Source organism: Bradyrhizobium sp. USDA 4473, from assembly GCF_054063335.1.
The window spans coordinates 4,395,417-4,449,777 of sequence record NZ_JBSSGE010000001.1 but is presented as its reverse complement, the minus strand read 5'-3'; the positions used below and the strand labels follow the sequence as shown (position 1 = coordinate 4,449,777).

The 54,361-nt window shown below is 62.7% G+C and carries 59 protein-coding genes and 1 pseudogene (1 of these 60 running past the window's edge); 23 read left to right on the top strand and 37 right to left on the bottom strand.

Annotated features, from left to right (window positions below):
• Positions 1 to 1,035, top strand: partial view of an LLM class flavin-dependent oxidoreductase gene (locus ACVW17_RS20700; protein ID WP_456756486.1) — the 3' portion only. The gene continues 63 nt to the left of window position 1, outside the view; 1,035 of the gene's 1,098 nt are visible here — the last part of the coding sequence; its start codon lies off the left edge, out of view; its stop codon occupies positions 1,033 to 1,035.
• A gap of 16 nt (positions 1,036 to 1,051) precedes the next feature.
• On the top strand, positions 1,052 to 1,927 hold the full coding sequence (locus tag ACVW17_RS20695; RefSeq protein WP_456756485.1) for a polysaccharide deacetylase family protein: 876 nt from the start codon (positions 1,052 to 1,054) through the stop codon (positions 1,925 to 1,927).
• A gap of 6 nt (positions 1,928 to 1,933) precedes the next feature.
• Here the strand turns inward: ACVW17_RS20695 and ACVW17_RS20690 are convergent, their stop codons facing one another.
• The 10 genes from ACVW17_RS20690 to ACVW17_RS20645 all read right to left on the bottom strand — a co-directional run bounded on the left by ACVW17_RS20690 (position 1,934) and on the right by ACVW17_RS20645 (position 9,380).
• Positions 1,934 to 2,617 carry a TetR/AcrR family transcriptional regulator gene (locus ACVW17_RS20690; protein ID WP_456753630.1) on the bottom strand — a complete coding sequence of 228 codons (684 nt, stop codon included), beginning with the start codon at positions 2,615 to 2,617 and terminating at the stop codon, positions 1,934 to 1,936.
• Positions 2,614 to 3,168 carry a flavin reductase family protein gene (locus ACVW17_RS20685; RefSeq protein WP_456753629.1) on the bottom strand — a complete coding sequence of 185 codons (555 nt, stop codon included), beginning with the start codon at positions 3,166 to 3,168 and terminating at the stop codon, positions 2,614 to 2,616. Before ACVW17_RS20685 ends, ACVW17_RS20690 begins: the two co-directional genes overlap by 4 nt.
• Positions 3,169 to 3,178: 10 nt before the next feature.
• Positions 3,179 to 4,336, bottom strand: a complete 1,158-nt coding sequence (locus tag ACVW17_RS20680; RefSeq protein WP_456756484.1) for an acyl-CoA dehydrogenase family protein — start codon at positions 4,334 to 4,336, stop codon at positions 3,179 to 3,181.
• A 329-nt stretch (positions 4,337 to 4,665) separates the two neighbouring features.
• On the bottom strand, positions 4,666 to 5,094 hold the full coding sequence (locus tag ACVW17_RS20675) for a GNAT family N-acetyltransferase (RefSeq protein ID WP_456753628.1): 429 nt from the start codon (positions 5,092 to 5,094) through the stop codon (positions 4,666 to 4,668).
• Positions 5,095 to 5,181: 87 nt separating this feature from the next.
• Positions 5,182 to 5,475: a hypothetical protein gene (locus ACVW17_RS20670; protein WP_456753627.1), complete on the bottom strand. Its 294-nt coding sequence runs from the start codon at positions 5,473 to 5,475 to the stop codon at positions 5,182 to 5,184.
• 4 nt (positions 5,476 to 5,479) lie between these two features.
• Positions 5,480 to 5,716, bottom strand: coding sequence for a hypothetical protein (locus ACVW17_RS20665; RefSeq protein ID WP_212015911.1), 237 nt, complete (start codon positions 5,714 to 5,716; stop codon positions 5,480 to 5,482).
• A 1,003-nt stretch (positions 5,717 to 6,719) separates the two neighbouring features.
• Positions 6,720 to 6,977 (bottom strand): hypothetical protein, encoded by a 258-nt coding sequence (locus ACVW17_RS20660; protein WP_456753587.1) that lies wholly within the window; start codon positions 6,975 to 6,977, stop codon positions 6,720 to 6,722.
• Between the two features lies 1 nt (position 6,978).
• Entirely contained in the window at positions 6,979 to 7,140 is a 162-nt protein-coding gene (locus ACVW17_RS20655) for a hypothetical protein (protein WP_456753586.1), read from the bottom strand.
• Positions 7,141 to 7,747: 607 nt separating this feature from the next.
• On the bottom strand, positions 7,748 to 8,980 hold the full coding sequence (locus ACVW17_RS20650) for a hypothetical protein (RefSeq protein WP_456753585.1): 1,233 nt from the start codon (positions 8,978 to 8,980) through the stop codon (positions 7,748 to 7,750).
• A gap of 43 nt (positions 8,981 to 9,023) precedes the next feature.
• Positions 9,024 to 9,380 (bottom strand): hypothetical protein, encoded by a 357-nt coding sequence (locus ACVW17_RS20645; RefSeq protein WP_456753584.1) that lies wholly within the window; start codon positions 9,378 to 9,380, stop codon positions 9,024 to 9,026.
• A gap of 875 nt (positions 9,381 to 10,255) precedes the next feature.
• Between ACVW17_RS20645 and ACVW17_RS20640 the strand changes: the two genes are divergently transcribed.
• On the top strand, positions 10,256 to 10,441 hold the full coding sequence (locus tag ACVW17_RS20640) for a hypothetical protein (protein WP_456753583.1): 186 nt from the start codon (positions 10,256 to 10,258) through the stop codon (positions 10,439 to 10,441).
• Between the two features lie 81 nt (positions 10,442 to 10,522).
• Here ACVW17_RS20640 and ACVW17_RS20635 read toward each other — a convergent pair whose 3' ends face one another.
• Positions 10,523 to 10,846: a hypothetical protein gene (locus ACVW17_RS20635; protein WP_456753582.1), complete on the bottom strand. Its 324-nt coding sequence runs from the start codon at positions 10,844 to 10,846 to the stop codon at positions 10,523 to 10,525.
• A 185-nt stretch (positions 10,847 to 11,031) separates the two neighbouring features.
• Between ACVW17_RS20635 and ACVW17_RS20630 the strand changes: the two genes are divergently transcribed.
• A complete protein-coding gene (locus ACVW17_RS20630) occupies positions 11,032 to 11,292 on the top strand; it encodes a hypothetical protein (protein ID WP_456753581.1) in 261 nt (86 codons plus the stop codon).
• A gap of 7 nt (positions 11,293 to 11,299) precedes the next feature.
• On the opposite strand, the gene ACVW17_RS20625 is transcribed toward ACVW17_RS20630, so the two are convergent.
• A complete protein-coding gene (locus ACVW17_RS20625) occupies positions 11,300 to 11,653 on the bottom strand; it encodes a phasin (protein ID WP_163158000.1) in 354 nt (117 codons plus the stop codon).
• Between the two features lie 195 nt (positions 11,654 to 11,848).
• Between ACVW17_RS20625 and ACVW17_RS20620 the strand changes: the two genes are divergently transcribed.
• Complete coding sequence (locus tag ACVW17_RS20620) at positions 11,849 to 12,034, top strand: hypothetical protein (RefSeq protein ID WP_163157998.1); 186 nt, start codon at positions 11,849 to 11,851, stop codon at positions 12,032 to 12,034.
• A gap of 69 nt (positions 12,035 to 12,103) precedes the next feature.
• Here ACVW17_RS20620 and ACVW17_RS20615 read toward each other — a convergent pair whose 3' ends face one another.
• Both ACVW17_RS20615 and ACVW17_RS20610 read right to left on the bottom strand, forming a co-directional pair.
• On the bottom strand, positions 12,104 to 13,237 hold the full coding sequence (locus ACVW17_RS20615; RefSeq protein ID WP_456753579.1) for an alpha-hydroxy acid oxidase: 1,134 nt from the start codon (positions 13,235 to 13,237) through the stop codon (positions 12,104 to 12,106).
• Positions 13,238 to 13,401: 164 nt separating this feature from the next.
• A complete protein-coding gene (locus ACVW17_RS20610) occupies positions 13,402 to 14,421 on the bottom strand; it encodes a GlxA family transcriptional regulator (protein WP_456753578.1) in 1,020 nt (339 codons plus the stop codon).
• A gap of 63 nt (positions 14,422 to 14,484) precedes the next feature.
• Here ACVW17_RS20610 and ACVW17_RS20605 point away from each other — a divergent pair, with 63 nt between their 5' ends.
• The 4 genes from ACVW17_RS20605 to ACVW17_RS20590 all read left to right on the top strand — a co-directional run bounded on the left by ACVW17_RS20605 (position 14,485) and on the right by ACVW17_RS20590 (position 17,588).
• Complete coding sequence (locus tag ACVW17_RS20605) at positions 14,485 to 15,198, top strand: hypothetical protein (RefSeq protein ID WP_456753577.1); 714 nt, start codon at positions 14,485 to 14,487, stop codon at positions 15,196 to 15,198.
• Positions 15,198 to 16,490 (top strand): MFS transporter, encoded by a 1,293-nt coding sequence (locus ACVW17_RS20600; RefSeq protein ID WP_456753576.1) that lies wholly within the window; start codon positions 15,198 to 15,200, stop codon positions 16,488 to 16,490. Before ACVW17_RS20605 ends, ACVW17_RS20600 begins: the two co-directional genes overlap by 1 nt.
• Positions 16,491 to 16,584: 94 nt before the next feature.
• Positions 16,585 to 17,271 carry a YqcI/YcgG family protein gene (locus tag ACVW17_RS20595; protein WP_456753575.1) on the top strand — a complete coding sequence of 229 codons (687 nt, stop codon included), beginning with the start codon at positions 16,585 to 16,587 and terminating at the stop codon, positions 17,269 to 17,271.
• Positions 17,268 to 17,588: a cupin domain-containing protein gene (locus ACVW17_RS20590; RefSeq protein WP_456753574.1), complete on the top strand. Its 321-nt coding sequence runs from the start codon at positions 17,268 to 17,270 to the stop codon at positions 17,586 to 17,588. The genes ACVW17_RS20595 and ACVW17_RS20590 overlap by 4 nt, the downstream gene beginning before the upstream one ends.
• Before the next feature lie 24 nt (positions 17,589 to 17,612).
• Here the strand turns inward: ACVW17_RS20590 and ACVW17_RS20585 are convergent, their stop codons facing one another.
• The gene (locus tag ACVW17_RS20585) at positions 17,613 to 17,795 is read right to left on the bottom strand and encodes a hypothetical protein (RefSeq protein ID WP_456753573.1); all 183 of its coding nucleotides are present in this window, start codon (positions 17,793 to 17,795) and stop codon (positions 17,613 to 17,615) included.
• 25 nt (positions 17,796 to 17,820) lie between these two features.
• Between ACVW17_RS20585 and ACVW17_RS20580 the strand changes: the two genes are divergently transcribed.
• A complete protein-coding gene (locus tag ACVW17_RS20580; protein ID WP_456753572.1) occupies positions 17,821 to 18,006 on the top strand; it encodes a hypothetical protein in 186 nt (61 codons plus the stop codon).
• A 253-nt stretch (positions 18,007 to 18,259) separates the two neighbouring features.
• On the opposite strand, the gene ACVW17_RS20575 is transcribed toward ACVW17_RS20580, so the two are convergent.
• From ACVW17_RS20575 to ACVW17_RS20560, 4 genes are all read right to left on the bottom strand, one after another.
• A complete protein-coding gene (locus ACVW17_RS20575; protein ID WP_456753571.1) occupies positions 18,260 to 19,519 on the bottom strand; it encodes a CaiB/BaiF CoA transferase family protein in 1,260 nt (419 codons plus the stop codon).
• Positions 19,520 to 19,838: 319 nt separating this feature from the next.
• A complete protein-coding gene (locus tag ACVW17_RS20570) occupies positions 19,839 to 20,261 on the bottom strand; it encodes a GFA family protein (protein ID WP_456753570.1) in 423 nt (140 codons plus the stop codon).
• 362 nt (positions 20,262 to 20,623) lie between these two features.
• Positions 20,624 to 21,193: a DUF6456 domain-containing protein gene (locus ACVW17_RS20565; RefSeq protein WP_456753569.1), complete on the bottom strand. Its 570-nt coding sequence runs from the start codon at positions 21,191 to 21,193 to the stop codon at positions 20,624 to 20,626.
• A 101-nt stretch (positions 21,194 to 21,294) separates the two neighbouring features.
• Positions 21,295 to 21,855, bottom strand: coding sequence for a GcrA family cell cycle regulator (locus ACVW17_RS20560; RefSeq protein WP_456753568.1), 561 nt, complete (start codon positions 21,853 to 21,855; stop codon positions 21,295 to 21,297).
• Between the two features lie 126 nt (positions 21,856 to 21,981).
• Between ACVW17_RS20560 and ACVW17_RS20555 the strand changes: the two genes are divergently transcribed.
• From ACVW17_RS20555 to ACVW17_RS20545, 3 genes are all read left to right on the top strand, one after another.
• Positions 21,982 to 22,617 carry a LexA family transcriptional regulator gene (locus ACVW17_RS20555; protein WP_456753567.1) on the top strand — a complete coding sequence of 212 codons (636 nt, stop codon included), beginning with the start codon at positions 21,982 to 21,984 and terminating at the stop codon, positions 22,615 to 22,617.
• A 159-nt stretch (positions 22,618 to 22,776) separates the two neighbouring features.
• Positions 22,777 to 23,082, top strand: coding sequence for a hypothetical protein (locus tag ACVW17_RS20550; RefSeq protein ID WP_456753566.1), 306 nt, complete (start codon positions 22,777 to 22,779; stop codon positions 23,080 to 23,082).
• Between the two features lie 134 nt (positions 23,083 to 23,216).
• A complete protein-coding gene (locus ACVW17_RS20545; RefSeq protein ID WP_456753565.1) occupies positions 23,217 to 24,371 on the top strand; it encodes an OpgC domain-containing protein in 1,155 nt (384 codons plus the stop codon).
• A 10-nt stretch (positions 24,372 to 24,381) separates the two neighbouring features.
• Here the strand turns inward: ACVW17_RS20545 and ACVW17_RS20540 are convergent, their stop codons facing one another.
• Positions 24,382 to 26,028, bottom strand: a complete 1,647-nt coding sequence (locus ACVW17_RS20540) for a glycoside hydrolase family 3 N-terminal domain-containing protein (protein ID WP_456753564.1) — start codon at positions 26,026 to 26,028, stop codon at positions 24,382 to 24,384.
• Between ACVW17_RS20540 and ACVW17_RS20535 the strand changes: the two genes are divergently transcribed.
• Both ACVW17_RS20535 and ACVW17_RS20530 read left to right on the top strand, forming a co-directional pair.
• On the top strand, positions 26,015 to 26,719 hold the full coding sequence (locus ACVW17_RS20535; RefSeq protein ID WP_456753563.1) for a response regulator transcription factor: 705 nt from the start codon (positions 26,015 to 26,017) through the stop codon (positions 26,717 to 26,719). The two genes, ACVW17_RS20540 and ACVW17_RS20535, sit on opposite strands and share 14 nt — an antisense overlap.
• Positions 26,716 to 28,308, top strand: coding sequence for an ATP-binding protein (locus tag ACVW17_RS20530; RefSeq protein WP_456753562.1), 1,593 nt, complete (start codon positions 26,716 to 26,718; stop codon positions 28,306 to 28,308). The genes ACVW17_RS20535 and ACVW17_RS20530 overlap by 4 nt, the downstream gene beginning before the upstream one ends.
• Positions 28,309 to 28,347: 39 nt before the next feature.
• Here the strand turns inward: ACVW17_RS20530 and ACVW17_RS20525 are convergent, their stop codons facing one another.
• From ACVW17_RS20525 to ACVW17_RS20485, 9 genes are all read right to left on the bottom strand, one after another.
• The gene (locus ACVW17_RS20525; protein WP_456753561.1) at positions 28,348 to 29,202 is read right to left on the bottom strand and encodes an HpcH/HpaI aldolase/citrate lyase family protein; all 855 of its coding nucleotides are present in this window, start codon (positions 29,200 to 29,202) and stop codon (positions 28,348 to 28,350) included.
• A 3-nt stretch (positions 29,203 to 29,205) separates the two neighbouring features.
• Entirely contained in the window at positions 29,206 to 29,661 is a 456-nt protein-coding gene (locus tag ACVW17_RS20520) for a MaoC family dehydratase (protein ID WP_456753560.1), read from the bottom strand.
• Positions 29,662 to 30,438, bottom strand: a complete 777-nt coding sequence (locus ACVW17_RS20515; RefSeq protein ID WP_456753559.1) for an enoyl-CoA hydratase/isomerase family protein — start codon at positions 30,436 to 30,438, stop codon at positions 29,662 to 29,664.
• A gap of 13 nt (positions 30,439 to 30,451) precedes the next feature.
• Positions 30,452 to 31,657: a CaiB/BaiF CoA transferase family protein gene (locus tag ACVW17_RS20510; RefSeq protein ID WP_456753558.1), complete on the bottom strand. Its 1,206-nt coding sequence runs from the start codon at positions 31,655 to 31,657 to the stop codon at positions 30,452 to 30,454.
• A 27-nt stretch (positions 31,658 to 31,684) separates the two neighbouring features.
• A complete protein-coding gene (locus ACVW17_RS20505; protein ID WP_456753557.1) occupies positions 31,685 to 32,401 on the bottom strand; it encodes an ABC transporter ATP-binding protein in 717 nt (238 codons plus the stop codon).
• Positions 32,398 to 33,156 (bottom strand): ABC transporter ATP-binding protein, encoded by a 759-nt coding sequence (locus ACVW17_RS20500; RefSeq protein WP_456753556.1) that lies wholly within the window; start codon positions 33,154 to 33,156, stop codon positions 32,398 to 32,400. The genes ACVW17_RS20505 and ACVW17_RS20500 overlap by 4 nt, the downstream gene beginning before the upstream one ends.
• A gap of 2 nt (positions 33,157 to 33,158) precedes the next feature.
• Positions 33,159 to 34,178, bottom strand: a complete 1,020-nt coding sequence (locus ACVW17_RS20495; RefSeq protein ID WP_456753555.1) for a branched-chain amino acid ABC transporter permease — start codon at positions 34,176 to 34,178, stop codon at positions 33,159 to 33,161.
• Complete coding sequence (locus ACVW17_RS20490) at positions 34,175 to 35,077, bottom strand: branched-chain amino acid ABC transporter permease (RefSeq protein ID WP_456753554.1); 903 nt, start codon at positions 35,075 to 35,077, stop codon at positions 34,175 to 34,177. Before ACVW17_RS20490 ends, ACVW17_RS20495 begins: the two co-directional genes overlap by 4 nt.
• A gap of 94 nt (positions 35,078 to 35,171) precedes the next feature.
• Entirely contained in the window at positions 35,172 to 36,431 is a 1,260-nt protein-coding gene (locus ACVW17_RS20485; protein ID WP_456753553.1) for an ABC transporter substrate-binding protein, read from the bottom strand.
• A gap of 171 nt (positions 36,432 to 36,602) precedes the next feature.
• On the opposite strand from ACVW17_RS20485, the gene ACVW17_RS20480 reads away from it, so the two are divergent.
• The 6 genes from ACVW17_RS20480 to ACVW17_RS20455 all read left to right on the top strand — a co-directional run bounded on the left by ACVW17_RS20480 (position 36,603) and on the right by ACVW17_RS20455 (position 43,802).
• Positions 36,603 to 38,099 carry an AMP-binding protein gene (locus ACVW17_RS20480; protein WP_456797814.1) on the top strand — a complete coding sequence of 499 codons (1,497 nt, stop codon included), beginning with the start codon at positions 36,603 to 36,605 and terminating at the stop codon, positions 38,097 to 38,099.
• The gene (locus ACVW17_RS20475; protein ID WP_456753551.1) at positions 38,096 to 38,740 is read left to right on the top strand and encodes a TetR/AcrR family transcriptional regulator; all 645 of its coding nucleotides are present in this window, start codon (positions 38,096 to 38,098) and stop codon (positions 38,738 to 38,740) included. The genes ACVW17_RS20480 and ACVW17_RS20475 overlap by 4 nt, the downstream gene beginning before the upstream one ends.
• Positions 38,737 to 39,510 carry an SDR family NAD(P)-dependent oxidoreductase gene (locus ACVW17_RS20470; RefSeq protein ID WP_456753550.1) on the top strand — a complete coding sequence of 258 codons (774 nt, stop codon included), beginning with the start codon at positions 38,737 to 38,739 and terminating at the stop codon, positions 39,508 to 39,510. Before ACVW17_RS20475 ends, ACVW17_RS20470 begins: the two co-directional genes overlap by 4 nt.
• A gap of 9 nt (positions 39,511 to 39,519) precedes the next feature.
• The gene (locus tag ACVW17_RS20465) at positions 39,520 to 41,442 is read left to right on the top strand and encodes a flavin-containing monooxygenase (RefSeq protein WP_456753549.1); all 1,923 of its coding nucleotides are present in this window, start codon (positions 39,520 to 39,522) and stop codon (positions 41,440 to 41,442) included.
• A gap of 506 nt (positions 41,443 to 41,948) precedes the next feature.
• On the top strand, positions 41,949 to 42,578 hold the full coding sequence (locus ACVW17_RS20460) for a DsbA family protein (RefSeq protein WP_456753548.1): 630 nt from the start codon (positions 41,949 to 41,951) through the stop codon (positions 42,576 to 42,578).
• 285 nt (positions 42,579 to 42,863) lie between these two features.
• Positions 42,864 to 43,802, top strand: coding sequence for a GAF domain-containing protein (locus ACVW17_RS20455; RefSeq protein ID WP_456753547.1), 939 nt, complete (start codon positions 42,864 to 42,866; stop codon positions 43,800 to 43,802).
• A 979-nt stretch (positions 43,803 to 44,781) separates the two neighbouring features.
• Here ACVW17_RS20455 and ACVW17_RS20450 read toward each other — a convergent pair.
• Both ACVW17_RS20450 and ACVW17_RS20445 read right to left on the bottom strand, forming a co-directional pair.
• Entirely contained in the window at positions 44,782 to 45,876 is a 1,095-nt protein-coding gene (locus ACVW17_RS20450) for a hypothetical protein (protein ID WP_456797813.1), read from the bottom strand.
• A gap of 110 nt (positions 45,877 to 45,986) precedes the next feature.
• The gene (locus ACVW17_RS20445; RefSeq protein WP_456797812.1) at positions 45,987 to 46,613 is read right to left on the bottom strand and encodes an invasion associated locus B family protein; all 627 of its coding nucleotides are present in this window, start codon (positions 46,611 to 46,613) and stop codon (positions 45,987 to 45,989) included.
• Between the two features lie 110 nt (positions 46,614 to 46,723).
• On the opposite strand from ACVW17_RS20445, the gene ACVW17_RS20440 reads away from it, so the two are divergent.
• A complete protein-coding gene (locus ACVW17_RS20440) occupies positions 46,724 to 46,852 on the top strand; it encodes a hypothetical protein (protein WP_456753544.1) in 129 nt (42 codons plus the stop codon).
• 64 nt (positions 46,853 to 46,916) lie between these two features.
• Positions 46,917 to 47,381: a GNAT family N-acetyltransferase gene (locus ACVW17_RS20435; RefSeq protein ID WP_456753543.1), complete on the top strand. Its 465-nt coding sequence runs from the start codon at positions 46,917 to 46,919 to the stop codon at positions 47,379 to 47,381.
• A gap of 235 nt (positions 47,382 to 47,616) precedes the next feature.
• On the opposite strand, the gene ACVW17_RS20430 is transcribed toward ACVW17_RS20435, so the two are convergent.
• The 6 genes and pseudogenes from ACVW17_RS20430 to xoxF5 all read right to left on the bottom strand — a co-directional run bounded on the left by ACVW17_RS20430 (position 47,617) and on the right by xoxF5 (position 54,133).
• Positions 47,617 to 48,759 (bottom strand): epoxide hydrolase family protein, encoded by a 1,143-nt coding sequence (locus ACVW17_RS20430; RefSeq protein WP_456753542.1) that lies wholly within the window; start codon positions 48,757 to 48,759, stop codon positions 47,617 to 47,619.
• Between the two features lie 74 nt (positions 48,760 to 48,833).
• A complete protein-coding gene (locus ACVW17_RS20425; protein ID WP_456797811.1) occupies positions 48,834 to 49,787 on the bottom strand; it encodes a hypothetical protein in 954 nt (317 codons plus the stop codon).
• A 183-nt stretch (positions 49,788 to 49,970) separates the two neighbouring features.
• Positions 49,971 to 50,535: pseudogene (gene gfa / locus ACVW17_RS20420) on the bottom strand (S-(hydroxymethyl)glutathione synthase).
• A gap of 33 nt (positions 50,536 to 50,568) precedes the next feature.
• Positions 50,569 to 51,678 (bottom strand): S-(hydroxymethyl)glutathione dehydrogenase/class III alcohol dehydrogenase, encoded by a 1,110-nt coding sequence (locus tag ACVW17_RS20415; protein ID WP_456753539.1) that lies wholly within the window; start codon positions 51,676 to 51,678, stop codon positions 50,569 to 50,571.
• Positions 51,679 to 51,727: 49 nt separating this feature from the next.
• Positions 51,728 to 52,204 carry a c-type cytochrome, methanol metabolism-related gene (locus tag ACVW17_RS20410; RefSeq protein WP_456756482.1) on the bottom strand — a complete coding sequence of 159 codons (477 nt, stop codon included), beginning with the start codon at positions 52,202 to 52,204 and terminating at the stop codon, positions 51,728 to 51,730.
• 123 nt (positions 52,205 to 52,327) lie between these two features.
• Positions 52,328 to 54,133: a lanthanide-dependent methanol dehydrogenase XoxF5 gene (gene xoxF5 / locus ACVW17_RS20405; protein WP_456753538.1), complete on the bottom strand. Its 1,806-nt coding sequence runs from the start codon at positions 54,131 to 54,133 to the stop codon at positions 52,328 to 52,330.
• Between the last annotated feature and the right edge of the window lie 228 nt (positions 54,134 to 54,361).

Sequence of the window (54,361 nt, the reverse complement as noted above, 5' to 3'; positions counted from 1 at the left end):
CGGGAGGATCGTGAAGCGTTCCTGCTCGCCGACGAGCTCGGGTACAGCGAGGCCTATGTCGGTGAGCATCTCACCGACAAGGCCGAGAACATCACATCCAGCATCGCCTTCATCGCCTGGCTCGCGGCCGCGACCAAACAGATCAAGCTTGGAACCGGCACCATCAACATGCCGAACACCCATCCGGCAACCGTCGCCGCATCCGTCGCCATGCTCGATCACATGCTCGATGGCCGTTTCATATTTGGCATAAGTCCCGGCGGCTTGCTGTCAGACGCGGAAATCTTCGGCAATCTCGATGCCGATCGCAATGCAATGTTCCTCGAAGCCATCAATCAGGTTCTCGATATCTGGGCCGGCAAGCCGCCCTATGATTTGCAAGGCAAGTACTGGAATGTCTCGGTCAAGAAGACTCTGATCGAGGATATCGGCCAAGGAATCGTAGCGCGTCCCCTGCAGACCCCGCACCCGCCGATCGTAGTGACCGCGGTTGCGCCGTTCTCAAAGGGCGTCACGGAAGCCGCGGCACGCGGCTGGGATCCGATCTCGGCAAACTTCCTGATGCCCGCCTGGGTGAAGAGCCATTGGCCTAAATATGTAGAGGGGTGCGAGCGCGTGGACCGGACCGCGAACATCGCCAATTGGCGCGTTGCCAAGAGCGTGTTCGTGGCAAAGGACGCTGCAACTGCGCGGGCCTATGCCACGTCATCGGACAGCCCCTATGTCTACTATTATCATCAGCTGTTCACGAAACTGAAACGCAGCGGACGGCTCGAGCTGTTCAAGACACGGCGCGACCAACCAGATGCTGAAATTACGCTGGATTCGATCTGCGACAAGCTGATCATCTACGGCACACCCGAAAGCGTGACCGATCAACTACTCGCGTTCCAGGAGGAAACCGGCCCCTTCGGAACTCTGCTCTATGCAGGCAAGGACTGGAAGGATCGCGAGCTTGGTCGTCAATCGATGATCCTGATGGCCGAGAAGGTCATGCCACGCATTAATGCCGCAGGCGCCGGATCAGCAGCGTGATCCAGGGAGTTCCGACATGGCCTTTACTGATCGCATTCCGTACCAGGCACAGGTCGACCGGCCGAAACTGACGCTGCCTGGCGGCAAGAAGCTTGCCGTCTGGTTTATCCTCAATGTCGAGGAATGGCGCATCGGAAATGCGATGCCGCGTACCGTGCTGAGCCCACCAATGGGCCAGCCCCTGCTGCCTGACGTGCCGAATTGGTCCTGGCATGAATACGGTATGCGCGCCGGCTTCTGGCGTCAATTCAAGGCATTCACCGATCGAAAGATACCGGTGACGCTCGCAGCGAATGCCAACGTCTGCAACAGCTATCCGCGCGTGGCGTCGGCAGCGCTCGAGGCCGGGTTCGAATTCATGGGTCATGGATTTGTCCAGGGCCCGATGCACAAGCTGGAGAACCAGGCGGATGCAATCAAGCGCGCGGTCGACACCATTGCAGAATTCACCGGCAAGGCACCGCGATCATGGGAAAGCCCGGGCTTGACCGAGACCGAGGAGACGCTCGATCTCCTGCGTCTCAACGGGATCGAATACGTGGCGGACTGGGTGATGGACGATCTGCCGCAGGATATCGCCACGCCGCACGGAATCGTAACGACGATTCCATATTCCGTTGAGACCAATGACATCGTCATTCACGCGCTACAGCATCTTCCGTCGGAGCAGTTCCTGACGCGCTGCACCGATCAGTTCGATCGGCTGTATCTCGAAGGCGCAGAGAACGCGCGGATCATGGCAATATCGGTGCATCCCTACATCACCGGGGTACCACATCGAATCAAGTACCTTGAAGCCTTGCTCGATTACGTGGTCGGTCACGACGCCGTAGCGCTGATGACGGCAAGCGAGATCGGCGATTGGTATCGGGGCCAGATGGCGACGACATAGAGCGGTTCAGCCGACGACCTTGATCGGCGCCCGTCGACGGTCGGTTGCGACTTCCGCCATCCTCTCAAATCCCGCGAGAAAGATATCCAGCGCATCACTGATCATCTGCGCCTTATCCTCCAGGACAGGCGCCTCGTAGATGTACTTGCGTACGCCATAGTAGAAGATGCCGCCGTGGAACACCCAGGCCAGCTCCAGCTCGGCGGCGGTGGGTTTACTTTGCGTCGCAAGGCCGGCCTCGTGACGGCATTCCCTGAGGATACGAGTCAGGATCTTGTCCTTGACCATGCCAACATACCACCGATTGATATCCAGACCTTTCAGGCCCGAATAAAGATAGATCCTTAGCCACTTCCGGTTGAAGATCGCGTCCGTATAGATCTCGTAGAATTCCTGCAGCCGCACGCGGAGCGGTCGCGACCGATCCGACAGCAATTTCTCCCAGCCGATTTCAAGCGGTTCAAGATATACCTTGCGGTAAACCTCCTTGATGAGATCGTCCTTGCTTGGAAAGTATCGATAAAGCAGCGGCTGCGTCACACCGAGCTTGCGAGCGAGCGTACGCGTGCCGCCGCCAAATCCCTCCTCCGCAAAGAGCTCGGTTGCCTTGGCGACGAATTCACTGCGGCGATCGTCGGCTGATAGTCGCCTCTGCTTGACTTGAACTCGCTTGGCCGACGTTCGATTCATGATGGCTTGCTACCATCGTCTGCCAGGAACCGGCCGAAAGCTCCGTGCGCGAACAACAGCGGATTGTTCCGGTTGTACGCGTATGCCTCGACCGCTCCCAGGAAAATAACGTGATCGCCACCGTAGTAGCGGTTGGCCGCACGGCATTGAAAATTCGCAACCACATCGGCCAGCACGGGAGCGTTCCCGAGACCTGCCGTCCAGCTCACTCCGGCGAACTTGTCACCCGACGATCTGGCAAACTGCGTCGCCAGCGCCTGCTGGGACGCGCCAAGCACGTTGACCGTGAAATGAGTGGCATTCTGGAAGATCGGCAGCCCCTGCGAGAAAATACCCAGGCTCCACAGCACGAGCGGCGGGTTGAGCGACACTGACGCGAATGAATTGCATGTGATACCGTACGGCCGTCCTTCGGCAGACATCGCGGTGACGATCGTCACACCGGTCGCAAACGTACCGAGCGCATTGCGGAAGTCACGCGGGTCGATCGTCGAACTGCCGGTTGCGAGCTCATTGGCCGGATCCGTTGGATGTTTGGGTGAGTCGGACATCCAGCGAGGCTCAGAGTGTCAGGTTTTCAGACGGCAGCCCGAGAGCCACCCGCCCATAATTGGTGCCCGCCGCATCAAAATTGAAGGCGAGATGAGCGTTTACCGCATGCGCATCGCGGAATTGACGCTGCAGCGCCCCAGAGGTGAACAGGCTGCGTGCCCCGCTCGCGGCAAACAGAAGCGACACCGCTTCAGTACACAGATTGACCGTGAACGCCCCATCGCGCCGCAGCTTCGTCTTTTGTGCAATACTCGGGATCTCGCCGCGCCGGACTTGCGCTAGCACTTCAACGCAGTTCGCACGCATGATAAGCCGCGCGGCATCTATCTTCGCCGACGCCTCGGCGATCTTGATCTGTGTGCTCTGCAGGTCCCCGATCTTGGCCCGGTTGTATGTCGATGCGCGGTGTCGCGCGATCTCGACATAATCGTCAAGACAGGCCTGAGAGTTTCCCAGTCCGACTCCGGACAGCACGTAGGGAAACAACGAAAAGACCGGAAGCTTGTAAAGTGCATTCGAATTGACGACGCTGCCTGGTGTCGCACCTCCGGCAAGATCGCTGACGGCCACCGTCATATGCTCGGGAACGAATGCGTCGGCCACCCGCACATCGTTCGATCCAGTTCCGCGCAGGCCAGCCGCATTCCAGGTATCGTCGATGCTGTAATCCCGTCGGTTCAACAGGAATAGCCGATACTCGACACCGTCGGCCTCATCATCCGAGGCAACCACGCTCGCAAGCATGTTCCATCCGCAGGCTTCCACGCCGGACGAGAACGGCCAATGGCCGGTCAGCACATATCCGCCAGTTGTCTTCCTGGCACGGCCCGCCGGGAAGACAAAGGAAGACGCGATCAGCGCTTCTGGATTTTCGCCCCACACCGCAGCCTGCGCCTCGGGCGCGAACATCCCCAGCATCCAGTGATGACTTGCAAGATTGGCAAAGTTCCAGGCAACCGAAGCATCGCCCTGCCCCAGCGCGTCGGCGCAATCGACCAAGGCAACATAGTCGAGTTCGCTGCCTCCGAAGCGCTTGGGCTGCAGGATCCGGAAAAGGCCACTATCCTGCAGTTCTCGTTCGGTCTCCGGCGGCAGGCGGCGCAACTCTTCAGTTCGCTGCGCCCGCTCACGCAAGGCCGGAACAAGCGCCATGGCCCGCGCAACCATGACAGCACAGCGCTCTACGTCTGGGCCTGGCGGCACCTTCGCGTCGAGCCCGCGGCCAACCTCCACCATGGTCTCTTCCTTCGTTCGATCTCCAGGACGTTTTGCGCGTGCGATCGAGCTGTGCGGCTTAGTTTATCGTTCGATCACCAGAGATCAAGGCGCGCAAGGCTACATCCGGCTAAATCAACGATCGGGGATCGCGGTTGCGGCAACAGCCGCTCGCCGAACCGTGCAGTTGCGGCCCGGGAACGCAAAAGCGCCCGGCGGCCTATTCGGCCACCGGGCGCTCCACGTCATTGCATATTATCAGTTCGCCCACCGCACAGAGGCTAGACAAGATCCTTCCGCCAATACAGCGAGTGCTGCCACGCCCACGGCGCGACGGGGTCGAAGAGCCGATACCCCAGCCTGATAAAGTTATTGGCCGAGATACAGTTGTCGGTCGTATCCGAGACGATCGTTTTCCAGCCGGCCCGCCGCCCTCGCGCTTCCAACGCGCGTGTAAGGCGCAGTTGCAGACCATGACCGCAGTGCGGCATAGCGACGCCGACCCGACACAGATATCCAGCATTTGTGACATGTGTTGAAGGCACGACGCCCGCGAATGCGATCGGACTGGCTCCTCGGAATGCGATCCACCAATATCCCTGCTCGAAGTCAGGCACGCGGGTCCCGTCGCAAAAAGTCAGCCGATGAAGCTCGACAAGCGAATCTTCGATTTCATCCTCCTGCGGATCAACCTCACGTATCCGATACATTACCGCACCTCGAGAGTCATATTGCCAGCTGAGCCGCCTAGATCCACGATATGGGACGTCTGTCCTCGAACGCGGGGCCAAGGCGAGTTATTTCCCGAGCGTGGCCTTGATGCCCAACCAAATCGCGCCGACAAAGCCAGTAGCGATCACGGTAATGACCGCTTTGAAGGTATAACTCTGCGCCTGCTCGACGCTTCGTCGCCAACGCCGGAGGTGCTGAAAATCCGCGCGCAGCTCGCGTCGGTCTCCCTCTTCAAAGCCGAATGAAGTCAAGACAGTCGCAATAGTCTTGACCACTACGGCGTCGATATCGCTCCTTCGCACCCGATCTTGTTCGATCAGCGTTTCCATCACGATTGCTTTGACATCAGCCTCGTGCATCCCGTCACCGTCGAATGATGCGTGCGACATTCTCGAACGTGCGCTTTCCAAAATAGAAGCCCATGATCATGCCGGCCCAAGTGCTTACGTCGCCCGTAAGCTGCGGCGTGGTGCCAAGACCAAGAACCTTGTCCCAGATGACGCATTTTCCTGATCCTCGGCCACCGAATGCGCCTTTGTAACGCGCCGGCCGCAACAGCGGCTCGAACACTTTTGCGGTTGGAATTTTCAGGATCGACAAGGCTGCTCTCGATAAGGCAAGGCCGCTTGCGCGCCAGGCGGTTACATTGCTGCGACCGTCAGCCGTGAATTGTCATTGACGCGCGCGGCCTGATCAGGCCGGCAAGCCAGTCATCGAAATCCGTCTCCGGAACGTCGGAATTGTCCGGAAAGCCAAGCACCGACGGCGGCAGGTATCGCATCGGCTGCCCACTTAACGGGCTCAGCGGCCTCGTCGAGGCCGACGGCGTATCCGCCGGCGACGAGAATGCCGAAACCGTTCGTCGAACGTCGCGGGCCGGCCGCGAGGGGCGATCGAAGGTACCGGAGCAAACGGCACGGCCGGCACCCCGCCATCAAAAGCAGCTTGAGCTGTGGCCGGAATACGTACCAGACGCCGAACAGCAGCCCTCTCGCTAGTTTCTTCCAGCGAGACATCGTCAGGTAGCGCAGCGAACGACTGCGTGTCATAGGGCGGCTGCGACGACAGAGTCGATCCCGGCATATGCCTTTTGGCATCGAACCGGCTCGCGAAATCGGAATCGCTTGGAACAGAATCTGGGCGCGGTGCCAAGCTGCGCGAATCACTGCGTTGGTCCGAAATAATTCATGTCGACGCCGATATGGGGATCGTCGATGGTGGATGTCGCCCTTCGGTTACTCCGGCGCCGAAATCGCCCGATCGTCACGTGACATGTCCGTTGCGACCATCAATCGGAGGCAGCATCATGTTTATGATGTCTTGCACATTCAATTCAGGTCTCCTTTGTAAAGTATTCCTCATCGTCATGAGCGCAACGGTCGCGACGGACTGTTGACGATGACCGTGAGCCCGTCTACGGCGGCAATGCCCTCGCGCAGACAGTCTGCGTCATGGTCCGGGGATTGAACCGAGCACACGATGCCGCGAGTGCGCCCGATAGCGATCCGGGTTTCTTGATGACGTGATCGAACGTTTCGGAGAGACCCTCGACAAAAGCAACTCGAGCGATTCGTTGGGATTGGGTGAACTGCCGCCGCAGCTCTCAGGCATCCTCGCCCTCGACCTCCTCGGGCTCAACGATGATCCTCTCGATGCGGTGCACAAGCTCGATCGCTCCGTCGTCGCCGTCTTCGGTCGCCGGCGGCGCTTTGCCCCAGCCACGGTCGAGGATGGCATTGGCGGCGGAGACGCGGGCGGCGGGAGTTGCGCTGGTCGATCGCATCACGCCGACCAGGGCGTTGAGCGCACTTCGCGTATGGCTTCGCGCAAGCGAACGGATTTGCGTGATCGTCTTCGCCACGTCACTTCTCCTGCCAATCGGACGGCAGATATTCGCTCGGCGCCGTGTCGGCGTGGTCCGGCTCGGGGCCGGGGAGTGCCGAGCGGAATGCAATCGTCGGAAAGTCCGTCTGCTCGCGATCCCGGCGTGGGCGCGGAATGAACTTGATAATCTCGGCGTTCATGCCGCCTCCAACAATGCAATGGCGATCAGGCCCACGAGCGCGAGCGATATCAGATAGGCGGTCATGCAAGCCTCGTTGATTGGCCGTCGGCGCGCGATGCGGCCATGGAATGAATGTGCGGCGGATCGCGCAACGGGCGGCGATCTTTTGGGGCGCGAACCTTATCCCTGACGAATGGGGCCGCGGACGGCGCCGGCTTGCGCCGCGCCGCAGGACCGGTGCGTTCGCGCGTACCGGCCAATTCGTACTTGTTTCAACGGGTTCGGACGGCGGCACGCTTGCGACGCTCGGGCGACGGGCTGGGAGGATGTGGCGTCGTGACGGTGCGGCCGCCGTCCGATTGGTGAAACGGCAAACAAAAAGCCCGCCGCGGATTGCTCCGCGCGGGCTCAACAATTTCTGATTTTCGGATTATGCCCCTGAGTTGCCCGACGTGTCAAACCCTTTTTGCGAGCTGAATGCGATCGGTAAAATGTGATGCGCCAGCAGCTACAGCGGCTCGTCAATGTTTGCGGTGGAAATTTTCAAGATCGACGCGGCTGCTGCCGATAGGGCAAACCGCATGCGCGCCAACTCACCGCCTTGCTGCGATGGTCGGCCCCGACGGTCACTGACGAGGACGTGGCCGGATCAGGCTGGCCAGCCAATCACTAAGACCCGTCTCCGGAGCACCGGAATCGTTCGGAATGCCAAACACCGAGGGCGGCAGATATCGCATAGGCTGTCCACTGAGCAGGCTAGCCGGTCTCGTCGAGACCGACGGCGTGCCCACCAGCGCCGAGGGAACGGAAAACCGCTCGTCGAATGTCGCGGACCGGCCGAAAGGCGCGATTGACGCCGACGGAACGAACGGCACGGCAGGCGCGCCAGCGTCGAATGCAATCCGGCCCTCGCGTGCAACCGGTACGCGGACCAGGCGCCGAATAGCCGCTCTCTTGGTCGTCTCCTCCTGCGAAACATCGTCAGGTGACGCCGCGAGCGACTGGGCCACGCCGCCCCTCGCAGCAGATGCCGGCACCGCGCTCCAGCGGTCTGCAAAGTCGGCCGGTCCGTCAGCTAACGCCTGCGCCACCGCGGCCTGGTTTGCCAGACAAGTCGCACCCGCACCGTCAGCGCCAATCTGCGGAACATAGGGAATACCGTGCTGCGCAGCACTCCACTTGCTTCTCAGCACCCGCTCCGGGGTCGGACCTTGCTTATAGAACTGAACAAGCAGTGCGCGTTGCAACTCCGGGCTCAAACCATTCCAGGCATTGATCCCCGTTGTCGGGTCGCCATTGACGCTCATGTTGGATTGATAAACGCCGAGACCATGCCGCAAATATGCGGCCATCGTTGATGCCAATAGAGCTTTGTCGTTGCCGTTCTGCAAAGCGACGCCTGCGGAAAATAGATTATTCGCATAAGGCGCAAAGGCGGGATCGTCTGGATTCTTGAGAATCGCTTGAATGGCGTTGTGAAACTTGATTCCTGCCGCGCCAAAGTCGGTAAGTAGAGGGTTTTCCCATTTTTTTCGATAATCCGCTCCGACCGTTATCGCATTTGGAGCGACGTTGTATCGACTGAGGATATGGTCGGAAGCGCCGCGCTTCGGGTCGAGAGGGTTCGTTACCACGCCGACCGCATACGCGTCGGCAAGAAACTTATATGCGTTGAGAGATGAACCAACTGCCCTTACCTCGTTCCCGTAGCTTGCGGTTCGATCGAGTAGCTCCTGAGCTAAACTTCCGGCAATCGCTTCGGCAGGCACTCCGTATTTTGCTGCTGCAGCGTTAATCTGCGGCGCCATCGATTGAATGTCAGCCAGAATTTTCTTGCTATATGACGGAAGATAATTCATGGACGGCCTCTTTTTGGCAGCCGGCGGGATCGGCTGGTGACACTTATGAAAGCACCCAGACCAGACCGGCAAGTTGCGCCCAATCGATAATGGCGCACGCCAGGACTACGGTGCTCCACACACTCACGCGGTTCACGCGCGCTATCCGGACCAATATTCCAATCAGCGCGACAGTGAATGGCGGAAAGGTCCAAACCAGCAGATACGGCGCGATGAAGATTGCAACCGTGATCTCTGCTGCCAACCTCACAAGGGCAAAAGTGATGCCCAAAGACAAGATCACTCTATAAGTCGCAGGTCGAAGGTGAAGAAAATACGTTGGAAACACGAGCCCTATGGTGGCAAGTGTAGAAATATGATTGATCAGAGGTAGTGCGTTGAATATCTGCTCGGCATCCATGTATCGTCCCCGCGGAAGCGATTTTGATAAGCCATCACCCAACCGCTGATTGATGAACCAAATGATCCTGAAGGACACCCGAGGTTCACCAAGAGAAAATCAGAGGTACGTATCTGCCGTCTAAAGTTATGCGAAAATGCAGCCGGAAGCGTCTATCGACCCGAGCATTTGTTGCGCATGGTTCAGGATTTTTTGTGCAGAAGAGCGCGAGCGATATCAGATGAGCGGTCATGTACCCCCATCGATCGGCCAATCACGCGCGATGCGGCATGGAATGAATGTGCGGCAGATCGCGCAGCGGCGGCGATCTTTGGGGCGCGAACCTTATCCCGGACGAATGGGGCCGCGGGCGGCGCCGGCTTGCGCCGCGCCGCAGGGCCGGCACGTTCGCGCGCACCGGCCAATTCGTACTTGTTTCAACGGGTTCGGACGGCGGCACGCATGCGACGCTCAGGCGATAGGGTGGGAGGATGTGGCGTCGTGACGGTGCGGCCGCCGTCCGATTGGTGAAACGGCAAACAAAAAGCCCGCCGCGGATTGCTCCGCGCGGGCTCAACAATTTCTGATTTTCGGATTATGCCCCTGAGTTGCCCGACGTGTCAAACCCTTTTTGCGAGCTGAATGCGATCGGTAAAATGTGATGCGTCGGCTTCGACGGTGAGAAACCGCCTTGATCGAAAGTCCGAGTTTGATCCGGAAATCGCAATACGAGCTGGCGCCGATCGCCTTATGCTTGTTGCGATGATGTCAGTGTGCCGCTGAGTTGCCCGACGCGTCAAGGGGACAAAGCAGCTCACAATTTGGATCGACTCAGGACAGTTTTGGCTCGCGTCGGTCGACCCGCGCCGCAGTTCGATTGCAAGGAGGACGCGTCGATGTATTTCGTTGCTGCCGTGCTCGCGGTCCTGTCCGGCCTGTTCTATGCCGCGGGCCATCATCAGATCGGTTCGCTCGGTACCACCATGTGCCAGTACGGCAGCATCTTCTGCGACAGTCCGGTGCTGGTTCTCGTCGGTGCCGGATTCGCCGCGGTCTGGGGCATGCTCGTCAGCGTGCGCTGACCACCGGCGATGATTTTGTGCCGCTGATTGGTCCGACGAATCAATTCCCGCACCGTGCACCGGGTGCGTCGACGCCTCGCACTATTGCGCAGGGATCGGGTTAGCTGGTTGAGCGGGCTTGGGACCAAGCGGAGCAGGCTCAATCGGCGCCTTTGGCTCGGTCGGCATCACCCTTGCACCAGCAGCGCGTGCTGCCTCACCGGTCGTTGAGTAGTTCGCGGAGGCGGCCGGCTGCACCTTCGGCTTACTCCACGGACCGTGGTCGACGACCAGCATGCCCAGCACGCCAAGGATCGCAACCGCAGCCGCAACCAGCAGCGGCGCGCCGCCGTGCCGGCTTCGATGCTCGGTCGAACGGCGATCCGCTATCCCATGCGCATGCATTGTCATCATCGTCTCCTCCATGGAGACAAGCCCCGACCTGCGCACAAGTTTCCGGTTCCCCGATGAGAAAGCGAGGCATGCCGATGGAACCAATCCACAACTGCTGAATTTGCACGATACGTGGCCGTCACCCGCCATTCAGAACACGCGAGTGCACGGAGACCAGGGACGGCACTCACCTGACCAGTCAAACAGCAGCACGCCACATGAGCACCGAAACGCCCGAGTCCCCACTTCAGCCCACGCTCGGTGAGCGCGCGATCGACACCGCGACGGATGTTTCGCGCACCATCACGGAGGTGTCGGACGGACTTCGAGCGGCGGCCGATCGCCTCAGCGACGCAATCGCGACCTCGCGCCGGCCTGGCGGAGCCCTCGCCACGGTCAGTGCGGTCACGCGCAAAGCGCCACTCGCGAGCCTGTTCGTCGCGTTTCTGCTCGGCGTCGCTGTCGCGCGCCGGCGCTAGGCGCGTCCTAGAACTTGCCTTTCGCCGCGTCCTTGGTTGCGGACATCACGCTTCCGCTGATCTGGCGCATATGCTCACCGGCATTGGTGAACTGGCTGCGCAGGAACTCCGACTGGATCCGCATCGCTTCCTGCAGATCGGTCGCGTGCACCAGTTTGCGCGCATGCTCAAACGCCGCCTTCATGTTCTGCTCGGTGAACGACAGCGCCTGTTTGGAAATCTCGGTCCCCGTGCCCGGCATCGCCGTCATCGACTTGCTCGCGGCATCAAAGAACAGGCTGAAGGCCTGTTCGGCCTGGTCGATGGTCTTTTCCGCGAGATCGCGCAACTCGGCGGGAACTTCCAGCTTCGGCTCAATCATGATCGCGCCCCCCTGAAACAAGCGTTCGCTTACGTTAGCATAGATCGTGACGGCGTCAGCGCCCGGATCGAGGAAAAATTGCCTAGCTGAGGCCGGATCGTCCCCCAGCCGATTCCAATCGTGTCAGCACTGTGGCATAGTGATTCGACCTCGTTGTTGGTCGCGTTCGCGTCTCTTGGGGAATAAGGGGATCCGATGCTGCGCGCCGTTCGTCCGACACCGACCTGCACCCGATTCAAGACCAGCATCGAGATGCCGTGCATGAAGTGCGGCACGCAAATGCGGCTCGCCCTGATCGAGCCGCGCGACCAAGTCTACGACGTCCTGACCTATCAGTGCACGCCCTGCAATGCCGGCGAAAGCTTCCTGAACGCGCGCTAAGCTGCCGGCGCGCTCAGTCGTTCGGCACGGCAGCCCCGCCTCCGATCGCGTCATGCCTCTCGCAGTCGGTCAGTAGCGGTAGGGCTCGATATCCAGCAGTGGGAATGCGCTGAACACGCTTGGCGGATTGGTCGGCACCGCCGGATGCAGATAGGTCTTGTCCAGTTCGGCGAAGCTGGTGACGCCGAGCAGCCCAAGGCAACGGATCACCTCATCCTCCAGCAATTCAAGCATCCGCACGATGCCGGCCTCGCCGGCTGCGGCCAGCGCCCAGCACTGCAATCGGCCGATCCCGACCAGGTCAGCGCCCGAGATGATGGCCTTCACGATGTCGGTGCCGCGGCAGATCGAGCCATCGACCATGATCTTGGCACGGCCGGCGACGGCCTGAACGATCTCGGGCAGCACGTGCATGGACCCGCGGCCGTGGTCGAGCTGGCGCCCGCCATGGTTTGAGACGTAGATCCAGTCGACCCCGTGATCGACGGCGATCCTTGCGTCTTCGGCGGTGGCGATCCCCTTGAGGATCAGCGGAATCTTGAACTTGTCCTTGATCAACTTCACCGTCCGCCATTCCAGGCCTTTCTGGAAGTCGCCGCCGGTGGCGCGGATGCGGCTTTCGCGGACATAGCGCTTGGCGATGTCGCGCTCGCGGCGGCTGTAATGAGCGGTGTCCACGGTGAGGCAGAACGCGGCGTAGCCATTGTCGATGGTGCGGCTGACCACATCCTCGACGAACGCGTCGTCGCCGCGCACATAGAGCTGGAAGATACGCAAGGCGTCAGGCGCCGCCTTGGCGGTGTTCTCGAGCCCGGGCTCCGACACCGAGCTCAGCATGTGCGCCGCGCCGAACGTTCCCACACCGCGCGCAACGGCCGCGCCGGCATCCGGATCGAAGATCTCAAGCGCGCCGACCGGGGCGATCATTACGGGAAGCCTGAGCTTGCGCCCGAAGACCTCGGTGGAGGGATCGATATTGATGACATTGCGAAGGACGCGCGGCCGGAACGCGATCTCGTCGAGCGCCATTCTGTTGCGGCGCATCGTGGTCTCGGTTTCGGAGGCGCCGACGATATAGTCCCATGCGTTCTGGTTCAGCCTGGCGCGGGCCTTTTGCGCGAATTCGTGCAGGTTCTGGAATTCCTCGCCGCTGGCGCCGAGTTCGACATTGCGCGCCTGTCGAATGGGGGTCCCGTCATTCATGGTGTTTCTTCTCCCGATTTGGCCGGCACAATAGCCGCAGACAAACCGGAAAAGCTACCACTGGAGCGACGAATCCGGCGAACGAAGGCCAGCTATTCGCTTGTGGGATAGATCCGCTTGCGGCGCGAAGCGCCCGCATCCGAACCAAGCTCGCCTGAGGCGAGCTAGCTGCCCGAGAACCGGTTTCGGTACTCGGTCGGCGACACGCCGAGGTGGCGCAGGAAGGCCCTCCGCATGCGTTCGTCGTCGCCAAACCCCGCGCGCTTGGCGACCTCGACGACGCCACCGATCTGACGGCTTTCGAGCAGCAAGCGCGCAGTCTCCACGCGCAGCGCCTCGACGCCGCTTGCCGGCGTCATGCCGGTGCGGCTGACATAGGTCCGCGCAAAGGTTCGTGGCGTCATCCCGGCCTTTTCCGCGAGGGTCTCCACCTTGAGGTCATCAGTGATGTTCTCGATGATCCAGGCGTGCAGCGCGCTGAAGCGGCCCTCGACGTCCGATGCCTGGGCGGCAAGGACGGTCGAAAACTGGCTCTGACCGCCGGGCCGCTTCAGAAACACCACAAGCCTGCGCGCGACATCGAGCGCGATGGTGTGGCCGAAATCCTCCTCGATCATGGCGAGCGCCAGATCGATGCCGGCGCTGACCCCTGCCGACGACCAGACATGTCCGTCCTTGACGAAGATCGCGTTGGGCTCGACACGGATGTTGGGGAAGCTGTCCTGCAGACGGGGACAATAGCGCCAGTGCGTTGCAGCACGCTTGCCGTCCAGGATTCCGGTCCAGGCCAGGGCAAAGGCGCCGAGACAGACCGACGCGATCCGGCGCGCCTTCGGCAACGTCCCCACGATCCAGTTCATCAACTCGGCGTCGTTGCGGATCTTCCAGATGCCCGGCCCGCCGGGGATCACCAGCGTGTCGACCTCGGCAGGCGCAAGGCTGGCGATCGGCGCCGTGTCGATCATCATGCCGACGTCGGTCGGCACCAGGCCTCCCGAGGCCGACAGATAGGACAGCGCGTAGTCCGGCCCGGGTAGCTCGATCGCCTCCAGCTCTGCGAACACCTGCGCCGGCCCCGAGATGTCAAGCAAGGTGACGCCCGGAAAGGCGACGATCGCGATCCGCCGCGGGGCTTTCTGGTCGCGCGCCTCAGGCCGGCGCGGTTTGGCAGTTTTCGAGGGCATATTGTCCTTTAAGCCATTCGAGGCTGCCATGTATAGCTCGCGATGGAATGTTGGAGTTCTGCCATGTCGCGACATCTGGGCAGCGGATATGAGGCGATCAGATCGCCTTGGACGGACTACGCGATCTACAGTCTACCCGACGCCTCCCGGATCGAAGCCTGCGACCGTCAGCCGCTGATGGACGCCATGAACGGCATCATTGCCGTCAACTGGCAGGCTACCGAGCCGCACTGGACAGCAAGCTCTTCGCCGTTCGACAAGAAGTACAGCCTGATCCTCGTCTGTGACGGATCCGGCCTCGTGGCTTTCTCGGTCTACCGCGTCCTGCAGATGTCGGCCGGACTTGGAATCTATCGAAGCGGCACCGAAGTGCTGCCGGCGCACCAGGGCCGCGGCTTCTACGGCTTCTTCACATCGGAAGTCCTGAAATGTTCGGGCGCAACTGAGCGACCCGACGGCAACGTGCTCTACGGCTGGCGTACCCGCAATCCGATCGTCTGGGCCGCGAACGCTAAGATTTGCGAAAAAGTGTCCCCATCATTGCTCGATGATGCGCAGGATCCTGCATTGCAGGCCGCCTGTGTCGAGATGTGCACCTCGCTCTATCCAGGCAAGCCGCTCGAACTGCCGGACATGATCATGCGCGGCGCTTACGGCCACATTAAACACCATCGGCAGGCCTATCACGGCACCGCATCGCTGGTCGATGCTGCGATGTCGCGCAAGATTCCGAATTCAGCGGATGCGCTGTTCTCGGTCGGTTACGCGAGGGTGTGATGTCGATGCTCGGACAACAAGCGGTTTACGCCCCGACGTCGCGCTTCACCGATCGCGCCTATCTCGCATGGACGGCGGTGGCGATCGCCTACGCCATCGCCTTCCTGCAACGCGTGTCGCCACAGTCGGTAAGCCTCAGCTTCATGCGCGATTTCAACACCGATGCAGCCGGTGTTGCGATGCTGGCCTCGAGCTATTTCTGGGGTTACACATTGATGCAGATCCCGGCCGGACTTCTGGTCGATCGCTACGGCGTCAAGCGCGTCGTCCTCGTCAGCATGATTGCCTCTTCGCTCGGCAGCGCCGCATTCGCGCTGGCGCCGAACCTGCTCGACGTCTTTGCCGCGCGCCTGATCGTCGCCTGCGGCGATGCGCTGGTCTTCACCGCACTCTTGAAGCTGGTGGCGCAGAGCTTCGCCGACGAGCGGTTCGGCATGATGTCGGGCATCTCGCAGGTCTCCGGCTATGTCGGAGGCGTGATTGCGACCACGCCGCTCGCCGCCGCCGTCTCGGGATTCGGCTGGCGGGCCTGCTTCCTGTTCATCGCCTGCATCGGACTTGCCAACCTCGCCTTCGCCAAGCTCGCGCTCAAGCCCGATCCGGCCTCACACAGCAACAAGACACTGAAGAGCGTCGTGCTGGCTGCGCGGCAAGCGCTGACCCATGTCGCGAATTGGGGTTGCGCAATGACGTTTGCATCGCACTTCGCGGTGGTGACGACGTTGTCGGGCGTCTGGGGCATTCCGATGGTCGCTCATTTCTTCCATATCTCGCCGACGGCGGCTGGAACGCCGCTGCTCGCCTTCATGATCGGCAACGCGCTCGGCTCGATCTTCCTCGGTCACGTCGCCGATCGTGCCGCAGCCGCACTCGACCGCGCGCTGATCGGCATCTGCGCCTTGCGCATGCTGCTGATCGCAATGCTGCTGCCGCCGATCGCGCAGACATTTGGTCTCGCCTACGTCACCGTTGTGTTCACGGCCCTGGGCCTCGTCGCCGGCGGCACCGTCCCGCTGGTGCTGAAATGCGTCAAGAAGCTCTACACCGCGGACCTCATCGGCGTCGGTGCCTCCGTGAACACCACTGCCGCCGGGATCTTCGCCGGCGTCGCGCAGCCCATCATTGGCTTCGCAATGCTTGCCGCGAGCCACGCCTCGGGAACCGACGCCGTGCACAACACGGCCGCGATCGGCGACGGCGGCTACAGCGCCTTGATCGTCATTCTGCTTCTCATGTCGTTGCCGGGCATTGCCGGGCCGCTGGTGATGAGAAGCAAGTTGATAGCTCGTTAGTGTCGTTATGAGTGTGGGGGGTGTTATGGAGCGCTTGTTCTTGAGAAAAGGCGAAGTTGCGTCAAGCTTTCCGGTCAGCAGTTGGCAGAGCGTGATGTTCTCCGAGTTTGAAGCCCAGATGAGCAGCGAGGCAAGGCCGTTCCCTTGCGTGTTCGGGGTGACCGGACATCGCCAGGATCAGCTCCGCTATCTCTTCCTCGATCCGTATGATGTCGCGGTGCTCGGCGAGCAACTTGGGCAATACGTGTCGGAGGCGCGCTCGTTCGGTCCCAACACCTCGCTGATCGTGTTCACGCGGCCCCGCCCGGTACAGACGCTCGACGCCTATTATCGCAAGATGTGGCTGACGCTCGACCAGCTCGCACGGCTGGACAAGAACCCATGGCCATCAGAGATTCCCGAGCAGATCGACCACCCGATGTGGGAGTTCTCGTTTGCGGGCGAGCCGATCTTCGTGGTCTGCACGACGCCTGCGCATGTGATGCGCCAGAGCCGGCGATCCAGCGCGTTCATGCTCACGTTCCAGCCGCGCTGGGTGTTCGAGAAAATCCTCGGGACGGAAAAGGCGGCGAACGCCGCGTTCGCCGAGGTGCGAAAGCGCTTGATCCCGTACGACAGCGCAAGCCCCTCCCCGCTCCTCGGCCGTTACGGCGCGAGCGACGGCCGCGAATACCTGCAGTACTTCCTGCACGACGATAACACCGCGAGCACCGGATGTCCCTTCGCCAAGCTCGCGCAGAACAAGACGCCCCCGATCGCAAACAAGGAACAGGCAGCATGACCCAGATCATCGCAGGCACGAAGACCGAACTTGCCATCGATCCGGAGATCCTGAACCTGCTTCCGGCACAGGGCTCGGTCGAGCTGCAGCACGATGCGGCCGGCAAAGTGCATCATTTCCATACCCATCCGGTCGATGAAATCCTGATGATCATCAGCGGCAGGCTGAACTTCATCTGGGATGGCGGCGAGCGGGTGGTCGGTGCCGGTGACACCATCCTGCTGCCAGCCGGCACCCGGCATCAATCCGAGGCGTTGGAGGGCGGCGCAATCTACGTGATCGCGATCCAGCCGCCCGCCAAACCATTGAACCACTGACCCACAGGAGAGATTGCGAGCACCTCAGGACAGTGAGGGATCGCCCGGCGGTTCAACCGCCAAACGTTCGACCAGCTCGATGACCTCGGAACGCTGGTCGGGCGCAAGTCGAAGGAAGGCCTTCAGCAGTCGCAGGCTTTCCAGCGTTTCGCTCGATGGAGCTCCGAGCTTCTTCTGCTGCTCTGCAACATATGTGGGATTTTTCATCTCGCACCTTAAGTGAGGATTACGAATGGCATACCCAGGTAAACGTGAAGGCTTGGCCCAGAAGGTCGACACCGCAGCGCAAGAGGCCGAACGCCTCGGCCTGACCACGGCAACCCTCATACTTCGGATGGCGCGCCTCGAAATTGATCGAGCGGAGCCCGAGGAGGTTGAAGGTATGCCAAGGAACAACTTGCGCAGCAAGCCGAACTGAGGTCCCGAATCGGGCCAATTCCGGCTGGAGGCCGCTGGCGCGCACCGGGCCCCATGGCGTCTGAACGACGTCCCGCGAGGCGAGAGCCGTTGCTCTCGCCTACGGTCAGTTTGGTTTGCGAATATTTGATCTTCGATGCAGGCCGGCGACGTGGCTAGATATTTCGAGCGAAGTGGAAACCGGTTCGCGTAAAGAAAATGCGTCAAAACAAGAACTAGAGCCCCGCTCCGATTCCGTCGGAGCGGGAAAGGCTCTAGCCGGTGTTTCCTGCCTTGCCGAACGCGCCTGCCTCCGCCAATGCAGCGATGCGCCGATCGTCGTAGCCAAGCGTCTTGCCCAGCACACCCCGCGTGTGCTGGCCGAGCAGTGGCGCCGCAACGGGATCGACCGTCGGGGTCAGGCTCATACTGACCGGCTGCTCGATGTTCGGAATCGAACCGGCGGTTGGATGCGCGATCTTGCTCAGTCGGTGACGGTCGCGCACCTCGGGCGCATTGAACCCCTCCTCGACCGTGCGGAGATAGCCAACCGGAATGTTGGCCTTCTTCATCTTCGCCATCCAATGCTCGAGCGTGTCGCTTGCAAACACGCTGGCAAGGATGGCGCGCAGCTTCTCCTTGTTGGCGGTCCGATTCTTCCGGTGCGCAAATTCGGGGTCGGTAATAAGGTCCGGACGCTCCAACACCTCGGTCACCAGACGGCGATAGAGCCGGTCATTGGCGCAAGCCATGTAAAGCGGACCATCGGATGCCCGGTAGACGCCGACGGTCGGCGAGCCGTTCGGGGAGTTGCCGAAACGGCCGGGATTGTTGCCGTTGATGAGATAGGCCATGCCGTAGAAACCGGTCATCGACACCGCGGTGTCGATCAAGGCGACCTCGACCTGCTGGCCGCGACCGAGCCGGTCGCGCGCAATCAACGCCAGCAGGATGGCGTTACAGGCCGACATGCCCGTTGCCATGTCGACGATCGGCGGACCGGTGCGCACCGGCTCGCCATCGGGAAAGCCGTTGAGCGACATGAAGCCGCTTTCGGCCTGCGTGATCGGGTCAAAACCTGGACGTAGCGCGAAATCGCCTTTGCGGCCGTAGGCAGAGATCGAGCAATAGACCAGCCGCGGATTGGCCGGCGCCACCGACGCATAATCGAGACCGAACTTCTTCATCACGCCGCCGGAGAAATTCTCCACCACGACGTCGGCCTTGGCAATCAACGCGCGCGCGACGTCTAGCCCGGCCGGATTGTTGAAATCGAGGGCGATGCCGCGCTTGTTGCGGTTGAGGCTGAGATACGCCGCACTTTCGCCGCCGATTTCGGCGTGCTCGTAGGCGCGCGTGTCGTCACCGCCATCCGGATTCTCGATCTTGATGACCTCGGCGCCGAAGTCGGCCAGGGTTTGCGTGCAGGCCGGGCCTGCGACGACGCGGGTGAAGTCGACAACCAGCAGGCCGTCGAGCGCCGTCGGAAGTCCTTCCCCGCGCGGCGTGCGCCCAGGCAGTTCTGGTCGGGCCATGATCTGACGCTTCCTCTATTTATTTTGTCAGGCGAAATACGATGGCTGCTACCAACGCTGACACCGCTTGCCTTTTAGCGGAAGCCTGTCACCAAGGCCAAACCCGGATTTTGCAGGGCGGGACCTTCGTCTGACATGGCTCCGGTCGGCCAAGACGGCCCCTGTAGCGTAGGGGCACCGACAAGCCGAACCAGCCCAATGTCGAGGAAATTGCCGGACAGCGGACATGTCGCGGAGTCCGGCCGATGGAATGAGGATACATGGGCGGGTGGCGACGCTCCGTCGCCCCCCGCTCTCGTCGTCGAGAACGACCGTCGCGCTATTCGGCGATCACCTCGCCCGAGCCGCCAAACTCGGCGGGAAAATCCTTCAGCTTGGGCAGACCGTCGCGGATCGGCAACACCGCCTCGGAATAATTGACGTGAACGCCGGGGCTGAATTTCAGCGTCGGAATCGTCGCCGTGAACACGTCGACGAGCCCAAGCGTCGGGTGGTTGGTCATCAGGTGACCGCCACACTTGCTGCAATATTTGCGCTGGCTCATCGCGGTCTTCTCGAATGTCGCGATATGATCGGCGCCCTTGGTGACCTCGACCGCCCCGGGCTTCCAGAGACTGAATGCATTCACCGGACCGCCGGACCAGGAGCGGCATGAACGACAGTGACAGTAGCCCATCGCCTCGGGCTCCCCCGTGACCTTGAGTTCGACGGCGCCGCAAAAGCAGTTTCCAGTGTGATTCATCGGTCGCTTCTCCTTGGGTGGTGTTGATCGGACTCCGCGCCGGCATCGACCCACGTTTTCGTGATGTTCGCGATGCTGGATGAGATGTAGGCGGGCGTAGCCGCTGCGAACTCCCTTATGGTTGTACCGGACCATTGCCTGCCGAAGAGGCAAGCATGTTGCACCCGAATGCAGGCTGATCGTCGACGCGAGCGAAGTTACATGAGAGTCCGCGCCACTGTCGACCATCTTCCGCACAACATGACGGAGCACATCGCGATCACAGGCAAGGATTGAGTGTGAGGCAAAGCACAGTCTTGCAGTGTGATGTACCGGCTACCTTCGCGGCAACCGGCACGTGGTCGCATTGCCTTACATCAGCATTACCGGCCCTTCGCGGGAACCTTGTTCGCCGTGGCAAGCCCGTACATCAACGCCAGCCGATCCAGGCATTCCTTGAGACGCCGCGCGAAATAGTCGTGCCAGCGCTGCGTGCGCAGCCCGCGCCGCTGCCCGACCTGCTCCATGGTCATGCCGAGGATCAGGACGTCGTGCACCAACGCCGATCCGTCGGCGCCAAGTTCATGCTCGGCGCGGTTCAAACGCAAGGCCGCCTGGCGCTGTCCCTCCGTGATCGGCTCACGTTGCCGGCCGCCATCAACGTACTCACGCGTGGTATCCACGGCACGCGGGCCGCGCTCGGCCTTCTCCCAGTCGTTCTGGAAAGCCCGACCGCTCCGATACTGCGCGTCGTCGATCTGTCGGTGCGCATGCAACCGGCCGAGCGGATCGTTGCGTATCGAGCGAAACGCAACGACTTTATCACCCAGCTCGAGCGCAAGCGGATCGTCGACCTCGACGGTCGCCACCTCGGCATTGAAGGGCAGATCCGTCGAGCGTCGATCATGCGTTCTGGCGGGATCGTACGGTTTGTGGCGTTTTGCGCGCGGCATTGGTGACCTCCTGATATCTGATGATGAACGCGCAGCGTGTTCCGCGCGGTCGCAGTTTGCGGAATGCGGACCGACGTCCTGGCGGTCGAGAAACGAATTGCTCAGATGGCTCCGACGGCTCGAAGCCAGGCATCGTTCAGGACAGGCTTCGCCGAAGCGTCGGGATCGCGGCTGAGGTCAAGATGCGGGGTGCAGTAGCTCGAGCCCGAGTGGCTTGGATGACCGCAGAAGGTCATGACCTCGCCGTCGGCATCCCCGCCATAGGGATAGCGGCAATCGCCCGGTTTGAGATCGAGCAGTGAAAGATGCCGAGGCGTGACCGCAGCGCAACGAAGCGGAGGCAACTCCGCCGTGTCGGCGAACATCTTCGGCCAGCGAATCGGATCCGGCTTCGGTTCGGCCCGTCCTTCGCGCAGCCGCTCGATCCCCGGAAGCTCCGGCGAGGACGGCTTGGGTGGATCGAGGCGTCCGGGCAGGGACGGTTCGGGCCGATCGAGGCCCGCCAACCCCATGCGTTGCGCTCGGCTGAGGGTCGCATTGCGTGTGTAGGCGGTATTGAAGGATTCGTTGATCCTGTCAGCGATTTCCGAATAGGACAAGCCGCGGGCGCGCAGGTCCTCCAAGGCTGCCGAATGCTCGGGCAGCCAATTCATCATTTCCATTCCAGATTCCCATTTCTGTCAGTTCGCCGGCGCCTCGGACACCTTCCGATATTCCGAAGAAAAAGTCAAGCTTGAATTCTGATAATCGTAACGGTATTATGTGTCCAGGCTTGGAGAGGATGAAACATGCTGGACGCTGCACTGATCGAACGAGCACTGGAAAAGACCGGGAAGAGCAAGGGCGGGCTTGCCCGCGCAATGGGGGTTCGGGCCGGGGCGGTGTCCGAAATCCTGTCGGGAATACGCCTGATCAAGGCATCGGAGATCGCTCCGATCATGGAATATCTGGAGCTGAACTCGGTGCCGATCGTGGGCCGGGTCGGCGCCGGCGCCTCGATCCAGCCGGAGCTCGAGCAGGTCCCGCCGGAGGGGCTCGGCGAGATCGAGCTTCCATTCCCGATGACCGAGGAGACCGTCGCTTTCGAGGTTTCGGGCGATTCGATGCTGCCCAAATACGAGAACGGCGACGTGATCGTGGTATACCGCGAACAGCGCTATCCGCTGTCGAGCTTCTACGGAGAGGAAGCTGCGGTCCGGCTGAAGAGCGGCGAGCGCTATCTGAAGACGATCGAACGCGGCAGCTCGTCCGGCACCGTCAACCTCAAGAGCTTCAACGCCAAGCCGATCAACGGCGTAAAGCTCGAATGGATCGGCGAAATCTGCGTCACCCTGCCCCGTGGCCAAATCGAGCGGCTGCGCGGCAAGACGGCGGCCAAGGGCCGCAAATCGGCCTCCAAGGGTGGCCGATCGTCCGAGAAATAGGCGCCGTTTTGGGACCGGGCTGATCGATTCGGGCGCCTCGCCGCCGAATCGGTCAGCGCCCCGCCACCTGAATTCCGATTATCGGCATTTTTCCTTGACAATATTCCGATTATCGGAAATAATGGTCGGTGCAAGTGAACGCATCGAACTTCCAGGCAAATGCAGTATTTTGTCGTGATGATCGACTATGGCCGCCGTGGCCGCGAAGCGATCGTCGATCCCGAACTGACGCGGCGAGAGATCGTTTCCCGGGTCGCGTCGCGGGAATACACAAACATTAGCTTCATCCACGAGATTGCCGAGCGCTCGGTCGAGGACGTCACGGACGACATCCTTGCGGAGGCCGCCCTGCCGAGCATCCCCCCGACCGGCGCGGACCTGCAAGCCAATGCGTTGGATCACGCGCGCGACCGGCGCAAGCACGAGCCGTGTGAGACCGCTCAGTTGGTGATTGCGAAAACGTGATCTTTCTTGAACCGACCACTTGGCCGGAACCCGAAACGGATTAGATAGGGTTCACGCAGAGTCTACTCGGACCGGGCACGGGTTCCCTTTAGATTGCCGCTTCGTTTTCTCGCGCCAGCAGATTTCAGCTTCAGATGACCTCGACATTAAATCCCGAGATCGCGCGAGCCGATGGCGATCTCAGGATCGCGCTGCTGCTTGGCATTGCGAACTGGTTTCTGTTCCTCGACCATGTTCCGCACAACGTCGTCAGCACACTGACCATGCGCAATTTCGGCTTCAGCGGTGCGACCGACCTGTTTGTCTTCGTCGGCGGCTACGCCGTGACGCTCTTCTATGCCAGGATGGCGCACGAGCGCGGCTTCCTGGTGGCCGCAACCCGCATCTTCAAGCGCGTATGGCAGCTCTATGCGGCCTATGTCGTGCTGTTCGTGATCTATGTCGAGTTGATCAGTTACGTCGCCGCACGAACCGCAGCGCCCGAGATCATCAGCGAATTCAACATCACCGGCTTTATCGATCACCCGATCCGGACTCTGATCTACGGCTTGTTCCTGCAGGCCAAGCCGCTCAATCTCGACGTGCTGCAACTGACCATTGCCCTGATGGCCTTTCAGCCGGTCGTCGTGTTCGGGCTGCTGTACGTCCCCAACGCGACGCTTCTCGGATCCGTTGCCCTCTACGCAACCGCCCGTGTCCTCGACTGGAACCTGACATCATCGACGTATGGAGCCTGGTATCTCAATCCGTTCTGCTGGCAATTGTTGTTCGTGATGGGCGGCTGGCTCGCGCTCATCGGTACGCGCCACGCGCCGACGATCCGCGCGATGCAGGCCATTCCGGCGCTGCGCGCCACGGCGTTGCTGTATCTGCTGTTTGCGCTGACGATCGTCTCCAGCAGCGAGATCCCGGCGCTCGCGCAGATGATGCCGAGCGGGCTGAGCGACGTGCTCCTGCAGAACGATCGGGAGGAAGTCGCGCCGCACCGCATCCTGCATTTCCTGGCCCTGACCTTCCTGTTCACCTGGATGGTGCCGCGCGACTGTGAATACCTGCGATCCTATGCCCTGCAGCCGGTGATCAAATGCGGCGAGGAATGGTTGGCCGTGTTCTGCGCAGGCGTGTTCCTCTCCTTTGCTGCACACCTGATCCTGATCACCGGCCCCTACTCGCTGACGAGGCAGGTCGCGGTCAGCATCGCCGGTATCGCAGCGATGACCGCCGTCGCCTACTATGTCTCCTGGTCGAAGCAGCAGGACAACAAATCGGCCGTCGGCGCGCATTCCTGACATCCGTCTCCTAGTCGATCAGCATCGCGCGCCTGAGCCGCGTCTCGCTGTCGCGCAACATCGCGGCATCGAGGCCGCCGCGTGCAGCGGCATCGGTGGCGCAGGCGAACAGCCGGTAAAATTGCAGCCCATCATAGGCGACCAGCAGCAGATCGACGCCGGCGTTCAACGCCTCCACGACCGCGGTGCAGACATCGTGCTGATAGATCGCGCCCATCACCAGATCATCCGTCATGACGATCCCCTGATAGTTCCAGGTCTTTCGGATCAGCCCATCGACGACGGCCTTCGAATGCGACGCAGGCCGTCCGGGATCGAGCGCAGTCACCGCCACGTGCCCGACCATCAGGCGCGCGCCGGTCGTTGCCAACACGTCACGGAACGGACGCCAGTCGGTCGTCTCGAGCTCGCCGAGCGGCGTATCGAGATCGGCCGTGAAATGATGCGTGTCCGCGCGCACCCGGCCTAATCCGGGAAAGTGCTTCACGGTGGCGTTCACACCCGCGGACTCGAGGCCATCAATGTACGCCCTTGCGATCGCGCTCACCTTGGCCGGATCGTCGGAGATCGCCCGCTGATCGATCAGCGTATTGAAATCGAACCGGTTGTGCTTGGCCTCCGGACGCAGGTCGAGCACCGGCGCAAAGTTCAGGTTGATGCCGAGCGACGCCAGGTCGCGGCCATGGATGCGGCCGAACTCCTCGGCTTTTGCTTTTTGTTGATCCGGCGGCAGGTCGGCGAGCGAGGCCAGCGCGGGCAGCCTCGTCAATGGCGGCGCGAGGTGCGAAACGATGCCACCCTCCTGATCGGTCGCGACCGTCAACGGCGGCAGTCCCGCCGCACGCCGCTTGGCCTGCAGGGTAGCGATCTCCGCCTTCAAGGCGTTAGCCGTCCTGCCCACAATGTTGCGCCGCGTTACATAGATCCCCGCAACGAACCCGTTCTCGGCCAGCGGCGCGACTTCGTCAAACGATCGGTAACCAACGATGAAGTGCCGCCCAAGCGACCGCGCGAGCACCGGTTCGGTCTGGAGAACGCACAGCTTGCGCAGCTCGAACACACCGTACGCGGCCAGCATCGCGAGCGGTGGCAGGCACCATAGCATCACCAGAAGCCGGCCCATCCACGCCCGCCAGCGCCAAGCGCCGCAGCGAACCAGCAGGAGCACGACGGCACCGCTGATGGCCACGAGGAGGAGATTGCCTGCCCCACGCAGCGGGACCAGATACGGGTCGTTGGTGTTGACGCCCGCGAAGACGAGAACGAGGCCTGCGATCCAGAGCAGGGTAATGCCGACGCATTTGCTGATTTGCATGGGGACCACGATGGACTGAAGAGCTCGATCGGGTTCGTCCGTATCAGACGAGATTCGCCGACGCGAGCCGGCAACCCCCACCCTGCACGCAATCTGCATAAAAATCCTGAACTCCTGCTGATCGCGCTCTCGCCCGCTGCACACACACAGCTCACCTTCGCCAGGCTGCGGGCCGGATATCATCTGCTCGCGACCAATGAACCCGCGCGGACCTTCACCCGACCACCATGACGCCGATCCGTTCTTGTCTCTCGCGGCAGTTGCCTTGTAGAACAATTGCATCAAGCGAGGGTAAGGCGTGGCCAGAACGCCGCATTCGGAGATCCCATTGACCCACCGCATTCTCGTTGTCGACGATGACCCACATATCCGCGAGGTGATCCGTGTCGCCCTCAGGAAAGCCGGCATGAGCGTAACCGAAGCGCGCGACGGCAAGGACGCGTTGGCCCGGTTTGCCGGCGAGCGGCCGGACCTGATCGTGCTTGACATCGGTATGCCGGAGTTCGACGGCCTCGACGTCTGCCGCGAGATCCGCAAATCGTCCGACGTGCCGATCCTGTTCCTCTCCGCCCGCGACGAGGAGATCGACCGTGTACTCGGCCTCGAGATCGGCGGCGACGACTATGTGACCAAGCCGTTCAGCCCGCGCGAGCTGGTCGCGCGGATCAACGTGATCCTGCGGCGGCTGACGCCGCGCGCGGGGAGCGTGACGTCGGAGGCGACCGTGCTCTCCCGGGGACGGCTTTCGATCGATCCCGAGCAGCACGTCGCGACGTTCGCCGGCACCGCGCTTCATCTCACCGCGATCGAATTCGGGATCCTGCGCGCCTTCCTGACGCGGCCAGTGGCGGTGTTCAACCGCGACCAGATCATGAGCGCTGCATACCAGCTCAATATCCAGGTCTCCGACCGCACGATCGACAGCCATATCCGCAACATCAGGGCGAAACTCGCCGCCGCGAAGTGCGACAATGTCATCGAAACCGTGCACGGCGTCGGCTTCAGGCTCGGGCGCTGCGAGCCGCAGGCATGACATCCTTCCGCGCCGACCGGAAATGGCGACCGTCGCTCAGCTTCGTGATCTTCACCGTGCTCGCGCTGGTCGCCGTGCTGCCGCTGATGGGGCTGTTCTTCTTTCGCCTCTACGACAACCAGCTGATTCACCAAACCCAGGCCGAGCTGATTGCCCAGAGCCGCGTGCTGGCTGCGATCTATGCGCGGGACGTGCAGGCCCGGCTCGACAAGGGCATACCGCTCGGCGCTGCGGTGCCGCCGGAAGCACTGCCGGATCCCGGCGACCAGGTCACCCCGATCCGGCCGGCGCTCGACCTCGCCGGCAACGATCTGCTGCGGCGACGGCCCGATGCGCAGCCGGCGGCAAAACCCGCGGATCCGGCCTACGTCGAGATCGGTGCCCGGTTGATGCCCATCATCCTCGAGACCCAGAAGGTGACGCTGGCGGGTTTCCGGATCCTCGATCCGCAAGGCGTGGTGATCGCCGGCCGCCAGGAGGTCGGACAGTCGCTTGCCCACATCGAGGAGGTGACCGCCGCGCTGGGCGGCCAGTACAGCGCCGCTTTGCGCATCCGCATGCCCGACAAGCCTCCGCCGCCGATCTATTCGATCAGCCGCGGCGTCGGCGTTCACGTCTTCTCCGCGATGCCGGTGATCGTCAACGACCACGTTGCCGGCGTGATCTACACCTCGCGGACGCCGAGCAACATCTTCGAGCATCTCTATCAGGAGCGCGGCAAGTTTCTGCTCGCCACGCTGGCCGTGCTGCTGGCCACGGTTGCGATCGGGCTGATGTTCTCACGCACTGTGACGCGTCCGATGCGCGAGCTCGTCGATCGCGCCGTGCGGATCGGCCGCGGCGACCGCAACGCCTTCCAGCCGTTACAGCACTATGGCACCCGTGAGCTCGCTCAGCTCTCCGACAGCTTTCTCGACATGGCCCAGCAGCTGTCGCGCCGCTCCGACTACATCGCCACCTTCTCGACTCACCTGACGCACGAATTGAAATCGCCGCTGACGTCGATCCGGGGCGCAGCCGAACTGCTGCAGGATTCGCTGCAAGGCAAGTCGGATACGCTGACACGATCCGAGCAACAAAGCTTCATCTCGAACATCCTTGGCGACGTCGAGCGGCTCGATGCGATGAGCCAGCGGCTGCGCGAGCTGGCGCGTGCGGAGAGCGTACCGCAGAACGAGCAGGCCCTGCTCTCCACCGTCATCGAAACCTTGAGGCGCCGCTTTCCCGGCCGCACCATCGCGGCCAGCGGTTGCCTCGAGCGCTCGATCGGGATGTCCGGCGAGAAGGCCCTGATCGTGCTGGCGCATCTGGCCGACAACGCATTCCGCCACCATGCGACAGCCGTCCAGATCGAAGCCAGCGGCGACGCTTCCCGTATCCGGATGACGGTGCGCAATGACGGCACCCCGATCTCCGACGCCAACCGCGACAAGATCTTCGAGGCGTTCTTCACCACTCGTCGCGACAGCGGCGGCACCGGCATGGGGCTCGCGATCGCGCAAGCCGTGATGGAGACCCATGGCGGCTCGATCCGTCTCTTGCCCTTAAGCCACGGCGTCGCCTTCGAGCTGGAGTTTCCCGCGGTCTGACCGGCTCGCCGTCGCCTTGCGAGGGTGCCTGACCGCGGACTATGTCCGCCGCGACGCCAGGATCTTCTGGGCGGCGCGCAGATGCGGCTTGTCCAGCATCTTGCCGTCCATCTTGGCGACCCCGGTTGGATTGTCGGCGAATGCGGCAATCACCCGCTCCGACCAGGCGATCTCCTCGTCGGTCGGCATGAAGGCCGCGTTGACGACATCGACATGCTTGGGATGGATCACGGCCTTGGCGAGGAAGCCGTCCTGCCGCGCTGCGATCGCCTCCGCCTTCAGCGCGTCGAGATCATTGATGTCGGTGGCGATGGTGTCGATCGCGACCACGCCGGCAGCGGCCGCGCCGATCAAACAGAGATCGCGAGCCAGGATGAAGGGTGAGTGATAGCGGCCGCCGGTGCGGTTGCGGGTTGCGCCGAGCGACGCCGCAAGATCTTCCGCGCCCCACATCATGCCCCACAGTCGCGGGCTCATGTTCTCGAAGTCGAGGATCTTCAGGACCGCGCGCGCCGTCTCGGTTGCGACCGTGACGATCCGCGTGGTGCCCTGCGCGATCCCGGAGGCGGCCTCGAACGCGTCGAGATAGAGCGCCAGCTTGTTGACGTCGGCGGCACCTGCGCATTTCGGCAGCACGATTCCGTCAGGCTTCCCTGGCATCACGGCGGCCAGATCCCCCAGTGTCAGATCCGTGTCAAACGCATTGACGCGGACATACATCGTCTGGCCCGGATTGCGCGCATCGAGCATCTCGCGCGTGATCGCGCGCGCGGCCACCTTCTGGTCCGGCGCGATGGAGTCCTCGAGGTCGAGGATCAGCGCGTCGGCCGCGGTCTTCTTGGCGCTCTCATATTTCCGGGTGCTGTCGCCGGGAACGAACAGGAACGATCGCATCGTCTATGCCTTTGGCTTGCAGTGCATCAGCCCGGTACGGCGGCAGCTCGCCACCACCTCGCCGCGCTGATTGGTCATGGTGTGCTCGAACTCGACGATGCCCTGGGTGGGCCGCGACTTGCTGGCGCGCTTGCCGATGATCTTCGTGTGCGCCTTCAAAGTATCGCCGTGGAACACCGGCCTTGGAAACTTGACGTCGGTCATGCCGAGATTGCCGACCGTGGTTCCCAACGTCGTGTCGTAGACGCTCATGCCGATCATGATGCCGAGCGTATAGAGGCTGTTGAACAGCCGCTGGCCGAACTCGGTCTTCTCGGCGAAATGCGCATCGAGGTGCAGCGGCTGCGGGTTCATGGTCAGCAAACTGAACATGGTGTTGTCCATTTCCGTCACGGTCCGGCTGAACGCGTGATGGAATTCCTGCCCGATCTCGAACTCCTCGAAATACAATCCAGCCATTTACCGTCCCTTGTAGTTGGGCGTCCGCTTCTCGACGAACGCATTCAGCCCTTCCTGGCAGTCCTCCGTCGAGGCGACCACCACGAAGCTTTCCGCCGTGTTCTCGACCGAACGACGGAAATCGGCATCGACCGCGCGCATGAAGGCGTCGCGGCCGATCTTCATCACGATTGGTGACTTGGCTGCGAGCTTGCGCGCGATCTCGCGGGCGCGCGCGAGCGCGGTGCCTTTCGGAACAACTTCGCTGAGCAAGCCCATGCGAAAAGCGGTTGCCGCATCGAAGGGCTCGCCGAGGAACAACGGGCCGAACGCCTGGTGCTTGCCGACCAGCCGCGGCAGCTGCACGAAATGGATCGCGGGGATCAGGCCGACGTCGATCTCGGGATAGCCGAAGGTCGAGCTGTCGCCCGCGATGATCATGTCGCAAGAGATTGCGATCGTCATGCCGCCGGCCCGCACCGCACCGTCGATCGCGGCAAGCGTCGGCTTGCCGATGCGGTACTGCGTATCGTTCAGCGCGAAATAGAGCCGCTCCAGGAATTTTTTGGTCTCGATCGCGGGCTTGCCCCTGACGATGTCGAGGTCGAGGCCGGCGCAAAACACCTTGTGGGCGCTGCTGATGATGACAGCGCGCACGGCATCATCATCGCGCGCCTTCGCCAAAGCCGCCAGCAATACGTCGATCAGAGGGATACTGAGCGCATTGACCGGCGCGCGATCCAGCACGATCTCCGCGATCTGGCCGGTGACCGAGTAACGGACGAGTTCCTTGCTCATGATCTGCCTCCCGTCAGCTCCTGGCTTGCCGCACAGCGCCGGACAGCAGCAGGACATCGATCTCGGCCGGGCCAAATCCGGCCTCGATCAGCACGGCTCGGCTATCCTGCCCGATGTCTGGCGCCGGACAAAGATGATCCTCGGACAGGCTCGCGATCCCCGGCGTGCGCGGCGAGTACACCGCGCCGATGCCCGGCGTATCCTGGCGCACCGACGCCCTGGTCGCCTCGACATGGGCGTTGCGCAGCCATTCGCCAGGATTAAGAATCCGCTCCGCGATGATATCGGCGGCGTGCAGCCGGGTCAGCCACGTCTCCGTCGCCTCGGTCAGGAACACCTCGCGTAATAGCGGGATCAGCGTGTCGGCGGCATCGGCACGCCGGGCGAAATCGGCGAAGCGCGGATCACTGGCGAGATCCTCGCGGCCGACCGCACCGCACAGCCGCTTGTACTGCGGCTCGTTCACCAGCGTCACCATCATCCAGCCGTCCTTCGTCTGGTAGGTGCCGGCCGGCACATTGAGCGCCCTCGGCGCACCGCCTTCAAGAATAAACTCCGCGACCTTGTGGCCGAGCAGCGCGGACGTCGACTGGCAGAGATTGACATCGATCCAGCGGCCGGTGCCGACCGTCGCTCGCGCGAACAGCGTCGTGGCGATGGCCTGGAATGCATAGACGCCGGTGACGACGTCGGAGATCGTGGTGCCGACCCGATGCGGCACCCCGTCGGTACCGACATTGATCGAGACCAGCCCCGAAAACGCCTGCGCCACCGAATCCGAGCCGGGCCGCTTTGAATAAGGTCCGCTCTGCCCGAAGCCGCTGACCGAGAGATAGACAAGGCCCGGATTGTCGCGAGACAGGCGCTCATAGCCGAGCCCCAGCCGCTCCGCGACCCCAGGCCGAAATCCTTCGATCAGCACGTCCGCCTCGCGCGCCAGCTTCTGCGCGATCGCAATGCCGTCCTTGTGCTTCATGTCGAGACACAGGCTGCGTTTGCCGCGATTGTAGACCGCCGATAGCGTGGTGTGATTACCGTAGGTCGTGCCGAGATAACGCGACCAGTCGCCCTCCGGCGGCTCGACCTTGATGACGTCGGCGCCATACACCCCGAGCAGCATCGCACAATAGGGCGAGGCGATGCCCTGCCCGAAATCGAGCACCTTCAGCCCGCGATAGGGCGCCTCATGCGTCGGCGCCTGCTTGCGTTCGCTCGCCATTTGTCCTCCCGTTAGCTTCGAAGGCCCCTACAGCGCGAGATAGCGCTGCCGGATGTTGTCGTTGGCCTTCAGCTCTTCGATGGAGGATGTGTAGACGATCTGTCCCTTGTCGATAACCGTCGCGTGGCTCGCAAGGCCAAGGCAAAAATGCATGTTCTGCTCGGCGATCAAGACTGTGGCGCCGGTGCCGCGAAGCTGCCGCAGCAGCTCGCCAATACGCTGCACGATGATCGGCGCCAGTCCCTCGCTCGGCTCGTCCAGCAGCAGCAGCACCGGATTGCCCATCAGCGTGCGGGCGATCGCCAGCATCTGCTGCTCGCCGCCGGACAGTCGTCCGGCGATCCGGGACCGCAACGGCTCCAGCAGCGGAAACACGTCATAGACCCGGCGGATCGACCACTCGTCCTCGCCATCAGGCCCCTTCTTCTGGCCGATCACGAGGTTGTCCTCGACGGTATGCTCGGGGAAGATCTGGCGGTCTTCCGGCACGAAACCGAGACCGGCCCGTGCGATGTGATGCGGGCGCATCCCGGATACCACTAGGCCGCGCAAGGTGACTTTGCCGCGGCGTGCCGGCGCCAGCCCCATGATCGCTTTCATGGTGGTCGACTTGCCGGCGCCGTTGCGGCCGAGCAGCGCCATGGTCTCGCCTTTCCGCACGGAGAGGCCGACGCCGAACAGAATCTGGCTGGTGCCATAGTAAACATCGAGGTCTTCGACCTGCACCACGGGCTGCGCGCTCATGCCACCGCTCCCGCGTGATCGTCGCTGCCGAGATAGGCTTCGATGACGGCCTCGTTCCTGCGGATCGCGTCCGGCGTTCCGGTGGCCAGGATCCGGCCGTAGCAGAGCACGACGATCCGCGGCGCGATTTTGAACACGATATCCATGTCGTGCTCGATGAATACGACGGTGATCTTCTGCGTCTCCCAGAGCTCGCGCACCTTGTCGATCATGCGCCAGCGCTCTTCGGTCCCCATGCCCGCGGTCGGCTCGTCGAGCAGCAGCACCTTGGGATCGAGCACCAGTGCGAGCGCGATATCGAGCAGCTTCTGGTCGCCATGCGACAGCGTCGCTGCGGTCCTGTTGCGCTTGCCGGCGAGGCCGAGCAGCTCCATGGCATGTTCGGCGCGGTCGCGCGTCTCGGCCAACGGGAAGCGGCGATGCATCACGCCGGCGCGGCGCTGATCGGCACAGACCGCAGCCAGCATCGTCTCCTCGACCGTCAGCGACGGGAAGATGCTCGCCACCTGGAAGGCGCGGCCGATGCCGTGGCGCACGATCTCCGGCGGGGACTTGCCCGCCAAGTCGACACCGTCGAGCAGGATCTGGCCGGCATCGGGCCGCAGCGCGCCGGTGATCAGGTTGAAGAAGGTGCTCTTGCCGGCTCCGTTGGGGCCGATCACGGCGGTAAGCGAACCATCGGCAAAGTCGAGCGAGACGTTGTCGGTCGCCTTGACGCCGCCAAAGGATTTCGAAATCCCGCGAATTTCCAGCATGGCTAACCGCGCTCCTCGCCGCGTCGCTGCGCGAACCATTCGACGACGAAGTCCATCAGTCCTTTGCGCAAGCCGATGGCAAAGAACAGGATCACGATGCCGAGCACGATGCCGTGGTACTCGGTCAGGCGGGTAACCGTGTCATTGAGGATCAAGAACAGCATGGTGCCGACCATCGGCCCGAGGAAGGTGGTCACGCCGCCGAGCATGTTGATGAAGATGCCCTCGCCCGACATCGTCCAATAGGCGAATTCGGGATAGGCGCCCGAGACGAACAGCGCCATGATCATGCCGCCGGTCGCAGCAAACAGCGCCGCCAGCACGAAGATGGTCAGCTTCGCCCGCCAGACATCGATGCCGACGAAGCTCGCCCGCGTGGCATTGTCGCGGATCATGCGCAGTGTGTAGCCGAATGGCGACTGCGCAATCTGGCGCATCAGAAACAGCCCGATCACCAGCAGCGCACAGCTCGCGATGTAGAGATGCAGATGGTTCGAGAGATCGATACCGAGGAACGGCGGCCGCGGAATGCCGCCGCGCAACCCCTGGTCACCGCCGGTCAGTGACTGCCACGACAGGATGGTGGAATGGATCAGCATCTGGAACGCCAGCGTGACGAAGGCGAAGTAGATTTCCTTCAGCCGCACGCAGATCGCACCGATCACGACGGCGACGACAAAGGTCATTGCCAGCGTGGCAGCGAAAGCGACCGGGATCGCGACGCCGGTCTTCTGCATCATGAGGCCAAAGCCATAAGCACCGAGGCCGAAGAACATGCCGTGACCGAATGAGATCAGTCCGGTGTAGCCGACCAAGAGGTTGAGCGAGGTCGCGAACAAGCCGTACGCGGCGCAGCGGATCACGAAATCCAGCAATTGCTTGCTGCCGAACAGCACCGGCAGCAGCGCGAGCAGGACGAACGCCGCGAGCGCGATCAGAAGATCGCGATAGCGCTGCGGCCTGGCGTCGATCCGGGGCACCTCGAGCGGTTGCGCCTGCTGCCCGGCCTGCAACTCGGTCATGCGACCTCCTTGCCGAACAGGCCGGTTGGACGCGACACCAGCACGATCACCATGAAGAGATACATCAGCCCTTCGGTGAACAGCGGGAAGCCGAGGGATCCGAACGAGCGGATCAGGCCGATCAGCAGCGCGCCGATCAACGCGCCGAGGATCGAGCCCATGCCGCCGATCACGGTCACGATGAAGGACTCGATCAGGACAGAGAAGCCCATGCCCGGCGTCAGCGAGCGCACCGGCGCCGCCAGCGCGCCTGCCAATCCGGCCAGCATGCCGCCGAGCGCGAACACGCCGCCATAGATCAGCCCGGTGTTGATGCCGAGCGCCGACACCATCCCGGGATTGTGGGCGGCCGCGCGGATCACCTTGCCGATTCGGGAACGCGCCAACCCCAGCCCGAGAACCACCGCAGCGGCGAGTGCCACGCCGATCAGCAGCAGATAATATGGCGGCACCACGCCGCCGGCGATGAACAGCGGCGGGACCTGGAATGCGGCCGGCATGCCCATCGACTTGAACTCTGGCCCCCAGATCATGCGGACGACATCGTCGAAGATCAGCACGAAAGCGTAGCACACCAAAAGCTGCATCAGCACATCGCGGCCGTAGACGCGGCTCATGAACACGCGCTCGAAGATCAGGCCGAGGATCGCCGTGCCCACAGCGCCGCTCAGGATCGCCAGCGCAAAGCTGCCGGTGAGCTGGTAGGCCGTCATCGCGAAATAAGCGCCGAACATATAGAAGGCGCCGTGGCTGAAATTGACCACCTTGAGCACGCCGAAGATCAGCGTCAGCCCGACGGCGACGAGGAACAGCAGCATGCCGATGATCAGGCCGCTGGTGGTCTGTGTCACCAGGCAGGCAGGGCTGGCGAAGCAACTGGCGAGCGCGTCGAGGTCCACGAGAATCTTCCATTACGGCGGGCCGCAACGCCGGCGCGCGATCAACATCAGATCGAAGGCGGAGGCAGCCGAGTGCCTCCGCCTCGCAGGCGGATCAGGTGTAGCCCTTGCTCTTCTTCCACTCGGCTTCGAGCTCGAAGATGGTCTTCCAGTCACCGGCCTTGACGTCGGGAACGTAGGGCTCCTGCGGGATCGTGGTGCCCCAGCCGATCGCATAGCCGACCAGCGTGTGATCATCGGCGCGCATGGTGACGGTGCCGTCGGCGCCGAACGGGCACTTGATGGTGAGCCCGGTGAGAGCCTCCGCGACCTTCTTGCCATCGGTCGAATTCGCCTTCTTGACGGCCTCGTTGAGGAACATCACCGCGGTTGCGTTCTGCCACGACCAGTTGGTCGGGTACTCGCCGTACTTCGCCTTGTAGGCGTCGCCCCAGGCCGCATTCTCCGGCGTCGCCGGAAAGGTCTTGATGTAGCGGTCGCCGGAGTGGATGCCCTTGGGCAGATTCTTCACCACGGTGAGCGCGGTGTAGTCGGCCATGTTGACCGCGAACACTTCCATCTGGGTGAACAACGCGTAGATGTTGGCCTGATCGATGTAGGAGGTGAGATCGCCGCCCCACAGGCAGGAATACATCGCCTGCGGCTTGGCCTGCAGGATCTTGGTCACCACCTCGGTGTAATCGGGCTGGAACAGTTTTGGCCAGGACTCGCTGATGATCTCGACATCGGGCGCGAACTTCTTCAGGTATAGCACGAATTCGCCGGTGGTGTCGCGGCCATAGGCATAGTCGGGCGAACAGGTCGCCCATTTCTTCAGGCCCTTGGCCTTGGCGATCCCTGCCGCGTAGCCGGCACCGACGATCGAATCATGAATGCCCTGCCGCACGCAGCGGAACGCGTTCGGGATGTGCTGCTTGGGATCGGCCGTCAGCGACGAGGCTTCCGAGCAGGTGTGGATGCAGAGCACGCCGAGATCGCGCGCCACCTCGTGAACCGCGAACGATCCCGACGATGCCTCGCCGTCGAGCAGCATCTCGCAGCCGTCGGTGTTGACGAGCTCGCGCGCGATCCGCGCGGCTTCCTGCGGCTGTCCCTTGGAGTCGCGGATCACCATCTCGATCTGCCGCCCGGCCAGGCCGCCGGCGGCATTGACCTTCTCGACTTCGAGCATCACCGCGTTGCGCGAGGACGTTCCGAGCTGCGCGACGCGGCCCGACAGAATGGTCGGCATGCCGATCTTGATCGTCTTGGCTTGCGCACGCGCCACCCATGGCGCGGCAAAAGTCATTGCACCGGCGCCCATCAGCGCAAGCGTCGAACGCCGGCTGATGCCCGGTTTCCGGGTCCTCGTCATCGTTCCCCTCCCTGTCGGGTTCGCGTTCCCAAAAGCCCTGTCGGAGATCGTTTCGTCTCCATGGCCGAGATGTTTTCAGAGCAAGGGGGGTGACGTCAAGCCAGATATGAATTACGACTCATAATTCACCTAGGGCGAAAACGGCGCCGGAATCGGCCCGACGAGCGGCAAATGATCAATCTTTCCAGCTTCATCGCATTTCATGCCAGGCGGACTCCGGACCGTTGTGCGCTGAAATATCGCGGCGAGGACGTCTCCTACGCCGAATTTGATCTGCGCATCCGCCAGGTCGGAGGCTGGCTCGCCGCACGCGGGATTGCGCCGGGCGACGTGGTCGCCGTCCTGATGAAGAACAGCACCGCCTTTCTCGAACTGGTGTTCGCGACCAGCCATATCGGCGCGATATTCCTGCCGATCAACTATCGCCTGTCAGCCAATGAGGTCGGCTACATCGTCGGCAATGCCGGCGCGCGCCTGCTGGTCGCCGACGAGGAGCTGGCGGCAATCGCGGCCGGCGATGCGCCCGTCGTACTTCTCGATGAAGTCGCGCAGTCCAGCATCACCAACCTCGAGCCCGATATCGCGCCGGCGCCGATACATGTGCGGCAGCCGCGCGACCTGATGCGGCTGATGTACACCTCGGGCACGACCGATCGTCCCAAGGGGGTGATGCTCAGCTACGAGAACATCTATTGGAAATCCGCCGACCAGACGCTGGTGCTGGGATTGAACGCCGGGACGCGGCTGCTTGTCGTCGGACCGCTCTATCATGTCGGAGCGCTCGACCTGCCCGGCATCGCCGTGCTCTGGCATGGCGGCATGCTGTGCATCCACCGCACCTTCGAAGCCGAACCGGCGCTCGCCGCGATCGAACGCGAGAAGCTCAACGCGGCGTGGTTCGCGCCGGTCATGACCACGGCTCTCCTCACCTGCCCGAACCGCGACCGCTACGACGTCTCCAGCCTGCGATGGGCGATCGGCGGCGGTGAGAAGACGCCGGAAGCCCGCATCCGTGCCTTCTCGGATTATTTTTTGAATGCGCGCTACATCGATGCCTACGGCCTCACCGAAAGCTGCGGCGGCGACACCTTCATGGAAGCAGGACGCGAGATCGAGAAGATCGGTTCGACCGGTCGCGCCATCGCCCATGTCGAGATCGAGATCCGCGACAATGCCGGCAAACGCCTGCCCGCCGGCCAGAATGGCGAGATCTGCCTGCGCGGCCCGAAGGTCACGCAGGGCTACTGGAAGGATCCGGAGAAGACCGCGGCCGCCTTCTTCGGCGACTGGTTCCGCACCGGCGATATCGGCTACCTCGACGACGACGGCTTCCTCTATCTGACCGACCGCAAGAAGGACATGATCATCTCCGGCGGCGAGAACATCGCCTCCTCCGAGGTCGAGCGCGTCATCCACGAGATGCCCGGGGTGCGCGAGGTCGCGGTGATCGGCTTGGCGGATGCGCGCTGGGGCGAAAAGCCCGTCGCCATCGTGGTGCTGGCCGATGACGCCAAGCTCGATCTGCCCGATCTCACCGATTTCTGCCGGACAAGGCTAGCTAGCTTCAAGGTGCCGCGGCAGTTGATCCTCCGCGACAGCCTGCCGCGCAATCCATCCGGCAAGGTGCTCAAACGCGTGCTCCGCGCCGAACTCGAGGCTAACGCATGACACAAGCGACATCCGCCAAAGTGACAAAGCTCAACCGGGTCGAGCGCAACGCCTGGACCAAGCAGAAGATCTTCGACGCCGCGACCAAAATCGTCGGCAAATACGGCTATGCCGAAGCCTCGGTGGCGCGCATCACCGAGGCCGCCGGCGTCGCGCAGGGCACCTTCTACAATCATTTCGAGAACCGCCAGGAACTGCTCGACCAGTTGCTGCCGAAGATCGGCCTCGACATGGTCCGCTTCATCCATGCCCGCACCGGCACCGCCAGCGAAGCCCGGCAGGAGGTGGAGCGCTTCAGCGCCTTCTTCGATTTCATCCGCAAGGTGCCGGAGTTTCTCCGTATCCTGAACGAAGCCGAGTTCTTCGCGCCGATCGGCTATCAGAAGCACTTCGACAATATCTCGAACGCCTATGTCCGGATCCTGCAGCGCGCGCGGACCGCGGGAGCCACCAACAATTTCAGCGACGAGGAATTCGAGGCCATCGTCCAGGTGCTGATGGGTGCGCGCGGTTATCTCAGCCGGCGCTATTCCTATTCCGAGCAAGGCGTTACCGCCGTGCCCGACTACGTGATCACGGCTTACCAAAAGCTGGTCACCCGCGGCCTGTTCACCACCAGCGACAAGGGAAAGAAGTCATGAGCGCTGACGGCACCATCCTCGTCACCGGCGGCAGCCGCGGCATCGGCGCGGCGACCGCGACGCTGCTCGCCGATCAGGGACACCGCGTCGTCATCGTCGATATCGCGCCCGAACCGCTGGTCGGCACGACCGCCATCCTCTGGCCGGCGCCGTTCGACGTCGCGAGCGAGAGCGCCGTGGTCACGGGCGTCGCCGACATCGAGAAGGCGCACGGGCCGATCACGGGCCTGGTCAACGCGGCCGGCGTGTTCGGCAAGATGCACACGATCGAGCGGGTGCGGATGGAGCAGTGGGACCGCGAGGTCAATATCGACTTGCGTGGCACCTTTCTGGTCGCACGCAGCGTCGGAATCGGCATGGCGAAGCGGCGGCATGGTGCGATCGTCAACGTCGCCTCGGTGGCCGGCATGACGTCGGGTCCGATCCACGCCTATACCGCAGCGAAGGCCGGCGTCATCCAGATCACGCAGACGCTCGCCGCCGAATGGGGCCGCGCGGGCGTGCGGGTCAACGTGGTGTCGCCGGGCTTCACACGCACGGCCGCGCTCGAGGCCGGCATCGCATCGGGCGCGCTGAACAAGGATCAGCTGGCGCGCCCGACCGCGATGAACCGGCTGGTCGAGCCGGTCGAGGTGGCGCAGGCGATCGCCTGGCTGCTCTCGCCGCAGAGCAGCGGCATCACCGGCATCAACCTGCCGGTCGACGCCGGCTACATCGCGGGCACCACCTGGGCCGCCTATGGCGGTCTGCCCGACGCACCAGCGAGCTAAGGACGAGGCATGAATATCGAGCTTCCGCGCAAACACCTCGATCTGTCCTCCGCCATCGCCGAGGGCGACATCCGTGTGTTGCTGATGGTGCTGGTGCACATGACCGGCGACGAGAAGTGGCTCGAGCCGCCCTACAAGCCGAAGCGCGACGTGCGCCTGATCCCCGATCCGGACGCCGGCGTGCCGAAGGAGATCCAGGACGAAATCCGCGCCGCCGTGCTGAACCTGTTCGCCAACGGCACGCCGAAGCCAGCCATCACCGATCCCGGCGATGAGCTGATGCTGAGGATGATGCGCGCGACGCTCGGCGAGAACGTCACCCCGGAGTATGCGCCGCTGATGCGGGAGGAGATGGGCTTCGTCCCGCGCGATGCGCGCTGGCGCACGCCTCCGTCCGACGCAAAGCTGGCGCAGCAGCATGTGCTGATCGTCGGCGCCGGGGTATGCGCGATCGCGCTCGGCGTCGCGCTCGGACGGCTCGGCATCCCCTACACCATCGTCGAGAAGCAGGACGAGATCGGCGGCACCTGGTACGTCAACCGCTATCCCGGCTGCGGCGTCGATACGCCGAACCATTCCTATTCGTTCTCGTTCGGCGCCCGCAATCCGTGGACGCGCTATTTCGCACAGCGTCAGGAGCTGCTCGACTATTTGCTGAAGGTCGTCCGCGAATACGACATCCGCGAGCATGTCCGCCTCTCGACCGAGCTCGTCGCCTCGCGCTGGGACGAACGCAGGCAGCGCTGGATCTCGACGCTGAGGACCGCCAGCGGCGAAGAGAGCTTCGAGTCCACCGCGCTGGTCAGCGCGATCGGCCAACTCAACGATCCCCTGCCCGCCCGCTTTGCGGGAGACGAGAAATTCACCGGCCTCAAGGTTCATTCGGCGCTGTGGTCCGACGACATCAAGCTCGACGGCAGGCATGTCGCGGTGATCGGCACCGGCGCGACCGCGATGCAGCTGGTGCCATCGATCGCCGACCGCGTCGCCTCGGTCACCGTCTACCAGCGCACCGCGCAATGGGCGCGCCCGGTGAAGGGCTATTCCGATCCGATCACCGAGGGCGCGCAGTGGCTGCTGGCCCATGTGCCGTTCTATGTGCAGTGGTATCGCTTCAACATGTTCTGGCGCTACGGCGACGGGCTGCTGCCTTTCCTGCGCAAGGACCCGGCCTGGCCGCATCCCGAGCGCGCCGTCAACAAGGGCAACGACCGGCATCGCCAGGAACTGGCCGACTTCATCCGCTCCGAGCTGAAGGATCGCCCCGATTTGATCGAGAAGTGCATGCCGACCTATCCGCCCTACGGCAAGCGCATCCTGCTCGACAACAACTGGTTCAAGACGCTGACCAAGCCGAATGTCGAGCTGGTCACCGACAAGATCGATCATTTCGCGGCAGACGGCATCGTCACGGCCGACGGCACATCGCGGCGGCACGACGTCATCGTGATCTCGACCGGCTTCAAGGTCTCGGAAATGGCGGCGCGTCTCAACATCACCGGGCGCGAGGGCAAGAACCTCAAGCAGGTCTGGGGCCACGACAATCCGACCGCGTATCTCGGCCTCACCGTGCCTGACTTCCCCAATCTGTTTCTGATGCTCGGACCCAACTCGGGGCCGGCGCATGGCGGCAGCGTGATCTTCCAGTCGGAATGCCAGAGCCGTTACATCTCCGCCTGCCTCGTCGAGATGATCGAGAACGACATCGCCGCGATCGACGTGCATCCCGACGCGCATGATGCGTACATCCGCAACGTCGATGCCGAGCATGAACAATTGATCTGGACGCATCCGGGCATGACGACCTACTACCGCAACAGCAGCGGCCGGGTGTTCTCGGCGATGCCGTGGCGGTTCGTCGACTACTGGAAAATGACGCACGATCCGGACCTCACCGCGTATCGACAGACCAGGTCGCGACAGGGATCCTGACCTGAATTCCCTGGCTCGTTAACTTGACAGGCGGCCATAACTGCCGCAGCATTTCGCCGACTGCACCTGTTGGGGTGCTGGAGCGCCTGCTCCTCGCGTCGCAGGAATTGACGGACGATTATGGGATCGGCCGCCAGGCAGCAGAAGCGGACAGACGTCCGTCGGCCCACTCTTGGAGAGGAGCATGACGCCACCGGCGCAAGCCAGTGACCTTGCTCAGCGGCAAGGTCTCGGTGCACGTTGAGGCTGATAGCAGCTGCTAGCCGCGTGTACCGCCGACAATCTGAACATATCCGCAGGACGAGAGCGCAAAGGCCAAGCGCTTTTAGGTCCCGAAACACCACTGGTCCAAACCAGAGATCCTTCGCTAAAACGAAGTAGCAGGGCCCCGCGATGCTTGACTGCACCGGGGCCCACTCGTTTGCGCATCGTCCCTCTGTCGCCCCGCCGCATTGCGCCATCGTGCGGGATCGGGAACAATTGCTCTGACGCGACGAGGAACGTTGATGGAAAAGCCGAAGGTCCGAATCTACACCGACTACAAATCTCCTTATGCCTATGTCGCCAACAAGCGGCTGTTCGAGCTCGAAGAGGCCTGCGGCGTCGAACTGGAATGGCTGCCCTACACGCTGCGCATTCCCGAATTCATGGGCACGGTGGAGGCGCGCACGCCGCACTTCTGGCGCAAGGTGCGCTACTCCTACATGGACGCGCGGCGGTTCGCCAACGCACAGGGGCTGACCATGAAGGGCCCGCGCCGCATCTACGACGCGTTCTACGCCAGCGCCGGGATGCTGTTCGCGCAGCGTCACGGGCTGTTCCGGCCGTATCACGACACGGTGTTCCACAGGTTCTGGAATCACGAGCTCGAGATCGACGACCTCGCGGCGATCTCCGGCGTGATCGCCGCGATCGGCGGCTCCGCCAAAGCATTCAAGGCCTATGTGCACGGCCCTGCCCGCGCCGAGCACGATCGCATCATCGACGAGGCCGAGGCACTCGGCGTGTTCGGCGTGCCCAGCATGGTATTCAACGGCGAACTGTTCTGGGGCGGCGACCGCATCGATATGCTGGTTGAGCGGATCAGAAATCCGGAGTCGATCGCGTCTGCGCTCGGCAGCAGGTACCGGCCGTAAGGCATCAACCGTCTCGAATTCGACTACGACCCTTCTATCCGCCGCTGTGCATCCTCGAGGACACCTATGAGCGGATGCTGCCGAAGCCCGGGCGTGCCGCGCGCAACGGCGAACTCGCCTGGCCGGCGCTGCTGCGCAAGCTCGACCGGGCCGATCCGTCGTATCGGAACTGAGACGAAATCGGGCCTTCGCATCAACTTTGGGCGGCGCTTGCCCGCAATTTGAGCGCACGTTTTGCCGTGACTTCACCGATGCTAGTCGACAGCGAGGCGGCAGGTGCGTGCGATGAAGACCTTCATTCGCGTTGTTGAACTGTGGGTGCCCGATCGAACGCGGACGCGGCTCGAATTCGGCGGCAGCCTCTCCAGTAGCGAGTTCGCGGAGTTCAACGCCGTCAGCGAGAACGCGTTGTTCGCCTATGACGAGGGCCTTCCCGGCAAGGCCTGGGCCAGCCGCCATCCGGTCATCCTGACCGAATTCGCCAACTCCTGTTTCAAGCGAGCCGACGAGGCGATCGAAGCCGGCCTGACCTGCGGTGTCGCGCTTCCGGTGTTCGCCGGCGAATTTCTGATGGCGGTGATGGTCCTGCTTTGCGGCGACGACAGGAAGCATGTCGGCGCGATCGAGCTCTGGCACAACGACCCCGACAGATCCCACGAGATGGCGCTGGTCGACGGCTACTACGGCACCGCCGACATGTTCGAGTTCAACTCGCGTCACACCAAATTCCCGCGCGGCTTCGGTCTGCCCGGCCGGACCTGGAAGGCGGGCATGCCGCTGATCATCAAGGACCTGCACAATTCCAGGAGTTTCCTGCGCTGGGAGGACGCATCCGAGATCGGCATCAATTGCGGCGTCGGCATTCCCTACACCATCGGCGATCAGACCTGGGTGGTGACATTCCTGTCGGCCCAGGCGACACCGATCGCCCGCCGGTTCGAGATCTGGGTGCCGAACGAGCAGCGCTCGGCGCTGCTGTTCCGCGCCGGCGATTGCAGCGAGCAATCCGATCTCGCCAAACTCTATGCAACGACGACGATCCGACGAGGCGAAGGCAGCATCGGCGGCGCATGGGCGACCGGCATGCCCGCGCTCACCGAACATCTGAAGCAGGATGAATCGATTGCGGCAACATCGGCGCGCGCCTCCGGCCTCGACCAGATGGTCGCACTGCCGGTGATCGAGAACGCCCGGCTCAAGGCGGTACTGGCGTGGTATTTGTAGTTGTCGCGTTTGCAAATGTCGCCTCCGCAACATTGGTTGTCTCGGCAAAAGCCGGGACGACAGGTGTTTCTCGCCACAAGATTCCCAACAACGTGGTGTCATCACCCGGCTTGACCGGGTGATCCAGTATTCCAGAGACAGCGGTGCTTGAGTCGAGAAGCCGCGGCGTACTGGATCGCCCGGTCCCGTCTACGCCAAGGCTTCGACGAGGCAAGCAGTCCGTGGCGCGCCGAAGCTTTAGCGGAGGCGGCGAGCCGGGCGATGACAGTTGTGGATGAGGACGCAGTTTTGCATTCTCGCGACATGATTTGTCCGAGTCTTGCTTCTCGTTCCGCCCTCTCCGTTGGTGAGGGCGCAGGGAAAGCCGGGTGCCGATCGCACCCATGGGCCCCGTGCAATGGGTAGAAAGCACGGGGGGTAGGACCACAGGTGTAACCGGAGCAATCCGGCTTTCCCTGCGCGATGGCTTACGGCTTATACGTGCTCTCCCCGGCGAGACTTGGCTTTGTTGTCACCGTCTTCGCAACGCGCATTGCGCAATCGGAAAAGACACCTGCCACTAGGGCGTCAGGCCTGCACGATTTCGCCGTCCGCCTCATGCGCACTCGTCAGTTGCGCAATCGGCGTCCACCGCATCTCGACCCACGTTCGTGACGACCGCGAAGCGCCCCTCGTGTCGGGTGAGACGGACGGAATTGGATCACTGATTTGCCCGACGACGGAAGCACTGATTTGCCCGTCGGGGTGATTTGTCGCAGGTGCCTCCATCAGCCCCGATATTGAGCCTTGCACGCGATCGGTCGATCTGCGCGCGCGGCAATTGCGGGATCACCTCTTCGCCGAACAGCGCGAAGGTTTCACGGCGGCCAGCCGATACGCCTCTGCCGGATGAAATTCGCTAACAGCCCGTACCAGGTTGGCTCGGAATCTTCGCACGATGCAAGTGTGGTGACCACGCCACCGTGTCATGCCGCACAGTCTACTTCAGCAACTGCGCGTCGAGAGCCACCTTGCCGCTCTCGGACATCGCACCGCAGCGCCACAGCGCGCTCGACAGCGGCGGTGAGCCGGGCGTGCCGGTCCAGGCGAAATAGACAAGCCCGGCGAGGCTGCCGCGTTGTGCATAAGGCGCGAAGTCGCCCATCATCTCGCGGGTCACGCGGGCGCGGCTCGCGTCATCGAGCGGGCAATTCGCGGCGTTGTTGTTGAGCCCCCATTCGGTGATCCAGCATGGCTTGCCCGCTAGGCTGCCCGGCGGCCGGCATTCGGCGAGATCGTATTTGGCAAGCTTGGCCTTGCGCGCCGCGCTGATCGCCGTCCCTTCATGATTGTCCGGATAGACATGGATGCCATACGCATCCACCAGCGTATCGAGACCGTGCGCACGCATGAAGCGCAGCGTGGTGTTGATGCCAACGACATCCCCCTTGGCCCAGTTCGGCAGCGGGCCATCGTCCTGGTCGTAGGTCCCGAGGCCTGCGGTGGTGATCGGCGTGTGCCGGTTCAGCGTGGAGTGGTCCCGCACATCCTTCAGCACCGCCATCACCTTGAGATATTGCAGGAAGCCCTTGGCGATCTGCTTGCCCTCCGGGTCATGATCGAGGTCGTCCAGGCTGAGCTGCCGCGCATTGCCGTGCCGGGCCACGAACTCCGGATTGGTGCCGGAGAGGTTGATCTCGTTGCCGAGCTCGAACGCGGCAAGGGTGATGCCCTTGGCTTCGATCGCCGCGAGGATTGGCGCGAAGGTCTCGCGGAACTGCTGCGGGTCCGCGGCAGACAACGGCTTTTTGCCGAACGGATCGTAGCCGCCGAAATGATAGATCAGCCACTCCACGCTGAGACCGTGTTGTGCCGCCCGCTCGGCGAAATCGACGCCCTTGGCGTCGAGCGTCAGGCTGGCACGGATCACCCGCACGCCGGCGGTGTGGATGTGGGCCAGCATCGCGTCCTGATCGGCAACGCTGAGCACATAGGGATTGATGACATTGACACCGACAGAGGCGCCTTGCGCGCGCGCATCCGCCGACCAGAGCGCCGCCAACAGTGCTCCGGCGGCAAGCAATCGAGCGATCACGCTAATCTCCTCTGTCCAGCCGCAAGTGGGTTCAGAGATTCGGATCGCGGCAACGCGACAATATGCCGGCCGGGTGAACCGGGGCTGAACGCAGACCTGGCGCCAGGCGGTCAGCTGCCAAGCTGGATGGTGCGCTCCAGCGCTGCAGCAAAACCGTTGAGGGGAACATTAAAGACGACAGCCTGCCCATTGCTGATGTTCTGCGCAGCGACGGTGAGCGTCTTCGCCTTGCTGATGGTATCGGTCACGGCAGTCGGAAACGAGACCGGAAGCAGGCAGCCTTGCGCCGTACACGTCGAGAAACGTGTCTGTTCCAGATCCTTGCCGTCGAGCTTGAGGACGGCGCCGGCGTCGAACTTCAGCCCGAACGGCATCAAGATGTTGCCTTCGGCTTTTCCCTCCCTGGCGATCAGCTCGATGGCGAAGATCTGCTGATTGGTCTCCTTGGAAAGCTGTGTCTGCCCGAGCGTGCACAGCTTGGCACCGCCGTCGAGCTGGCATTTGACGATCCAGTCTCCGTAAGTCTCGCTGATCGCGGAAGCGCCCTTGGGGAGCGGGACTGCCCGCACCGCACCATCCATCGCGGAGGTCTGGTGCCGCGAGTCGACTGGAATCGAGACGGTGTCGCCGGCGTCGGATTTATCGGAGGTGCGAGCCGCTTGCGCCGAACCGACGGCTGCAAGCACCACGAGAGCTGCGATGGCCCGAAGACGCCTGTCCGCTGTAACCCTCACCATGCACTCGCTCCGCCTCGTTAACGTCCCGAAACCGATTTCCGCTTTACGCGAACAATTCGTGGGTATAATTCCCACGTAACCGAGATAGGTCTACTTGGAGAACCGCGGACATGCAAGAGCTTATCGCCGCCAGCGTGATTGTTGCGATCGTTGCATTCTGCGGCGGGTATTTTTGGGCAATTGCACGCGAGGCCAAGGCATCGAACAGGGGTTCGAACAAGCAGCAGCGGAAGTGGTAGTCCTGCGCCTCCATTGCTCTTGCGAGATTTGCCCACCGGGCGCGTTTTCAACTAAGCTTGCCGGATGGACATGCTCGTCAAGCTCTACGCCCTGCCCGATTCCCGGCCCGCCTATGATCGATTGCAGCAGGGTGGAATCGTCATGCGCCGGGCGCTCGCGCCCGAAAAGCACAAGGTCACAGCCTGGGTGCGCGAGACATTCAGCGAGGCATGGGCGAGCGAGACCGATGTCGCGTTCAGCCGCCAGCCGGTATCGTGCTTCATCGCGACCCAGCACAAGACAATCGTGGGATTCGCCTGCTACGACGCGGCCTGCCGCAACTTCTTCGGTCCGACCGGCGTCGCGCCGAAAGCGCAACAGGTTGGAATCGGCAAGGCACTGCTGTTCGCCTGTCTCGAGGACATGAAGCACCAGGGCTTCGGCTACGCCATCATCGGCGGCGTCGGGCCGGCCGAATTCTATGAGAAGGCGGTCGGCGCGGTGGCCATCGACGGCTCCGCGCCGGGGATTTATCGGGGACTGCTGTAGTTCATGGCCTGTAGGATGGGTGGAGCGACTTGTCCGCCGTAGCTCGAAGAGCGAAGGCGGAAGCGATACCCATCAACTCAGATTCGAGGCGAGAACGATGGGTATCGCTTCGCTCCACCCATCCTACGCAGCTAAACCCATCGACCTCGCCCACGGGACAGATGATGGGTATCGCTTCCGCCTTCCTCTTCGAGCTACGGCGGACAAGTCGCTCTACCCTCCGCAGCTTCTGTCTTCAGCGCAGCGTGCCGAAAAACTTCCGCACCTCGCCGACGAACAGCTCGGGCTGTTCGAACGCCGAGAAATGTCCGCCCTTCGGCATCTCGCTCCAGTGCTGGATGTTGGTGAAGTTGGTCTCCATCCATTTGCGGACCGGCGTGACGATCTCCTTGGGGAATACGGCAACGCCGGTCGGCACGGCGACCTTGTGCGGGGTTCGCTTGCCCGGCCCAAAGCTTTCCCAGTAGAGCCGCGCCGACGACGCAGCCGTCGCGGTGACCCAGTACAGCATGACATTGTCGAGCAGTTCGTCGCGGCTCAGGATGTTTTCCGGATGCCCGTCGCAATCGGTCCAGGCCCAGAATTTCTCCAGGATCCAGGCCGCCTGCCCGCTCGGCGAATCCGTCAGGCCGTAGCCGAGCGTTTGCGGCCGGGTGGACTGCTGCTTCGAATAGCCGGAATCCCAGTCGGCGTAATATTTGATGCCGTCGAGCGCGCGGGTCTCTTCCGGCGTCGGCTGGCCCTCGACATTGGGCCGCGTCGACATCGCAAGCGTGATATGGATGCCGCCGCAATGTGCCGCGTCCTGCCCGCCGATCGCGGTCGTGACCGCCGAGCCCCAGTCGCCGCCTTGCGCGAAATAGCTGGCGTAGCCGAGCCGCTGCATCAGGACGGCCCAGGCTTTTGCGATCCGGTCGACGCCCCAGCCCGTCGCCGAGGGCTTGGCCGAGAAGCCGAAGCCAGGCAATGACGGGCACACCACATGGAAGGCGTCGGTCGCGCTGCCGCCATGCGCCGTCGGATCGGTCAGTGGTTCGATCACCTTGTGGAATTCGACCACCGATCCCGGCCAGCCATGGGTGATGATCAATGGCCGCGCCTCCGGATGCTTGGAGCGGACATGGATGAAGTGGATGTCGAGCCCGTCGATCTCGGTGGTGAACTGGCTGAAGCGGTTGAGCCGCGCCTCGCGCTGCCGCCAATCATAGCTCTCGGCCCAATAGTGGCAGACGTCCTTGATCCATGTGAGCGGCGCGCCCTGGCTCCAGTCGGAGACCAGCTCGGCCTCCGGCCAGCGGGTCCGGCGCAGCCTGAAGCGGAGATCCTCGAGGACATCGTCGCTGACGTCGATGCGAAACGGGCTGATGGCGGTCGTCATGGCGTCTCCCCGGGATGCAGGACTTTCCAGGGAAGATAGGGTCGGACGGTCAGCCGATCAAATCACCGCCTGCACTACCTTCCGATCGCCGCATCAAGCAGCGCCTGGGCCTGCTTCGTGGCCTCAGTGAAAGCCGGCTGCTGTGGCGCCTGCTGAACGAAGCAGCGCTTGAAGGCGTCGTCGCCCTGCTGGCGCAGGTCGCCGAGCTTGTCATATTCCTTCCTGGTGATCTGCTTGCGCGCGAGCTTGTCGGCCGCATCGTCGGCTTTCTTGTTGTAGTCGGCATGGATCGCCGTACACGCCGGGACTTTCACCGTCGGCTCGATCTCGCCATAGGCGATATAGAACTTGCCGTTGGCGAGAACAGCGACAAACACCTCGTCGGCGGCCTCGGGCGTCGAATCCTGGGTGCGGCCGGCCAGGAAGCCGTAAGTCAGACTGGCCGACGCCGGCTTGGTGACCGTCAGCGCGTTGAAATTGATCACCGCGGCATCGGTCGAGATCGCCTGGGTGTAGAGGCCTTCGAACTTCAGCGCCGCTTCGACCTGTTGCGGCACGTTCTTGCTGGCCTTGTCCCACCAGGTCTTGTGCTCATGCAGCCAGCGGGTGAACAGGGCCTCGGTGGTGACGACGATATGGGCCTTGGGCTCGACGAAACTGCCGTCGGCGCGCTTTTCGCCGATCCTGGTGCCGTCGCGGCCGGTGTCGGCATCGAAGCGCAGGCCGTCCAGCATGCCGAACCCCATGTCGCCCTTATATAGAGTATCGAGATTGAGCTGGGCGGGTGCAAAGCCGGGTCGCGACGGCTCGGCCAGAATGGCCGCCAGCTGGGCCTTCAGCCCGTCGCGCGCGGCCGCCTCGGCCTTGTCGGCAGCCTCGTCGATCTTGTTGTCGTTCGACAGCTTGGCGAATTTGGCGATCGCGGCGTCGCGCGCGGCGATGTAGCGGTCCTCCGGCGATGCCGCGCGGGCGTGCGAGAGGACCAGGATCGGGGAAAGGACGAGGGCAAGGCGGAAAATAAAATGCATGCCCTGTGGTCGCCCGCAGGGCATGCAAGGTTCAAGGTCACGGGTACTACCAGCATATCCCTCGCCGGCAGGCCCGCTGCCGGCGCAGGATCTCTTCAGGGCCCGGCCATCAGGCCGCGGCTGTCGGCTGCCTCTTCCTTAGGCCGCCCTCTTCTTTACGCCGCCTTGTTTAGGCAGCCTTGTTTAGGCCGCCTTGGACTTCGCCACGTGGGTGGCGATCGCGTCCATCAGCGGCGGCGACAGGCAGTCGTAAGGCTCGAGCCCAAGCTCCTTCAGCCGCGACCTGATCCCGGCCATATCGGCCGGCTTGACGCCGGATTCGATCACCGACGACACGAAGGCGGCAAATCCCGGAGCCGCCGAGCCGGACTCCTGGAACAGCTCGGGGTGGATGAAGTCGAGGCCGTAGAACGGATGGCCCTTGTTCTCGATCCGGCCGTACAATGTGGGTGCCGCAGCCGGTGCAGGCGTGGCGCTGGATCACCGCCGCGCTGTCTACGATCTTCAGCTTGTCGCCGTTCTCCAGCACGGTGACGTTCTCGCGCGGCACCACCGCGACCACCGAGAAGGTGGCGCCCGACGGCTTCCAGCACTTGGTGCAGCCGCAGGCGTGGTTGTGGGCGACGTCGCCCTTGACCCCGACCTTGACCTTCTTGTCCGCGCATTTGCAGACCAGCGTGCCGCCGGCAAAACTGCCGGAGCCTTGCTTGACGCCATTGTCGACCGACGGGTGGATATGAACAGTCATTGACCTATCCTCCTAGTGCTTGGTGTTTTGATTTCAGAATACGACGACCGAACGGATCGATTTTCCCTCGTGCATCAGGTCGAAGCCCTTGTTGATCTCCTCGAGCTTCAGCACATGGGTGATCATCGGATCGATCTGGATCTTTCCGCCCATGTACCAGTCGACGATCTTCGGCACGTCGGTGCGGCCGCGCGCGCCGCCGAACGCGGTGCCCTTCCAGACCCGCCCGGTGACGAGCTGGAACGGACGCGTTGCGATCTCCTTGCCGGATTCCGCGACGCCGATCACCACCGAGACGCCCCAACCGCGGTGACAGGCTTCCAGCGCCTGGCGCATCACGGTGGTGTTGCCGGTGCAGTCGAAGGTGTAGTCGGCGCCGCCGTCGGTCAGGCCGACCAGATGCTGGACGATGTCGCCCTGCAGCTTGGTCGGGTTGACGAAATGCGTCATGCCGAACTGCTTGCCCCAGGCTTCCTTGGAGTCGTTGATGTCGACGCCAACGATCTTGTCGGCACCGACCATCTTGGCACCCTGGATCACGTTGAGGCCGATGCCGCCGAGGCCGAACACGACGACGTTGGAGCCCGGCGTCACCTTGGCGGTGTTGACGACCGCACCGACGCCGGTGGTGACGCCGCAACCGATATAGCAGCTCTTGTCGAACGGCGCGTCCTCGCGAATCTTGGCCACCGCGATCTCGGGCAGCACGGTGAAGTTCGAGAAGGTCGAGCAGCCCATGTAGTGGAACACCGGCTTGCCCTTGTAGCTGAAGCGCGAGGTGCCGTCCGGCATCACGCCCTTGCCCTGCGTCGCGCGGATCGCGGTGCAGAGGTTGGTCTTCTGGCTCAGGCAGCTTTTGCACTGCCGGCATTCCGGCGTGTAGAGCGGGATCACGTGATCGCCCGGCTTCACCGACGTCACGCCGGCGCCGACCTCGCGAACGATGCCGGCGCCTTCGTGGCCGAGCACCGAGGGGAAGATGCCTTCGCTGTCGAAGCCGTCCAGCGTGTAGGCATCGGTGTGGCAGATGCCGGTCGCCTTGATCTCGACGAGGACCTCGCCGGCCTTGGGGCCTTCCAGGTCGAGCTCGACGATCTCGAGCGGCTTCTTTGCTTCAAATGCGACTGCGGCGCGGGTCTTCATCTTGGTCTCCACTAAACGTCAAACAGGTTGCCATTCGCGCCGGTCACGCTCACTTCTTGTTGCCCATGCAGGCGTCTTCGGCCTTGCCGTAGGCTTCCGACTTGTCTTCGTGCTTGGCCGGTCGAACGCGCCCAACCGCATCGTTGGCGCGGGCGCGCAGGTACACATAGAGGTCGTCCATGTAGCAGGCAACGTTCGGGTTATCGCCGAACGCCGGCATCACATTCTCCTGCGCCGTGGACACGTTCTTGCGTCCGCTCGCAACGATGCCCATGAAGTCGGGATAGCTCATGGTCTTCAGCGAATCCTTCAATGCCGGCGCATAAGTCGAGCCCATGCCATCGGGTCCATGGCAGACGTGGCACTCCGAATGATAGCGGCGGTAGCCCGAGTAGGTGTACCAGTCCACCGTGCCGTCGGCCGTAACCTTGAACGTCGGGTTTCCATCCTTGTCGAGCCATTTGCCGTCTTCGTTCTTGACGGCGGTCGGATCACCCACATCCTCGGCGGAGGCAACTCCGCCCATTGCCACGACCAAGATCGCAGCAGTCACAAACCAGATCTTACGCAAAAGCATATCCTCGCGTGCAGATTGAAGACGGACCGGCGCATGGAGTTCGCTCCATGCGCCGGAACGAGGTCGCTCAGCTCACTGCTGCGGCAGCGAGAACACGGTGAGCGTTCCACCGAGCGCGGTGTAGTTGCTCAGCGCGGCATAGCCGCCGACTGCACCGAGGCCGGCCGTCGGATCGGTCAGACCAGCCGCGAGGCCGATGCCTGCCCAACCGCCAACACCCGACAGAACTGCGACATACTGCTTGCCGTTGTTCTCGTAGGTGGTGACGTTGCCGATGATGCCGGACGGGGTCTTGAACTTGTAGAGCTCCTTGCCCGTCTTGGCGTCGACAGCCTTCAGGTAGCCTTCCAGCGTGCCGTAGAACACCACGCCGCCGGCGGTCGCGAGTGCACCCGACCAGACCGAGAACTGCTCCTTGTTCGACCAGACGATCTTGCCGGTCTTGCCGTCCCAGGCAATGAAGTTGCCCATGTTGGTCTCACCGGGAGGCGGATACATCGACAGCGTCGCGCCGACATAGGGCTGACCTGCGGTGTAGCTCACCTTGAACGGTTCGTAGTCCATGCAGACGTGGTTGGTCGGCACGTAGAACAGCTGCGTGTCGGGCGAGTAAGCCGCCGGCTGCTCGTCCTTCGAGCCGAGCGCTGCCGGGCAGATGCCCTTGACGTTGACGTCCTCGCCGGCCTTGTCGGTCGACGCTGCGTCAAGAACCTTCGGACGACCATAGGTCGGCGAGTCCTTCTTCATGTCGACGCCGGAGGTCCAGTTCACCTTCGGATCGTACTTCTCGGCGACCAGCAGTTCGCCGGTGGCGCGATCGAGGGTGTAGCCGAGGCCGTTACGATCGAAGTGGGTCAGGAGCTTACGCGGCTTGCCATCGATCGACTGATCCGAAAGGATCATCTCGTTGATGCCGTCATAGTCCCATTCGTCATGGGGCGTCATCTGGTAGACCCACTTGGCGACGCCGGTGTCCGGGTTACGCGCCCAGATCGTCATCGACCACTTGTTGTCGCCGGGCCGCTGCTTCGGATTCCAGGTCGAGGGGTTGCCCGATCCGTAGTACACGAGGTTCAGTTCGGGATCGTAGGAGATCCAGCCCCAGGTCGCGCCGCCGCCGATCTTCCACTGATCGCCTTGCCACGTCTTCAGGCTCGAGTCCTTGCCGACCGGCTTGCCGAGCTCGGTGGTCTTGTCGTCGACCAGGATCTGATCATCCGGACCTTCCGAGAAGCCGCGCCAGACCAGCTTGCCGGTCTTGATGTCGTAGGCGCTCATATGCGCCTGCACGCCGAACTCGCCGCCGGAGATACCGATCAGGACCTTGTCCTTGATCACCATCGGTGCGGAGGTGCCGGTCGAGCCCTTGCTCGGATCGCCGTTCTTGACGCTCCACTCCACCTTGCCGGTCTTGGCATCGAGCGCGACCAGCGTGGTGTCGGCCTGGTGCAGGAAGATCTTGCCGTCACCGTAGGCGACGCCGCGATTGACGGTATCGCAGCACATCACCGGAATGACGTTCGGATCCTGCTTCGGCTCGTACTTCCAGACGATCTGGTTGTCCTTCGAAAGGTCAATAGCGTAGACCTTGTTCGGGAACGGCGTATGGACGTACATCATGTTGCCGATGATCAGCGGACCGCCCTCGTGGCCGCGCAGCACGCCGGTCGAAAACGTCCAGGCGACCTGCAACTTTCCGACGTTCTGGGCGTTGATCTGATTCAGCTTCGAGTAACGCTGATTGGAGTAATCGCCGGTCGGCATCACCCAGTCTTTCGGGTTCTGCGCCATCTTGTGGAGTTCGTCATTGGCAGTGGCAGCTCCGGCGGCGAACACCGCCATTGCCCCAAGGCTGGTCGCGTATAGCAGCTTGCGCATCGTGGATTTCCTCCCAGGTTCAAGAGCTCAAGGGTTTCCGCCGAAACGGCCCCACTTCTTCCATTTTGGTACCCCAGTCGTAGTCCGATCGAATCCGGCTGACTTGCCCAAAAGAGAAGAGCCGTTTGCTCAGAAGCGAACCTTCATGAGATTTTTCCAGCCCCGGTCGGAATTGGCAGCAAGGGTTGCTTCATGTTGCAGGGCATCAATCGCGGCTGACGCCGTTCG

Bases quoted from the DNA above. Each gene is read 5' to 3' on its own strand.
- ACVW17_RS20590 (WP_456753574.1), top strand. From the start codon at position 17,268: ATGACCCAGATCATCGCAGGCACGAAGACCGAACTTGCCATCGATCCG.
- ACVW17_RS20585 (WP_456753573.1), bottom strand. From the start codon at position 17,795: ATGAAAAATCCCACATATGTTGCAGAGCAGCAGAAGAAGCTCGGAGCT.
- xoxF5 (WP_456753538.1), bottom strand. From the start codon at position 54,133: ATGCGCAAGCTGCTATACGCGACCAGCCTTGGGGCAATGGCGGTGTTC.
- ACVW17_RS20655 (WP_456753586.1), bottom strand. From the start codon at position 7,140: ATGAACGCCGAGATTATCAAGTTCATTCCGCGCCCACGCCGGGATCGC.
- ACVW17_RS20445 (WP_456797812.1), bottom strand. From the start codon at position 46,613: ATGGTGAGGGTTACAGCGGACAGGCGTCTTCGGGCCATCGCAGCTCTC.
- ACVW17_RS20485 (WP_456753553.1), bottom strand. From the start codon at position 36,431: ATGACGAGGACCCGGAAACCGGGCATCAGCCGGCGTTCGACGCTTGCG.
- ACVW17_RS20470 (WP_456753550.1), top strand. From the start codon at position 38,737: ATGAGCGCTGACGGCACCATCCTCGTCACCGGCGGCAGCCGCGGCATC.
- ACVW17_RS20520 (WP_456753560.1), bottom strand. From the start codon at position 29,661: ATGGCTGGATTGTATTTCGAGGAGTTCGAGATCGGGCAGGAATTCCAT.
- ACVW17_RS20475 (WP_456753551.1), top strand. From the start codon at position 38,096: ATGACACAAGCGACATCCGCCAAAGTGACAAAGCTCAACCGGGTCGAG.
- ACVW17_RS20615 (WP_456753579.1), bottom strand. From the start codon at position 13,237: ATGAATGACGGGACCCCCATTCGACAGGCGCGCAATGTCGAACTCGGC.
- ACVW17_RS20635 (WP_456753582.1), bottom strand. From the start codon at position 10,846: ATGGAGGAGACGATGATGACAATGCATGCGCATGGGATAGCGGATCGC.
- ACVW17_RS20555 (WP_456753567.1), top strand. From the start codon at position 21,982: ATGCTGGACGCTGCACTGATCGAACGAGCACTGGAAAAGACCGGGAAG.
- ACVW17_RS20455 (WP_456753547.1), top strand. From the start codon at position 42,864: ATGAAGACCTTCATTCGCGTTGTTGAACTGTGGGTGCCCGATCGAACG.
- ACVW17_RS20650 (WP_456753585.1), bottom strand. From the start codon at position 8,980: ATGAATTATCTTCCGTCATATAGCAAGAAAATTCTGGCTGACATTCAA.
- ACVW17_RS20570 (WP_456753570.1), bottom strand. From the start codon at position 20,261: ATGAATCACACTGGAAACTGCTTTTGCGGCGCCGTCGAACTCAAGGTC.
- ACVW17_RS20550 (WP_456753566.1), top strand. From the start codon at position 22,777: ATGCAGTATTTTGTCGTGATGATCGACTATGGCCGCCGTGGCCGCGAA.
- ACVW17_RS20680 (WP_456756484.1), bottom strand. From the start codon at position 4,336: ATGGTTGCGCGGGCCATGGCGCTTGTTCCGGCCTTGCGTGAGCGGGCG.
- ACVW17_RS20695 (WP_456756485.1), top strand. From the start codon at position 1,052: ATGGCCTTTACTGATCGCATTCCGTACCAGGCACAGGTCGACCGGCCG.
- ACVW17_RS20540 (WP_456753564.1), bottom strand. From the start codon at position 26,028: ATGCGGTGGGTCAATGGGATCTCCGAATGCGGCGTTCTGGCCACGCCT.
- ACVW17_RS20610 (WP_456753578.1), bottom strand. From the start codon at position 14,421: ATGCCCTCGAAAACTGCCAAACCGCGCCGGCCTGAGGCGCGCGACCAG.
- ACVW17_RS20580 (WP_456753572.1), top strand. From the start codon at position 17,821: ATGGCATACCCAGGTAAACGTGAAGGCTTGGCCCAGAAGGTCGACACC.
- ACVW17_RS20565 (WP_456753569.1), bottom strand. From the start codon at position 21,193: ATGCCGCGCGCAAAACGCCACAAACCGTACGATCCCGCCAGAACGCAT.
- ACVW17_RS20575 (WP_456753571.1), bottom strand. From the start codon at position 19,519: ATGGCCCGACCAGAACTGCCTGGGCGCACGCCGCGCGGGGAAGGACTT.
- ACVW17_RS20530 (WP_456753562.1), top strand. From the start codon at position 26,716: ATGACATCCTTCCGCGCCGACCGGAAATGGCGACCGTCGCTCAGCTTC.
- ACVW17_RS20510 (WP_456753558.1), bottom strand. From the start codon at position 31,657: ATGGCGAGCGAACGCAAGCAGGCGCCGACGCATGAGGCGCCCTATCGC.
- ACVW17_RS20690 (WP_456753630.1), bottom strand. From the start codon at position 2,617: ATGAATCGAACGTCGGCCAAGCGAGTTCAAGTCAAGCAGAGGCGACTA.
- ACVW17_RS20495 (WP_456753555.1), bottom strand. From the start codon at position 34,178: ATGACCGAGTTGCAGGCCGGGCAGCAGGCGCAACCGCTCGAGGTGCCC.
- ACVW17_RS20425 (WP_456797811.1), bottom strand. From the start codon at position 49,787: ATGCATTTTATTTTCCGCCTTGCCCTCGTCCTTTCCCCGATCCTGGTC.
- ACVW17_RS20625 (WP_163158000.1), bottom strand. From the start codon at position 11,653: ATGATTGAGCCGAAGCTGGAAGTTCCCGCCGAGTTGCGCGATCTCGCG.
- ACVW17_RS20410 (WP_456756482.1), bottom strand. From the start codon at position 52,204: ATGGGCGGAGTTGCCTCCGCCGAGGATGTGGGTGATCCGACCGCCGTC.
- ACVW17_RS20515 (WP_456753559.1), bottom strand. From the start codon at position 30,438: ATGAGCAAGGAACTCGTCCGTTACTCGGTCACCGGCCAGATCGCGGAG.
- ACVW17_RS20620 (WP_163157998.1), top strand. From the start codon at position 11,849: ATGCTGCGCGCCGTTCGTCCGACACCGACCTGCACCCGATTCAAGACC.
- ACVW17_RS20600 (WP_456753576.1), top strand. From the start codon at position 15,198: ATGTCGATGCTCGGACAACAAGCGGTTTACGCCCCGACGTCGCGCTTC.
- ACVW17_RS20500 (WP_456753556.1), bottom strand. From the start codon at position 33,156: ATGCTGGAAATTCGCGGGATTTCGAAATCCTTTGGCGGCGTCAAGGCG.
- ACVW17_RS20545 (WP_456753565.1), top strand. From the start codon at position 23,217: ATGACCTCGACATTAAATCCCGAGATCGCGCGAGCCGATGGCGATCTC.
- ACVW17_RS20675 (WP_456753628.1), bottom strand. From the start codon at position 5,094: ATGTATCGGATACGTGAGGTTGATCCGCAGGAGGATGAAATCGAAGAT.
- ACVW17_RS20605 (WP_456753577.1), top strand. From the start codon at position 14,485: ATGTCGCGACATCTGGGCAGCGGATATGAGGCGATCAGATCGCCTTGG.
- ACVW17_RS20460 (WP_456753548.1), top strand. From the start codon at position 41,949: ATGGAAAAGCCGAAGGTCCGAATCTACACCGACTACAAATCTCCTTAT.
- ACVW17_RS20525 (WP_456753561.1), bottom strand. From the start codon at position 29,202: ATGCGATCGTTCCTGTTCGTTCCCGGCGACAGCACCCGGAAATATGAG.
- ACVW17_RS20505 (WP_456753557.1), bottom strand. From the start codon at position 32,401: ATGAGCGCGCAGCCCGTGGTGCAGGTCGAAGACCTCGATGTTTACTAT.
- ACVW17_RS20685 (WP_456753629.1), bottom strand. From the start codon at position 3,168: ATGTCCGACTCACCCAAACATCCAACGGATCCGGCCAATGAGCTCGCA.
- ACVW17_RS20435 (WP_456753543.1), top strand. From the start codon at position 46,917: ATGGACATGCTCGTCAAGCTCTACGCCCTGCCCGATTCCCGGCCCGCC.
- ACVW17_RS20560 (WP_456753568.1), bottom strand. From the start codon at position 21,855: ATGGAAATGATGAATTGGCTGCCCGAGCATTCGGCAGCCTTGGAGGAC.
- ACVW17_RS20640 (WP_456753583.1), top strand. From the start codon at position 10,256: ATGTATTTCGTTGCTGCCGTGCTCGCGGTCCTGTCCGGCCTGTTCTAT.
- ACVW17_RS20430 (WP_456753542.1), bottom strand. From the start codon at position 48,759: ATGACGACCGCCATCAGCCCGTTTCGCATCGACGTCAGCGACGATGTC.
- ACVW17_RS20440 (WP_456753544.1), top strand. From the start codon at position 46,724: ATGCAAGAGCTTATCGCCGCCAGCGTGATTGTTGCGATCGTTGCATTC.
- ACVW17_RS20415 (WP_456753539.1), bottom strand. From the start codon at position 51,678: ATGAAGACCCGCGCCGCAGTCGCATTTGAAGCAAAGAAGCCGCTCGAG.
- ACVW17_RS20645 (WP_456753584.1), bottom strand. From the start codon at position 9,380: ATGGATGCCGAGCAGATATTCAACGCACTACCTCTGATCAATCATATT.
- ACVW17_RS20465 (WP_456753549.1), top strand. From the start codon at position 39,520: ATGAATATCGAGCTTCCGCGCAAACACCTCGATCTGTCCTCCGCCATC.
- ACVW17_RS20630 (WP_456753581.1), top strand. From the start codon at position 11,032: ATGAGCACCGAAACGCCCGAGTCCCCACTTCAGCCCACGCTCGGTGAG.
- ACVW17_RS20480 (WP_456797814.1), top strand. From the start codon at position 36,603: ATGATCAATCTTTCCAGCTTCATCGCATTTCATGCCAGGCGGACTCCG.
- ACVW17_RS20670 (WP_456753627.1), bottom strand. From the start codon at position 5,475: ATGCACGAGGCTGATGTCAAAGCAATCGTGATGGAAACGCTGATCGAA.
- ACVW17_RS20595 (WP_456753575.1), top strand. From the start codon at position 16,585: ATGTTCTCCGAGTTTGAAGCCCAGATGAGCAGCGAGGCAAGGCCGTTC.